39 protein-coding genes, 1 tRNA gene and 2 pseudogenes are annotated in these 46,986 nt (G+C 66.6%); 12 read left to right on the top strand and 30 right to left on the bottom strand.

All coding sequences use genetic code 11. From position 1 onward, the window contains the following. Together A5713_RS06570 and A5713_RS06575 are read right to left on the bottom strand one after the other, a co-directional pair. A partial coding sequence (locus A5713_RS06570) for an MlaD family protein (RefSeq protein ID WP_156751777.1) occupies positions 1–287 on the bottom strand: 287 nt, incomplete at its 3' end. A gap of 271 nt (positions 288–558) precedes the next feature. After that, positions 559–1,233 carry a TetR/AcrR family transcriptional regulator gene (locus A5713_RS06575; protein ID WP_068093801.1) on the bottom strand — a complete coding sequence of 225 codons (675 nt, stop codon included), beginning with the start codon at positions 1,231–1,233 and terminating at the stop codon, positions 559–561. Between the two features lie 338 nt (positions 1,234–1,571). Between A5713_RS06575 and A5713_RS06580 the strand changes: the two genes are divergently transcribed. The 4 genes from A5713_RS06580 (at position 1,572) to A5713_RS06595 (ending at position 6,475) form a co-directional block, all read left to right on the top strand. Further along, entirely contained in the window at positions 1,572–4,280 is a 2,709-nt protein-coding gene (locus A5713_RS06580) for a LuxR C-terminal-related transcriptional regulator (RefSeq protein ID WP_231980262.1), read from the top strand. A 28-nt stretch (positions 4,281–4,308) separates the two neighbouring features. After that, positions 4,309–4,797 (top strand): glutathione peroxidase, encoded by a 489-nt coding sequence (locus A5713_RS06585; RefSeq protein WP_068093803.1) that lies wholly within the window; start codon positions 4,309–4,311, stop codon positions 4,795–4,797. Between the two features lie 305 nt (positions 4,798–5,102). Further along, a complete protein-coding gene (locus A5713_RS06590; protein WP_067926538.1) occupies positions 5,103–5,534 on the top strand; it encodes a DUF2267 domain-containing protein in 432 nt (143 codons plus the stop codon). Positions 5,535–5,587: 53 nt separating this feature from the next. After that, positions 5,588–6,475, top strand: a complete 888-nt coding sequence (locus A5713_RS06595) for a universal stress protein (protein ID WP_068093806.1) — start codon at positions 5,588–5,590, stop codon at positions 6,473–6,475. A 67-nt stretch (positions 6,476–6,542) separates the two neighbouring features. Here A5713_RS06595 and A5713_RS06600 read toward each other — a convergent pair. The 3 genes from A5713_RS06600 to A5713_RS06610 all read right to left on the bottom strand — a co-directional run bounded on the left by A5713_RS06600 (position 6,543) and on the right by A5713_RS06610 (position 8,685). Beyond that, a tRNA-Met gene (locus tag A5713_RS06600) sits at positions 6,543–6,616 on the bottom strand. Positions 6,617–6,887: 271 nt separating this feature from the next. Further along, positions 6,888–7,928: a methyltransferase gene (locus A5713_RS06605; protein WP_156751778.1), complete on the bottom strand. Its 1,041-nt coding sequence runs from the start codon at positions 7,926–7,928 to the stop codon at positions 6,888–6,890. Positions 7,929–7,974: 46 nt separating this feature from the next. Further along, complete coding sequence (locus A5713_RS06610) at positions 7,975–8,685, bottom strand: nitroreductase family protein (protein WP_068093812.1); 711 nt, start codon at positions 8,683–8,685, stop codon at positions 7,975–7,977. A 251-nt stretch (positions 8,686–8,936) separates the two neighbouring features. Here A5713_RS06610 and A5713_RS06615 point away from each other — a divergent pair, with 251 nt between their 5' ends. Next, on the top strand, positions 8,937–9,623 hold the full coding sequence (locus tag A5713_RS06615; protein WP_197500997.1) for a helix-turn-helix domain-containing protein: 687 nt from the start codon (positions 8,937–8,939) through the stop codon (positions 9,621–9,623). Between the two features lie 28 nt (positions 9,624–9,651). Here the strand turns inward: A5713_RS06615 and A5713_RS06620 are convergent, their stop codons facing one another. The 9 genes and pseudogenes from A5713_RS06620 to A5713_RS27370 all read right to left on the bottom strand — a co-directional run. Continuing rightward, complete coding sequence (locus tag A5713_RS06620; protein WP_082972813.1) at positions 9,652–11,277, bottom strand: GMC family oxidoreductase; 1,626 nt, start codon at positions 11,275–11,277, stop codon at positions 9,652–9,654. A 378-nt stretch (positions 11,278–11,655) separates the two neighbouring features. After that, positions 11,656–12,429 carry an SDR family NAD(P)-dependent oxidoreductase gene (locus A5713_RS06625; RefSeq protein WP_082972814.1) on the bottom strand — a complete coding sequence of 258 codons (774 nt, stop codon included), beginning with the start codon at positions 12,427–12,429 and terminating at the stop codon, positions 11,656–11,658. Positions 12,430–12,457: 28 nt separating this feature from the next. Then, a complete protein-coding gene (locus tag A5713_RS06630; RefSeq protein WP_068093818.1) occupies positions 12,458–13,471 on the bottom strand; it encodes an LLM class flavin-dependent oxidoreductase in 1,014 nt (337 codons plus the stop codon). Beyond that, a complete protein-coding gene (locus A5713_RS06635; protein WP_068093820.1) occupies positions 13,468–14,091 on the bottom strand; it encodes a DsbA family protein in 624 nt (207 codons plus the stop codon). Before A5713_RS06635 ends, A5713_RS06630 begins: the two co-directional genes overlap by 4 nt. Then, positions 14,091–14,900: an alpha/beta hydrolase gene (locus tag A5713_RS06640; RefSeq protein WP_231980264.1), complete on the bottom strand. Its 810-nt coding sequence runs from the start codon at positions 14,898–14,900 to the stop codon at positions 14,091–14,093. Before A5713_RS06640 ends, A5713_RS06635 begins: the two co-directional genes overlap by 1 nt. 155 nt (positions 14,901–15,055) lie before the next feature. Next, positions 15,056–16,648 (bottom strand): UbiD family decarboxylase, encoded by a 1,593-nt coding sequence (locus A5713_RS06645; RefSeq protein ID WP_068093823.1) that lies wholly within the window; start codon positions 16,646–16,648, stop codon positions 15,056–15,058. A gap of 35 nt (positions 16,649–16,683) precedes the next feature. Continuing rightward, entirely contained in the window at positions 16,684–17,313 is a 630-nt protein-coding gene (locus A5713_RS06650; protein WP_082972815.1) for a UbiX family flavin prenyltransferase, read from the bottom strand. 313 nt (positions 17,314–17,626) lie between these two features. Then, a complete protein-coding gene (locus A5713_RS27365) occupies positions 17,627–18,028 on the bottom strand; it encodes a hypothetical protein (protein WP_156751779.1) in 402 nt (133 codons plus the stop codon). Positions 18,029–18,050: 22 nt separating this feature from the next. Beyond that, positions 18,051–18,492: pseudogene (locus A5713_RS27370) on the bottom strand (HD domain-containing protein); the annotation flags it as partial. 172 nt (positions 18,493–18,664) lie between these two features. On the opposite strand from A5713_RS27370, the gene A5713_RS06665 reads away from it, so the two are divergent. Beyond that, the gene (locus A5713_RS06665) at positions 18,665–19,609 is read left to right on the top strand and encodes a GlxA family transcriptional regulator (RefSeq protein ID WP_068093827.1); all 945 of its coding nucleotides are present in this window, start codon (positions 18,665–18,667) and stop codon (positions 19,607–19,609) included. Between the two features lie 37 nt (positions 19,610–19,646). Here A5713_RS06665 and A5713_RS06670 read toward each other — a convergent pair whose 3' ends face one another. The 7 genes from A5713_RS06670 to A5713_RS06700 all read right to left on the bottom strand — a co-directional run bounded on the left by A5713_RS06670 (position 19,647) and on the right by A5713_RS06700 (position 29,499). Continuing rightward, positions 19,647–20,552, bottom strand: coding sequence for an SDR family NAD(P)-dependent oxidoreductase (locus A5713_RS06670; protein ID WP_068093835.1), 906 nt, complete (start codon positions 20,550–20,552; stop codon positions 19,647–19,649). A gap of 108 nt (positions 20,553–20,660) precedes the next feature. Next, positions 20,661–23,423: a LuxR family transcriptional regulator gene (locus A5713_RS06675; protein ID WP_255398348.1), complete on the bottom strand. Its 2,763-nt coding sequence runs from the start codon at positions 23,421–23,423 to the stop codon at positions 20,661–20,663. A gap of 63 nt (positions 23,424–23,486) precedes the next feature. Then, positions 23,487–26,198, bottom strand: coding sequence for an AAA family ATPase (locus A5713_RS06680; protein WP_197516314.1), 2,712 nt, complete (start codon positions 26,196–26,198; stop codon positions 23,487–23,489). Between the two features lie 207 nt (positions 26,199–26,405). Next, complete coding sequence (locus A5713_RS06685; RefSeq protein WP_068093837.1) at positions 26,406–26,891, bottom strand: cupin domain-containing protein; 486 nt, start codon at positions 26,889–26,891, stop codon at positions 26,406–26,408. A gap of 43 nt (positions 26,892–26,934) precedes the next feature. Then, entirely contained in the window at positions 26,935–27,639 is a 705-nt protein-coding gene (locus A5713_RS06690) for a nitroreductase family protein (RefSeq protein ID WP_067945853.1), read from the bottom strand. A gap of 17 nt (positions 27,640–27,656) precedes the next feature. Continuing rightward, on the bottom strand, positions 27,657–28,307 hold the full coding sequence (locus tag A5713_RS06695) for an HD domain-containing protein (protein WP_068093865.1): 651 nt from the start codon (positions 28,305–28,307) through the stop codon (positions 27,657–27,659). Between the two features lie 541 nt (positions 28,308–28,848). Beyond that, complete coding sequence (locus A5713_RS06700) at positions 28,849–29,499, bottom strand: HD domain-containing protein (RefSeq protein ID WP_068093869.1); 651 nt, start codon at positions 29,497–29,499, stop codon at positions 28,849–28,851. Positions 29,500–29,729: 230 nt separating this feature from the next. On the opposite strand from A5713_RS06700, the gene A5713_RS06705 reads away from it, so the two are divergent. Next, positions 29,730–30,644, top strand: a complete 915-nt coding sequence (locus A5713_RS06705) for a GlxA family transcriptional regulator (RefSeq protein ID WP_067945908.1) — start codon at positions 29,730–29,732, stop codon at positions 30,642–30,644. A gap of 163 nt (positions 30,645–30,807) precedes the next feature. Here the strand turns inward: A5713_RS06705 and A5713_RS06710 are convergent, their stop codons facing one another. From A5713_RS06710 to A5713_RS06730, 5 genes are all read right to left on the bottom strand, one after another. Further along, complete coding sequence (locus A5713_RS06710) at positions 30,808–32,142, bottom strand: FAD-dependent oxidoreductase (RefSeq protein WP_068093838.1); 1,335 nt, start codon at positions 32,140–32,142, stop codon at positions 30,808–30,810. Between the two features lie 7 nt (positions 32,143–32,149). Beyond that, positions 32,150–33,847: a thiamine pyrophosphate-dependent enzyme gene (locus tag A5713_RS06715; protein ID WP_068093839.1), complete on the bottom strand. Its 1,698-nt coding sequence runs from the start codon at positions 33,845–33,847 to the stop codon at positions 32,150–32,152. A 76-nt stretch (positions 33,848–33,923) separates the two neighbouring features. Then, on the bottom strand, positions 33,924–34,601 hold the full coding sequence (locus A5713_RS06720; RefSeq protein WP_158243968.1) for a helix-turn-helix domain-containing protein: 678 nt from the start codon (positions 34,599–34,601) through the stop codon (positions 33,924–33,926). A gap of 185 nt (positions 34,602–34,786) precedes the next feature. Continuing rightward, positions 34,787–37,771: a UPF0182 family protein gene (locus A5713_RS06725; RefSeq protein WP_068093845.1), complete on the bottom strand. Its 2,985-nt coding sequence runs from the start codon at positions 37,769–37,771 to the stop codon at positions 34,787–34,789. 75 nt (positions 37,772–37,846) lie between these two features. Then, on the bottom strand, positions 37,847–38,869 hold the full coding sequence (locus A5713_RS06730; RefSeq protein WP_068093872.1) for a PDZ domain-containing protein: 1,023 nt from the start codon (positions 38,867–38,869) through the stop codon (positions 37,847–37,849). Positions 38,870–38,946: 77 nt separating this feature from the next. Between A5713_RS06730 and A5713_RS06735 the strand changes: the two genes are divergently transcribed. Further along, positions 38,947–40,308 (top strand): zinc-dependent metalloprotease, encoded by a 1,362-nt coding sequence (locus A5713_RS06735; RefSeq protein WP_197516315.1) that lies wholly within the window; start codon positions 38,947–38,949, stop codon positions 40,306–40,308. 538 nt (positions 40,309–40,846) lie between these two features. Next, complete coding sequence (locus A5713_RS06740) at positions 40,847–41,653, top strand: TOMM precursor leader peptide-binding protein (RefSeq protein ID WP_068093874.1); 807 nt, start codon at positions 40,847–40,849, stop codon at positions 41,651–41,653. Positions 41,654–41,663: 10 nt separating this feature from the next. Here A5713_RS06740 and A5713_RS28665 read toward each other — a convergent pair whose 3' ends face one another. Beyond that, positions 41,664–41,837 carry a hypothetical protein gene (locus tag A5713_RS28665; RefSeq protein ID WP_197516316.1) on the bottom strand — a complete coding sequence of 58 codons (174 nt, stop codon included), beginning with the start codon at positions 41,835–41,837 and terminating at the stop codon, positions 41,664–41,666. A gap of 140 nt (positions 41,838–41,977) precedes the next feature. On the opposite strand from A5713_RS28665, the gene A5713_RS06745 reads away from it, so the two are divergent. After that, positions 41,978–43,321 (top strand): AarF/ABC1/UbiB kinase family protein, encoded by a 1,344-nt coding sequence (locus A5713_RS06745; RefSeq protein WP_067923577.1) that lies wholly within the window; start codon positions 41,978–41,980, stop codon positions 43,319–43,321. Here A5713_RS06745 and A5713_RS06750 read toward each other — a convergent pair. The 3 genes from A5713_RS06750 to A5713_RS06755 form a co-directional block, all read right to left on the bottom strand. Then, positions 43,318–43,587 carry a WhiB family transcriptional regulator gene (locus A5713_RS06750; protein ID WP_067923580.1) on the bottom strand — a complete coding sequence of 90 codons (270 nt, stop codon included), beginning with the start codon at positions 43,585–43,587 and terminating at the stop codon, positions 43,318–43,320. The two genes, A5713_RS06745 and A5713_RS06750, sit on opposite strands and share 4 nt — an antisense overlap. 135 nt (positions 43,588–43,722) lie before the next feature. Further along, complete coding sequence (locus A5713_RS28670) at positions 43,723–43,881, bottom strand: hypothetical protein (RefSeq protein ID WP_197509226.1); 159 nt, start codon at positions 43,879–43,881, stop codon at positions 43,723–43,725. A 98-nt stretch (positions 43,882–43,979) separates the two neighbouring features. After that, a complete protein-coding gene (locus A5713_RS06755; protein ID WP_197516318.1) occupies positions 43,980–46,091 on the bottom strand; it encodes an ATP-dependent DNA helicase UvrD2 in 2,112 nt (703 codons plus the stop codon). Positions 46,092–46,226: 135 nt separating this feature from the next. On the opposite strand from A5713_RS06755, the gene mrx1 reads away from it, so the two are divergent. Continuing rightward, entirely contained in the window at positions 46,227–46,481 is a 255-nt protein-coding gene (mrx1, locus tag A5713_RS06760) for a mycoredoxin Mrx1 (protein WP_068093850.1), read from the top strand. Positions 46,482–46,559: 78 nt separating this feature from the next. Beyond that, positions 46,560–46,986, top strand: a pseudogene (locus A5713_RS06765) (hypothetical protein); the annotation flags it as partial.

Consider the following 46,986-nt stretch of genomic DNA (forward strand, 5'->3'; position numbering starts at 1 on the left):
ACCTCCAGGGTGAACTTGGCGGCCGGCTTGCCATCGCGCACCGTCTCGGCGATGTTGCCCACCCGGCCGATCTCCACGCCGTTGTAGGTGACCTTCGAACCCGGATCCATCACCAGCCCGGCCCGCGACGCCAACATCGTCAACTCGGTCTTCGGTGTGAAGCCGCCGCGGAACTGCACGTAGACCAGGGTGAAGACGAGGGCCAGGATTACCAGCACGGCGACGGCGATCCACCGGTACGGCGGGAGCCGCTGGGAATTGATCTGGACCGGGGAAGACGTGGTCACCAGCGCCCCTCACCTCTGCGCCGCGTCCCGGTGCCGCGGCGGAACCTCCCCCTGTCAGGGGCTCTGTACACACATGCAATAACGAAGACCACAGGAATGTACCTTGGCGGCCGCTCTTGATGCGAACCGCCGTTCGCAGAATCACAGTCCGGCCGAGGCCGGATCAGCGCGCCGGCGGCCGAACGGGAAAATGGCTTTGCACCAATCCAATCGGCAAGCGGCTCGCGAGCCCGTCAAAGATCAGTGGCCGCCGGGACGGGAACCCGATCGTCTAACCGGCGGCGCTCTCGCGAGGGAAAACCGGGGTCTTCTGCACCGCGAGCGCCGTCCGACGCCGCAGGAATTGCTGAAAATAGTCGCTGCGATCGGGCTGCAGGATTCCGTTCAGCAGCAGGGTCCAGCACTTCTGCAAGTCGTGCAAGAACCGCTCCGGCTCGTCCAGACTGCTCGCTTTGCGCAGCCCCATGTGGAGGGACAACATCATTCGCCCCACGTCCTCGGGGGCACAGCCTTCGGCGATGTCGCCCTCACCGATGGCCTGCTCGACGACCGCCGCCAAGTCCTCGATCCATTGGTCGAACAGATCCTGATGCGGTCCGTCCGATTGACCCACCGACTCGACCAGGTTCAGCGCCGCCCGGAACCGATCCGACTTGATGTCTTGGACCGCCACCAGAAACGAGAAGTCGATCAGGGTCTCCAAACCGGAAAGACCCCGGGTCAGCAGGTCTTGCACGGCGGCCGTCACCGCGGTGGTCTGCTCGTCGATGACCGCGAGCGCCAACGCGTGTTTCGACTTGAAATGGAAATACAGCGCGCCTTTGGTCAATTGGGCCTGGGCGAGAATGTCGTCGAGGCCGACCTCGTGATAGGACCGCCGCGCGAACTGATGCGAGGCCGCCCGAATGATCTGTCGGCGGGTCGCATCGGCGGAGGGGCTCGCCATGGCTAGGGCGTTCGCCCGGGCGATGCCGCGGACGGCGGAGATGCGCCCGCGGGTGCCGTACGGGGTGCGGGTTCGTCGACGGTGGTGGTCATGGCGTCGTGTGGTTCGTCACGACAGTCGCCTCCCCGCGCCGGTAAAAGCCAAGCGATCCAACGGTAACCGCTCGAGCGGCGGTTTGGCGTCACCTCCACCCGTACTTCTCCTCCGGCTACCCGAATGGGTGGCGGAGTCTGCGCAGACGCCGGTGCGGCCCGGGTCACTACACTGAGCGCTACGTGAGGGCCCGGGCTTGAGGCGAGGCGATGGGGATGGCTACGGGAGCGCAACCGAGGCAGGTCGTGGCTACCAGGGTGCAATCCCCCGCCTACGACGACGGGTTGGTCGCCCGCGCGCGGCTCATCGAGCTGCTGCGGTCCGGCCGCGCCAAGCGGCTGGCGTTGATCCACGCCCCGGCCGGGTTCGGCAAGACGACCCTGGCCGTGCAATGGCAGCGGGCGCTCCAGGCCGACGGGGTGCCGGTGGCGTGGCTCAGCCTGGACCGCGACGACAACGACGTGGTGTCCTTCCTGGCGCATCTCATCGAGGCGGTTCGGCGCGTCGAACCGTCGCTGGCCGCCAACCTGAGCGAGCTCCTCGAACAGCACACCGGCAACGCCCGGCGTTACGTGCTGGCCGAACTCGTCAACCGGATCGCCGAATACCGCCGACCGTTGGCGGTCGTGTTGGACGACTGGCACCTGATCGAGAACGTCGACACCGCAGGGGCATTGGAGTTCCTCTGCGACGTCGGGTCCGACAATCTGCACCTGATCATCACCAGCCGGACCCGTGCGCCGGCCGTGGCCAAGCTGAAGGTGCGCAACCAGGTCATCGAAATCGACAGCGCGCAGCTGCGCTTCGACCGCGAAGAGTCCGCGGCATTCTTCGGCCTGAATGCCCTGGGGCTCAACGACGAGGACGTGCGCCGACTGTGGTCGAGCACCGACGGCTGGGTCGCCGCCCTGCAACTGGCGACGCTGTCGCTACGGGACAGCGAAGATCCCTCGGCGCTGATCGCCGGCTTCTCCGGCCGGCACAGTTCCATCGGTGACTACCTGGCCCAGAACGTGCTCAACGCGTTACCGGCCGACCTGCTCCGGGTCCTGCTGACCACCGCGATCTGCGATCGCCTCTGCGGCGAACTCGCTTCGGCGCTCACCGGTCAGCCGCGAGGGCAGTCGATCCTCGAAGAACTCGAGCGCCGCAACATGTTCCTGCGGCCCCTCGACGACAACCGCGAGTGGTTTCGCTACCACCATCTGTTCGCCGACTACCTGCGCCGGCGACTGGAATGCGATCATCCCGAATGGGTAGTCGACCTGCACCGCACCGCGTCGGCCTGGTTCGCCGAGCGTGGCCTGCTCGGCGAGGCGGTGACGCACGCGATGGCCGCAGGTGATGCCGCCGGGGCGGTGGAACTGGTGGAACGCCAAGCCATGTCCCTGGTCGAACACAGCCGGATGGCCACCCTGCTCGGGCTGGTCAACAAGCTGCCGAAGACGTCGCTGGCCGGCAGGCCCAACCTGCAGATCGCCATCGCGTGGGCCCACTGCCTGCTGCACCGGGCCCCGGAGGTGCAGGTGGCGCTGAACCACGTTCGCTCCGCCCTGGCCCCGGCAACCGATGACGTCAGCGCGGGCATACTCGGCGAGGCCGACGTGGTGCAGGCCTGCACCGACGTGTACGGCGATCGCATCGACCGCGCCGCCGCCCTCGTCGCGCCCTACCTGGTGGAGAACCCGCCATACCGGCCATTTCTGGTGGCCGTGTCCGCCAACATCGCCACCTTCGTCGACATCCATACCTTCGCCTATCAGAGCGCCCAGGCACGCCAGCGATGGGCCAACGCCTTTCACGAGACCGCGGGCGGCCCCTTCGCCGGCGTGTACGGGCGATGCTTCGCGGGCCTGGCCGCGTTCGCCCAACTCGACCTGACGACCGCCGAGAACCGCTACACGGAAGCCCTTGTGCTGGCCCGCAACGAAGCCGGCCCACATTCGCACGCGGCCCGGCTGGCGGGTGCGCTGCTGGGCAGGCTGCATTACGAACGCGGTGAAATCGACACGGCCGAACGGCTGTTGGAACGGTGCCACGAGCTGGGCGCCGAGAGCGGTGTCGTCGACTTCATGATCGCGACCTACGGCACACTGGCCCGCATCAAGGTCCTGCGCGGGGACATCGATGACGCGATCTGCGTGCTGGACGAGGGATACATTGCGGCCCAACACCTTTGTCTGCCCAGGCTGTCGGCCGCGCTCGACTACGAGTGCGTGCGTCTGCACCTCGCCTTAGGCGACACCCCCCGCGCGCAACACACCCTCGACCGCCGGGGCGGCGGCACACCGGACGGGGTGGACGGCATCGGCATGGCCACCCGGCACTACCGGCTCGGCATGCAGGCGCAAATCTGCTGTGCCGGAGGCGACTACGGCGCAGCCCACGATCTGCTGTCCCGGATGCATCACGAAAGCGCCGCCGCCGGATGGCGTTACGCCGCGGCCGTCAGCACCATCGAACTGGCCCGGGTGCTTTGCCTGACCGGTGACACCGAAGCCGCGGCCGAAACGCTGGCGCCCGTGCTGCTCCTCGGCGCGGAGGCCGGACTGCTGCGCACCATCGTCGACGCGGGGCCGGAGATCCTGAAAATCGTCGGCGCTCTTCGCGATGCCAGTCGCACCCGCCACTGGCCAGCCACGCTTCCCCAGGTCCCGCCCGAGTATCTCTCGCGATTGTTGGCCACCGCCCACGCCGACGCGAAGAACGCGGCCATCCCCGTCATCGCCCGCGCCGATGACCGCGCCCCGACGCCCGAGGAACCGCTGAACGCTCGCGAACTCGAGGTACTGCGGCTCCTGGACCGCGGCCTGTCGAACAAGCAGATCGCCCGGAATCTGGGGGTCACCATCAACACGGTCAAGTGGTATCTCAAGGGCATCTACATCAAGCTGGGCGCCACCAGGCGCGGGGAATCGGTCTCTGAGGCCAGGCGACGAGGGCTGCTGCCCTAATCGGTCGCATTGCGTTAGCGTCGTCGGCGTGACCCTCAACGACATCGCACTGACCACCCTCGATGGCCGGCCGACCACGCTGGCCGAATTGTCCGACGGCGCAACGCTGGTCGTGAATGTAGCCTCCAAGTGCGGACTGACCCCGCAGTACACGGCGCTGGAGAAGCTGGCGAAGGACTATGGTGACCGCGGCCTGACGGTCGTCGGCGTCCCCTGCAACCAGTTCATGGGCCAGGAACCGGGCACGGCCGAGGAGATCCGGGAGTTCTGCTCGACGACATACGGGGTGACGTTCCCGCTGCTGGCGAAGACCGACGTCAACGGCGATGACCGCCACCCGCTCTACGCCGAGCTGACGAAAGCCGCCGATGCCGCCGGCCAGGCCGGAGACATCCAGTGGAACTTCGAGAAGTTTCTCATCTCGCCCGGCGGTGAGGTGGTCCGCCGGTTCCGCCCCCGCACCGAGCCCGACGCCCCCGAAGTCATCAGCGCCATCGAGGCCGTGCTGCCCCGTTAGACGGCGGCACGAACCTCCGAGGTCGGTGCGGCTAGCCGTCGGCGGGCTCGCTGATTGATTCTCGCCGTCCCGATGCACAAAACCGATCGAAACCGGCTCCGTTTCGCCCCCGCAGATCGGGCAACGATGCTCGAGTGGCCGAAAGTCCTCCGTCGTGGAGTACATCGCCCCTTCTTTGCTTCGGTCGCACCGGAGCAATCTGGGAGCATTCAACATCGACCGTGGGAGGTCATCATGTCAGGAGGCACCGTCGCTCGCGTCAACATGCTGGTCACATTCGTCCTCGACTAGAGCCGGAGGCAACCATGTCAACGAAGACCAAGGTCACCGCGCTCGATCACGCAATCGATTCCGCGCACACCTGGATCAACGATGTCGCGAAGGAGTTCGAGACCGAGGATCGCGAGTTCGCCTACCGAGTCCTGCGGGCCTGGCTACATACCCTGCGTGATCGGCTCACTGTAGAGGCGAGCGCTCATTTTGCGGCACAGCTCCCCGACTTGATCAGGGGAATTTTCTACCAGGGATGGAACCCCGATGCCGTACCCGACAAGTACGACGCCCACGCTTACACCATCCGGTTCGCGCGCGAGGCGAATATCGCCCCCGACGACGTTCGCAAAGCCGCTGCAGCCACGACCGCGGCCGCCTTGCACCATCTGCCGGTCGCCCAGATCGACAAGGCCCTGGGTCAGCTCCCCATAGAAGTTCGCAAGATACTGCAACCCCAGCACTGAACTTCGCGCGTCATGCAATTTCTCATCGCCTAACGACAGATACGGGGAAAAGAATGCCGGGGCACGAAACCCATCGTGGCATCTTGGTCGGCGTTGACGGATCAGCCTCGTCGATGGCGGCGGTCGACTGGGCGGCTCGCGATGCTGCGATACGCAATGTTCCGCTCACACTCATGCACGTCATCGCACCGGTCGTCCCGGCGGTCGCGCCGTGGCCGGCGATTCCGATTCCTCAAGACCATTTCGAGCGGCAGGACGCCAAGGCACGGCAAATCCTCGAAGACGCGCGCAAGGTGGTCGCCGATAGCACCGCCGACCACGGCCCGCCGTTCGTGTACAGCGTGGTGGTACGTGGCCCGACCGTTTCGACGCTCGTCAACGAATCCAAGATCGCGGACATGATGGTCGTGGGCTACCGGGGCGAAGGCGCGTTCAGCCGGGTCCCGTTCGGCTCGGCCAGCACCGGCCTGGTCAACTATGCGCACTGCCCGGTCGCGGTCGTCCACGATGAGGCGCCGCCACGTCCGCAGGCACCGGTGCTGGTGGGAATCGATGGCTCGGCCGCATCAAAACAGGCGGCGGAGATCGCCTTTCATGAGGCTTCTCGCCGGGGCGTGGAGTTGGTGGCACTGCACGCGTGGTCGGACGTCAGCGTGTCGGAAGTGCCGGGTCTGGATCTCGAGATGATGAAAGTGCAGGCGCAACAGGCGCTCGCCGAGTGGCTCGCCGGATTTCAGGAGCGCTACCCCGATGTGCCGGTGCGACGCGTGGTGGTCTGCGATCAGCCGGCTCGTCAACTGATCGAGCACTCGGAGTCCGCACAACTCGTGGTCGTCGGCAGTCACGGTCGCGGCGGATTCGCCGGCATGCTGCTGGGCTCGGTGAGCGCGGCCGTCGCGCATGCGGCGCAATCGGTGGTGATCGTCTCTCGCGAGTCGTAGCGGCGCAGGTTCACCCCCTGTTGACACGAAGACGGCCCCGGAGTCTCCTCCGGGGCCGTCTCGCTAGTAGCGGGGACAGGATTCGAACCTGCGACCTCTGGGTTATGAGCCCAGCGAGCTACCGAGCTGCTCCACCCCGCGTTGGTAAATGACAGGTTACCGAACTCGCGTCGCGCCAGCCAAATCGCGGCCTGACCAGCTCGTTTTTCAGCGCCGAACGCGCGTCAGTTCGCCGAGTCGCGCCGACTCAAGCGCGGGCTTTCAGTCACACGTCAGGTTAGCCGCGGACAGCTGAAATGAATCTCGCGAGTTCGCATGCGATGTCGGGACCTGAGGGTTCGATGATGATCTCGGTGGCACCTGCTTGTGACCATTTCCGGTCGCCGTGACGTAGCGAATCGCCGGGCTGGCTCTAGATTGCGCGTGCCTCGACGATGCTGAAGTCCGTTCCGGTGGCGATCACTCGAGTCATTTCGAATCCGGCTTGGTCAAGCAGTCGGCGGTACTCGGCTGCGGTTCTTTCTTGCCCGTCATTGACCAGCAACATCTCGATATCGGTGACCTTGCCGATGACGTCACCGTGGTGCTCCGGGATTATGGCCTCGACGAGCAGCAACGATGCGTCGGTGGCCGCCGCCCTTCTCACGTTGTGCAGGACGCGTAAGGCGGCCTCGTCGGGCCAGTCGTGGATTATCTGCTTGAGCACGTACACATCGCCCCCGGCGGGGACCTCGTCGAAGAACGAGCCTTCGACGAGCCGAACCCGATGCGTCACATCGAACTTCCGCAACAGGGATGGCGCGTCCGCTACCACGTCCGGGAGGTCGAACAGGACGCCCTGCGCATTCGGTGCCGATTTCAGGATGGCAGCGAGCAGACGGCCGTGGCCGCCCGCGATATCGACGATCGTGCGGTATGGCGTGAAGTCGTACGCCTCGACGAGCGGTCCGTCTATATACGCCGACAATCCCGTCATCGCTTCGTTGAAAATCGCGCTGAATTCGGGCTCGTCGCGCAGATAGGCGAAGAAGTCTTGACCGCGTAGCGTGGTGACCGGCGATGTCCCGGTCCTGATGGCCCGCGTCAGCAGGCTCCAGTGTTCACGGTGCTGCGGTGCACCCACGAATCGGGCCAGGGCCGCCACAGATACCGGGGCGTCCGAGCGCAGCGTGTCTGCTCGGGGAGTCAGCTCATAGCGACCGTCGTCGCGTTGAGCGAATATCCCCTTGCCGATCAGTGCCCGCAGAGCCCGGCGCAAGGCGTCCGGATGGGCTCCCACTCTGTTGGCGAGTTCATCGAGTTGCAATGGCCCGTCGGCGAGCGCATCCGCCACTCCCAGGTCGGCCACCGCGGTGATCGTCTGCGATACCCACGCCCCGAGCAGTAACTCCTGCATCGCCCGTGCCGGGGAAGACGTAAATTGGTCGAAGGACGGTGCCTCAGAAATTCTCATGCGATCTCCTCAGTTCGGTTGCCGCGAAAGACGAAAACGTCGGGACTCAGTGGATGCTGCCCAGCTGCAGTTTGGCCTCGAAGGGCTGCCCATCACGCTTGGGCCACAGTGGTTGCGGGACTTCGGCGCCGAAAGGTGCGTCCCAGTGGTTGCGTGAAGAAACCTCATGCACCGGATAACGGTTGGTCGCAACTCCCCATCGGCCAAGCGGATAGCCGAGGGCCACCATGGCCGACATCGTCCACCCCTGGTCGGCCGGCACGCCCAATATGTCGTTGACCTCGTCCGGGAAGTAGCGCAGCAGCGTTGTCATGGCGCCGCCGACGCCTTCGGCGCGGGCGGCGAGCAACGCGCTCCAGATGGCCGGGAAGATGTTTGCGCCGCCATGGTCGTCGATTGCGAAAACGAAGAGCAGCAAAGGGACTTCGTCGAAGTGATCGGCCAGGTAGTCCCCGGATCGGATGACCTGCCGCAGAGTGTCGGCGTAGACGGCGCGATCCCGGCCCGGCGCCTGCACAGCCATTCTCCCGGTCCTGAACTCTTCGTGCTCGATCTCGTTGGCACGCCGATACAACTCGCCCAACGCGTGTTTGAGCGCCGGCTCATCGACAACGAGGAAATGCCAGCGCTGCGTGTTGCCGCCGCTGGGCGCGCGGATCGCCGCATCAAGGATGCGTACCTGAGTATCCAGGGGAACCGGATCCGGCCGCATCCGCCGCATTGTTCTGGTGGTGTAGAGCGCTTCATAGATATCCATTGACCGCCTCCTCTCTGAAGAGCTCCCGCCGACGCGCTATTTCCCCGACGGCGAAAACGATGTTTCGAGGATGATCCTGACCCTCCGCACCGAAACGACCGAACGGTTGTTCCGATGACCGGAACGGCTCAGCGCAGCGCGATATACCGCTGTACGACAGCAACTCTGAAAGATCACGCGCAGCGTTTCGGCAGCGGGCCATGGCGTCTATCGGGTCCGCATTCGGATCGAGGATTAGCTATCATCGTCCAGTGGGATCGGAAAGTTTTGATGATTTCTCGGCCGATGGATTATTCAGATCGGTCGAACCGGGATCTGTGCCCACCAGTGCGGTGCACAGCGCCTTTGCGCTACTCCGAGCGCTCGGCCGGATTCAACAGCACCCGGTCGGGGTTACACGACTCGCCTCGGAGACGGGTATCCCCAAAACCACGGTGCACAGGCTACTTCAGCAGCTCGAACAAGAGAACGTCGTGCAGCGTGAGAACCGAAGGTGGACCTTCGCCGCGGGCCTGCATGAATTGGACCGCCGGCGCCACGACCTGGCCGCCGTGGCACAACCCCGGATGCGATTCATGTCGCTGGCCACTAAGGCGTCAATATTTCTGTACGACGCACCGGGGAACCGATTGAGAGCCATGTGCCGCGCGTATGGGTCGGGCGTTTCCGGCGTCTTGAGCCCCTCACAGCAGTCCTTGGGCGCCGAGAGCCCGGAATCCGCTGCCTCTCAAGCGCTTTACCGCGGGCACATGGCATCCGAGTACGGGACGGTACACCCAGAGTGCTCGTGCATTGCCACTCCGTTTGCGCTTCCCTCGGGAGAGCCCGGGATCGTCGCTTTGGCTCTTCCCATGCGAAAAGACCTCGAATCATTCAGGCGGCCGCTGGACCGCGTCGCCAAACTCATCCAGTCCGACATGCATCGCATGGTGTCCTGAGACAGCCGGCTCCCGCGGCGCCCCGGCGTCACAGGTGGTGCCGTTCTCGGATGCATTCCGCGGCCCGTTCACCGATAACGACGCAGGGGGCCATCGTGTTGCCAGACGTGACGCGCGGCATGACGGAAGCGTCTGCCACTCGCAGACTTTCCAAGCCGTGCACCCGAAGATCACTGTCCACCACCGAAAGTGGGTCTTCGCCTAATTTGGCTGTCCCAGAGGTGTGCCAGTAAGGAACCACCCCATCTCTGACGAACCTTCTAAGATCGTCACCTTTGAGGTTCCCTGGCAAGACTTCATTTTTGATAAATGGCCGAAGCGCGGACGAATTCCCTAGGTCCCGCAGGAACTCCACGCACGAGACCGCGAGCTCGAAATCATCGGGGTGCGACAGTGAGTTGAGGTGCACGCGGACTGGGTCTTCGGGCCCGGGGCCGCTCAAGCGGATGAATCCACGACTGCTGGGGTGGGTGAGCGAGCCGCACAGTGTCCAGCATGACGCCGGCAGTTCACCGAAGCGGGCGATATTCTCCGGGCTCGCTAACGGCACCGCCGCCTGACAGCAGAATAGATCCGGGGCGTCCAAATCGGGATCGCTCGTCCAGAACAGCTGTGCTTCGCCCTGGTTTGTCGATTCGAACGGTTGCGCAAACTCGTAATTGACCGGTAAGCATGCATGGTCCTGGAGGTTCTTGCCGACGCCGGGCAGGTGTTGGCGAACCTCGATGCCGAACTCGCGCATCTCAGCAGCGTCCCCGATACCAGACTGCATCAACACCTTCGGCGTATTGATCGCTCCCAGCGAAAGCACAACTTCTCCGCGTGCCGCGACATGCTGCAGTTTTCCATCGCGGCGTACCTCGACACCGGTGACTCGGTTCCCTTCGATGGAAAGCCGGGTGACCGAGGTTTCGGTAAGGACGGTCAGATTCGGGTTACTCAAGATGGGATAGACATAGGAGCGGAAGATCGAATGGCGCCGGCCGTCAACAATGATGACATCGCATAGGGCCGCGCCGCGGTCGTATTCCATCATCCTGCCGTTGGGATGCGCGAAGGTGGGCAGACCCATTGCCCTGGCGGCCTCGAGCGTCGTCGGGCCGAGACCATCGGGGCTCGTGGCCGGTTGCACTCCGACAGGTCCCCCACTACCCCGATATCGGGGATCGGGGGCGCCCAACCAGTCTTCGATACGCCGATAAATATCGACGACCGCGCTATAGCTCCAAGCAGGGTCCTTGGCCTCGGCGGCGAAGAAATCCCAGTCCGCCCGATGGCCGCGCGACCACGCCATCACGTTGATGCTCGATCCTCCACCGAGAACCTTGCCCATAGACATCGGCAGCGCGCGATTGTTGATGTGGGGATTGGGCTCGCTTCGATGTCCCCAGTCGCGTTCGGATCCCAAATTTGTCGGCCACAGGGCAGGCACCATCACGGAAGGAGTCGCGTCGTGAGTGCCGGCTTCGAGGAGAAGCACTGATATGTCCGGGTTTTCGGCGATCCTCCTGGCGACCACCGAGCCCGATGATCCAGACCCGCACACGATGAAGTCGTATTCGGGTGCCAGCGTCGAATGTGCCAGCCGCCGCACGTCTCCGTGCGCCACCGCTTCGGGATCATCAAATGCCCGGTGCCGCAATGATTTCGTCATTAATGACCACCTTTCGGAGAATTTGATTTCTGGGATGCCCGATCCACTGCAAACCGTTGTGGTTAGCCGACTCCAAGACGAGGTCGTTCAGGCCAACGACATAGCTATGAATACGCAAAAGGTCGCCGTGGATCCAATAGGTGTTCCGAAGGACGGAACAAGTGTCGAACGCCAACGGAAACGCATCACACCCGCGCTTCACACCGCGCAACGCGTTAGCGAACTCTCCGGCCAAGCTGGACATCTGTGCCGGGCAAGCCCTCGCGGCCCGCTATTCGGGCCGGCCGCTGTTGAGGATGACGTCGACGATGCTGCAGCGCGCGAGGTCGGATCTAAGGGGTTCGTGGCGTCGTTGAAAGCGCGGAGGATGTCAGCATCCTAGTGGTCTGTAACACTGGTAGATGGGCAAGGCATGTGTCCTTCCGACGCACGTGTCGAGGGAGTAACTTTGTCCTGCAAGCGGATTGGCCCCACAAACAACGTATTCAGTTCCATGCCACCGTCGATGGAAATGTCCTGCGCGGTGATGTACCCGGCGCGATCACTGACGAGGAAGGCGACCAGATCGGCGACCTCCTCGGGGCGCCCGAACCGGCCGCTCGGCAGTGCCGCACAGATACGTTCTTGGTCCGCCGCGGGGAGGGTCATCGCTTTGGGCGTGGCGATGACGCCCGGCAGAACTGAATTGGCGGTGATTCCAAGGGAACAGTTCTCCATCGCGATGGTGCGAATCATGCCGTGCAGTCCAGCTTTCGATGCGGCGTAGGCGACTTTGCCTAACGCCCCATTGCGTCCCGCGACGCTCGAAATCGCGACAATGCGACCAAAACCACGTTCTCGCATGCCCGAGAGACATGCTTGAATGACCCGAAAAGCGCCCGTCAGGTTTACGTCGATGTCTCGCGACCACTTTTCGGCCGACATCGAATGCGCGGGAGCGTAGGTGTCGACGACGCCCGCGACCGCCACGCAGATGTCGACGTCGCTGCCGAGCCAATCGGGTATCGGGTCAGCGGTCAGATCCAGCACGGCATCTGCTGGGCCGACGATGTCCGTCGTTCGTACCTCGATGCCGTCGGTTCGCAGCCGCTGGCAGATCGCCGACCCAATTCCCCCGTTTGCGCCTGTAACAACCGCGCGTCGATCGGTCATACCGCCTCCTACTGGCCAGTGCGATCAGCTACCCGACAGAGCTACCGTGGACGGCCACGATGAATCTGTCGAGTTCGCGTGGAATGTCGGGACCCGAGGGCTCGATGACGATCTCGGTGGCGCCGGCTTGGGCCATTGCGGCCACGGCCTTTCCGACAGTCTCGGCGGTTCCGCTCAGGGTGACCGAGGGGACCGAGGCGCAACCTCCGGCACGCCAACCGGCCAGGTCGGCGTCGTTCATCTCGACCATGGTGCCCTGGTGAATGTGCAGGTGGCGCAGGCGCTGAGGGACCTTCTCGATTACATCTAGCCAGGCGGAGCCTCCGGGCATCCCGCGCACTGCGTCGGCGCCCTTGGTGACATAGATGAAGTGATATGCCGCGGCCCACGGGGCGCCGACCACTGATCGGACGCGTTCGCCGGCCAAGTCCTCCCCTTCGTCGAGGACGGTACCCATGGTGGCTACCACCGCGCGAGTAAAGTCGCTCTGACCGGGCACGACGTCGAACATGGAGATCAGCCCGTCGGCGCCGAGCCGCTTGGCGACGCCGGCACCCTTGGGTCCGGTTGCCGCCACCAGCAACGGGATTCGCAGGGGCAGTGCGTCGGCTTGCGCCGAGGTCAGCATCAACTTGATGGCCGCGCCTTCCCAGTCGGTCGCCTCTCCTGCCAACAGCGCCTGGTAGGCACGGATATAGCACTCCATGTAGGACCATCGGATCGGCGGCTGGCCGATGGCCGCGCGGCTGGAGAACCCGGTGCCGAAAGAGGTCACAATCCGCCCCGCCGCCCGTCGATGCAGTGAGACGGTCGCGGCGGCGTTGACCAACGGGTGACGCTGCGTCGGAATCAATACCGCGGGACCCAGCTCGATCGTCGTGGTCCGCTCCGCCGCACGGTGCAGGCCGAGCCAGACGTCATCGCCTCCGAACGGGGTGTCGTAGAGATAGGCCCGGCGATAGCCCAGTTTCTCCGCCGCGACAATGTGCTCAGCCGACTCGAATGACGGTGGCAGCGCGACACTTACATCGATCGCGGTCATTGGTTGCTCCTCTCCAATCGCGCTCGCTGAGCCAACGCATCGTGGGCAATGCGCTCAAATTCCGACACGGGCACTAGCCCGGCTACCAACCTGCCGCCGAGCAGCCACGCCGGTGTGCCGCAGACGCCGCACTGCTGCCCGGTCCGTTCCAACAAATCGACAGCGGCGTAGGCAGTGCCGTCGGCGAGCGCGGTGTGCAGTGCGCCCGGGTCCACGCCGGCCTTTACCGCGTGTCGGTCGATGACCTGTTGATCCTCGATGTCTTCACCGAGAGCGAAGTGCGCCTGGTACAACCCCCGCTGGAGCTCGTCGAAGGCGGCCGGCTGATTGCGGCGAACCCATTCGGCGGCGGCTAAAGCACTCCTGCTGTTGGGGATTCGATCCGGCCAGTTCAGCACCAGTCCCTCCGCTGCCGCCTCCCGCTCGAGCATCTCGGACCTCGGCCCACGACGGGGACCGATAACGAGACCGCCGGCCGGGATGTCGGGATGCGCCTGGAATGGCAGTGAGATGACCTCGAGGCCGGCCTCCACCAGGAGGGCGGACCTCGACTGCCCGATGTAGCAGAACGGGCATATGAAGTCGTACCAGTGCAGTACCGGCCTCGGCGCGTCACTCATCAGTTCCTCACTGGCGGAGACGCTTTCAAAGATCCCCGCAGCACGTCGATCGCTTGTGTGATCGCTGCGGTCGCCGCAGCGGTTTCGCGCAGGGAGTTCAGCATCATGAAGTCATGAATCGTGGCGTTGTAGCGGACGCTGGTGCAATGCACCCCGGCGGCGGTCAGCTTGCGGGCATAGGCCTCTCCTTCGTCGCGCAGGACGTCGCATTCGTCCACGACGACGAACGCCTCAGGCAGTCCGGCGAGTTCGCCGACGCCGGCCCTGAGCGGTGAGGCGAGGACGTCGTCGCGCCGATCCAGATCGGGCAGATACGCATCCCAGAACCAGGCCATGGCCTTGGCAGTCAGGTGCGGACCTTCGGCGAAATCACGGTAACTCGGGGTGCTTTGCGAGGCGTCGGTCACCGGGTAGTACAACGACTGGTGAACGAAGGTGACGTCGCCGCGCCGGCGGGCCAGCAAGGCCAACGCGGCGGCCAAATTGCCGCCGGCCGAGTCACCGGCGACCGCCACGCGGGTGCCGTCGACACCGGCACCCGAGCCGTTTCGCTGGATCCAGCGCGCGGCCGCGTAGGCCTGCTCGAGCGCGACCGGATAGCGGGCCTCCGGTGCGCGATCATATTCGACGAACACGACGGCGGCGTGCACGCCCACACAAAGCTCACGCACCAGGCGGTCATGGGTCGCGGCGCTGCCGAGCACCCATCCGCCACCGTGCAGGTATAGCACGGCAGGTAGAAGGCCTTTCGCCCCAACCGGTTTGACGAGGCGGACGTGCACCTGGGCGCCACCGGCCCCGACGGTCATCCATGCACTGTCGACGTCGGGCTTGGCGGCCGGAGACGACTGGATATCCTCCAGCCCGTCGCGCGCTTCGGTTGGCGTCAGTTCGTAGACCGGTGGCGCGTGGGCCGCCGTTGCTGCGAATTCGGCGGCCGCCGGCTCGAGGGCGGAATCTGATATCACACTTCCGGCATCCGTTTGCTCAGTTTCTGCAGCGTCAGCATTTCGCGCCCACGATCGTCGAGGTAGGGGATGCCGATCCCGTATTCCTTCCAGCGGCTTGCGATTTTGGACTCGAGCTCGGGTGTGAGCCTGTCGGTCGGCGGGAAGCGACGCCCACCCCACTCCGGGCGCGGGTCGACCTCCCAGCTTCGGGTGGCGTCGATAAGTACCCGGGTCCATTGGCCGGCGCCGTATTTGTTGGTGTCATTCAACGCCGGTGGTGTCGACGGATCGAGCGATGAGCCCAGACCCGGGCCGAAGAATGCGATATCACCGAGGCCGGCGTTGACCCGGTATGACATGGCCCAGTCCAGCGCGACCGGGTCGTGGAGGTCGATGTCCTCCTCAACGACCATGACGTTCTTGTGAAACCACACCGATCCGCCTGTCCCCCACAGCGCCGAGGCGATCTGCTGCGCGTGGCCCCGGTAGCGCTTCTGGATCTGCACCAGAGTGTTTTGGCCGTTTGTCACCTCAGTCATCCACAGGTCGGTGATGCCGCCGATCCCGAGGTCGTCGAGCACGTTCCAGGTGATCGCCGACCGCGCGAAGTTGACGATGCTGTCTTCGTTGAAGCATCCCGGCCGTATCCCTTCCAGGGTGCCGCGCAGCACCGGATCGTTGCGGTGGGTGATCCGGGTGACCCGCAGCACCGGCGCCGGTGCCGCGCCACCAATGAAGCCGGGGTACTCGGCGAAGGGACCCTCGACGACGAAGGTCGAGGGGTCGGGATCGATGAAGCCCTCGACGACGATTTCCGCGGTCGCCGGGACGTGCAACGGCACCGTTTCGCAGGCCACCAGGTCAACCGGGCGCCCGAGCAGGGCACCCATCATGTCCCATTCGCAGATGTTCTTCGGAAACGGGCTCCCGGCGCAGAACCCCAGCACGTCGTGCCACCCGTACACGACGGCGACCGGCATCGGCTCCGGCTTGTACTCCTCCATGTGGCCGCCCCAACCCTGACTGGGCACCAGGAGCTTGGCGATCTTGTCACGGTCGACGATCTGGCCCCGGTAGCAACCGACGTTGTCGCGCCCCGTCACCTTGTCCTCGGTGACCACACCGCAGAACGTGTCGATGTAGCGACCACCGTCCTCGCCGTGCCACTTGGGGACCGGAAGCTCCAACAAATTGATGTCGTCGCCCTCGAGGATGTTCTCCTTGACCGGGCCGGTATCGACCACGCGCGGCGGAATCGGTTTCTTGAACGCCTCCCGGAGGTGACGCACGATCGCCGAGTCACTGGTGCCTTCGGGCAGCCCCAGCATCAGCTGCACCTGACGCCGGCTGCCCAGTGCCGACGTCAAAAGCTTTGTGCACCGAGTGTTCTCATGGCCAATGATGTTCTCGAACAGCAGTGCCGGGCCGCCGAGGGCAAGGTTGGCGCGGGTGATCGCCCCGATCTCCTCATCCCAGTCGACGGGGGCCGTGATGCGGCGTAGCTGGCCCGCGGCTTCGAGGGTGGCCAACCAGCTGCGCTGATCTGGCCCCGATTCTTGGGCGCTGGAAACGTTGATGGTTTCAGGAAGGCTTGTCGTCGTGGTCATTTCGTTCTCCTCACAGGGTTTTGGAGGCTGTTCTTCTATCGGCCGTTTGTGACGAGCCAGTCATCGGATTCCGCGAGGTTTCCGTGCCCATTCACCCCAACCGGCGGTGGACCTTCCTTCCAGCGTTTGATCAGGCAGTGCTCGATCCTCAGTTGATCGATGACCCGCCCGACCACCTGGTTCGTCACCTCGTCGACCGAGGTGGGCTTGGTGTAATAGGCCACCATCGGCGGGAAGATCACGGCACCGGCGCGCGCCAGGTAATGCATGTTCTCCAGGTGGATCTCGCTCAAGGGAGCCTCCCGCGCGACCAGGACCAGCCTGCGCCGCTCCTTGAGCGTCACGTCGGCGGCACGAGTGATCAGGTTGTCGCTGAAGCCAATCCGGATGGCGCTCAACGTCTTCATGCTGCACGGGCACACCACCATGCCATCGGTGCGGAACGACCCGCTGGAAATGCCCGCGGCAAGATCACGGGCGCTGTACACGTGTGAGGCCAGTGCCCGCACCTCGTCGACGCCGGTGTTCGTCTCCATCTTGATCGTCGCCCGTGCCCAGTCGCTGAGAATCAGGTGTGTCTCGACCCCCAGCTGCCCAAGTACTTCCAGCAGACGGATGCCCAGGGCGGCACCCGTCGCTCCGGTCATAGCGACCACTAAGCGCATCGCCGTCCTCCTCTCAGCCGGTCGCCCGGATCTGCTCGAATGCGCACCGAAGCGACGATTCGGCTGCTCATCGCGTGTCCTTCCACCAGTCATTGACCAGCTTGCGGCGCATCGAGCCGACATCGCATCCGCCGGTGGCTAGCCATGGCAGGTAATTTGGGTGCAGCGGTGAGCTGTCGACGAACCATGCCGAGAACCCGAACTATCGATGCGACTATCCGGAGTCGCGGCAGCTCGAACGTGATCGTCATGCCGATAACAGCGCACACGACCAGCAGTGGTGCCTGCTCTCCGCCGCGGTCGGCATCCGCGGTCATAGCTCCTGCTGCCTTCGATTTGTCGGATGCGGGGCCGGACTCATGTGGCCGTTGTTGGCCGCCTCCACCATCAGGTCGGTCAGAGCCTGGAGCATCGACAGCAAAGGCGTGTGGTCGGCGGGCAAGCGACGCGTCTGGGTCGCCCTCGCCGCGATGACATCCTGGTCGGCGACCGCCCTGTCCTTCTCGCAGACGATGTACGTGGATGGCACGGCATGCCAGGCCGCGGCGGTCAGTACCTCGGTGACCGCGAAGCTGCTGAACGGCCTCATCCGGGCGATTGCGCGATCCGCATCTTCCGCCGGCAGATTAGTGAACAAAATCTCGTGGGTGTTGTGAGTCGTCGTGGTGTCGCCCTCAACGTTCCACCAGCGGACGGCGCCGCTCAGTTGTATCAAGGGCTCGCCGATGTCGAGCTGAAAGCACGTCCGCATTGACGGTGCCGAAGGTGGTGTGCGGGCGATGCGTCATGCCGTCGTTGAAGGCTGCCAAGATCCGTGCGTGGATCGGCGGCGGTGACGGCAAGGGCTTCGGGAGGGAGGTCTTCGCGGCAGATGCCCAGGACGTCGGGCTCGACACCTGCTGTGAACACGGCGATTTCGGGTTCGAGGAACTCGGGGATCCCCGGAGTGGTGTGCAGGGCGATGCTCAGCCACACCTTTTCGGTGTCGGCTTTGTCAACGCCGCGTCGCACCAGGAAGTCTCGCGCCGCGTCGGCGCCGTTCACTTCGAAGCGAAGGGTCGAGGTGCGGCCGGGCTGGGTAAGGCCCACATCGTGAAACATCGCGCCGGCGTACAGAAGCTCCAGCTCTGGCCGCGGTCCGCGGCGGTGGCCCTGCAGTGCAACGAACAGGAAGGCCATGATCTTTTCTCGTCTCCTTGAGCGATCCTTCTGGCAAGTTTCCGGGTTCCTCGGCCACCCCGGCGCTGGAATTCGCGCCGTCCTTCCCACAGAATGCGACACGGTTGGCTTGAACTTGACGCCGCCGACGCGACACGATGAGCGGGTGGTCGGCATCAGCGCAATACCCCGCGTGGTGGTGATCGTCGTCTTCGACGGCGTAAAGCTGTTGGACACGGCAGGGCCCGCGGAGGTCTTCGTCGAAGCCAACCGGTTCGGCGCGAACTATTCGCTGGAGATCGCGTCGGTGGATGGGAACGACGTCACCACTTCGATAGGGACGCGGTTCGCCGTCACCCGGAGCATTTCGTCCATCGAGTCCGCCGATACGGTCCTGGTCGCCGGCGGAGACAATCTGGTCGGGCGGCCGATCGATCTCGCGCTCGTCGAGGCGCTCAAAACGGTGCCGGCCCGGACGCGGCGGCTGGCATCCGTATGCACGGGCTCGTTCATCCTGGCGCAGGCGGGGCTGCTCAGCGGCCGTCGCGCCACGACGCATTGGCGGCATACCGGACGCTTGGCCCGAGCCTTTCCCGATGTCGGGGTCGAACCGGATGCGATCTTTGTCCGCGACGGCGACGTGTTTACCTCCGCGGGCGTGTCGTCGGGAATCGACCTCGCGTTAGCGTTGGTCGAACTCGATTACGGCCCGGAGTTGGTCCGTGAAGTCGCGCGCGCGTTGGTGGTATACCTCAAACGCGCTGGCGGACAGTCGCAGTTCTCGGTCATGATCGAGGCCGATCCGCCGCCGGATTCCCCCCTGCGAGCGGTCACCGACGCAATCAACGCCGACCCCGGGGCCGACCACAGCGTGAAAAGGCTTGCGGCCCGGGCATCTCTGAGCACACGTCAACTGACCCGACTGTTTCAGTCGGACCTCGGATTGACGCCGGCGCGCTACGTCGAGTTGGTGCGAATCGACTTCGCGCGCACGGCACTCGAAGCCGGTCGCACCATCGCCGAGGCCGCAGACCTGGCAGGGTTTGGCAGTACGGAGACATTGAGACGGGTGTTTCTCAATCATCTGGGCATCACCCCCAAGGCCTACCGAGACAGATTCCGCACGGCCTGCACCTGAAAACTCCTCTGCTGCAAGGTGATCAAGGACGCACTCGTTACCTACCCCAACCGGCCGGTTTCAGCAGGTCCGACAATCCGACGCGATGCAACATCTCGGCCCTGAGCCGGTCGAGCAAGGCGAAGCCGACATCGGCACCATCGTTGGCCGGGTCGATGTGGACTCGAAACGGACGCTTCCCAAATGCGGTGTCGACCACGTTGACCACTGCGTCGGCAACCGTGGACACGTCGGCTCCGTGCGCCCCGATCACGGCGAGGGCCTCCTGGACCCGGGTTCCTAAACCCGCGTAGGGTCCGGCCTCGTACTGGCCCACAATCACGCGGTCTGCGGGTGAGCCGGCATCGGTGAAGTGGTTGGTCCCGCTCGTGAATGCGCCGGGAACGATGATGGAGGTCTCTATGCCCCATCGGGTTAACTCACATGCATAGGCCACCGCGAGCGAGTCCATCGCGGCCTTCGCCGCGAAATATGGCGCCAGATACGGTGGCATGCCCCCCGCGGAACTGCTGCTGGACACCCATACCAGAAGACCCTGGCGCTGTCGTCGCATGTGCGGCAGCACCGCGCGGTTGACTCGCTGTGTCCCCACAACGTTGACGTCATAGAGTTCGGCCAGCTGTTCCGGCGTAAAGGCCTCGGCCGGCCCGAATGCCATGTGTCCCGCGTTGTGTATCACCACGTCGATACGGCCGTTGGCGACGAAAATCCTTTCGATCGCTGCGTCCACCGAAGGCTGCGACTGCACGTCCATTTCCACGGTCCACAGCTCAACCCCGTTGTCCTTCGCGAAGCAGCCGATCGCTTCGATCTGGGATGCATTGCGGCCGTTGATGTCTTGCATCGACGCATAGACCGTGTGGCCCGCCAGCGCCAATGCCTCGGAGCCCAGCCGACCGAAGCCACTCGCTGCGCCGGTCACCACGATCACGTCCTGACCCATCGAAGCAGCTCCCGTCCCGCTGGTCTTGTGCGTCTTGTGCGTCAATGAGATCCTGGCGCCAACGGGCCGGCAATCGCATCCGCCGGTGGCTAGTCGACCACTTCTCCGCTAGGTCAAGGCATTGTCGAGCTGGCTTCGGGAGGTGATACCGAGCTTGGCGAAGACCTTGCGCAGGTGGTACTGGACCGTTTTGGCGCTGATAAACAGCCGGGCTCCGATCTCGGGGTTAGACAGCCCTTCGCGGGCCAGACGGGCTATCTGGGTCTCTTGGGCGGTCAGTTCAACGGTGCTCGTGATGGCTGTGCGCTTGCGGGCGGTTGCACCGATGGCATCCAGTTCGCGCCGCGCCCGCTCCGCGAACCCCGCCATACCCATGGTCTCCAGCATGTGGTGAGCGGTGTGCAGCTGCTCGCGCGCGTCGACGCGTCGGCGTTCCCGGGCGAGCCATTCGCCGTAGATCAGGTGCGCTCGGGCGAGCTCGGTGCGGACACGGCTTTTCCCGAAGTGCGTGATCGCCGCCCGGTAGAGGCGCTCGGCGTTCTCCCCCTCCGCCATCAGTGCGCGCGAGCGCTTTTCCACCCCGAGCGCCCAGTCGGTGCCACTGGCGGCGGTCATCTCGGCCAGCCAACGAATAGCGACGGTCGCGGTCTCGGTCATCCCGCCACGTACGGCCGCCTCCACGAGCTCCGCCGCGGCCCAGTTCGCAATGCCCGGGTATCGCACATCGGGGTACTCCTGATGGTAGAGAGCCAGCTGGGCAGCGGCCATCGCCTCCGGGTAATCGCCAAAGCCGTTGTGCAACACTGCCCTTGTCCACTCGGCGCAGGCCACCCCGATGCCTTCGCCTCGCTTGGACACCTCCATGTTGGTGGCCTCGATCAGGGCGGACGCCTGCGCTTTCCTGCCGCGCATCGCCGCGAGGCGCATCGCGGTGTAGGGCGCGAGATTGCTCCCCGTCGCCTCCGTGACCGTGGATTGCTCGTCGATCAACGTGCTCGCGGCGGTCAGGTCACCGACCCACAACAGCATCATGGCCCTCGTGCTCAGGGCGAGCGGCAGCTCGTTCAGGGCGCCGACCTTGCGCGCGAGCTGGAGGTAGCGGACCGATAGTGCGTCCCAGCGCGCGTCATCCCACAGGTGCAGGGCCGCTAGGTTGATGAGCCACATCCAGCGCAGTTCCTCGTCCGCCGACATGCCGGCGCCGAACGCCGTCAGCGCGTCCCGCAGGCCGGGCACCGCTGCGGCGTACCCCTCGACGAAGTTGACCGCCAGGCCGTCGAGAAGGACGTCGGGCGCGCGGTGGCCGCGCGGTGGTTGCGGGGCCGCGGCTGCGGCTCGAGCCACTTCGAGAACCCCGCCGCCGCGGCTGGCCAGGCGGCCGGCGAACGCCGCGGCGTTGATGGCGTCGAGGTAGGTCTCCCGGGCGAGGCCGGCCTCGATCGGCTCGAATCGCCTGGCGGCCATCAGCAGCAGGCGTGGAGCGTCGCCGCCCCGGCTCGTGGCGAACGCGACTTGAGCCCGCAGCAGGTCGACGCGCGCCCGTTGCAGATCGTCGAGCGGCCCAGCTTTCGCCATCGCCAGCAGGGCCGCCGCCGCATCGAAGGCGCCCGCCTGCACCTTGGTGTGTGCCGCGGCGAGCGCCCGCCCGGCCCGCAGCCCCGGATCGAGCGTCAACCGCGCGGCGCGTTCGAGGAACGCCGCCGCCGCGGCAAGCCCACCCCGCGCCCGTACCTGGTCGGCGCAGTGCTCCAGCTCCTCGGCGATCTCCTCGTCCGGGCCGGGAGCGGCCTCGGCGAGGTGCCAAACCCGGCGGTCGCGATCGAGTGTCGGATGGGTAACTGCCGCGAGTGCGCCGTGGACCACTCGGCGCTCGGCCGGCGACGCCGACCAGTAGGTCGCTGAGCGAGCCAAGGGGTGCCGGAAACGCACCTGGGTGCCGATCTCGGCCAGACCCGCGTCGGCGGCCTCGGCCGCAGCCGAGGCCGCGACGCCAAGCCGCTCCGCGGCACTCCAGACCAGTGCCGGGTCGCCGGTGGGATCGGCCGCTGCGAGCAGAAGCAGGAGTTGGGCGTCGGCGGGCAATGCGGCGTGGCGACGGCGGAAGCTCTCCTCGACGGCACCGGCAAGGGGCGCCGCTGCCGGCAGCCCGAAACCCCCGGCCAGTTCTGCCGAGGTCATGCGGCGAGGCAGCTCCATCAAGGCCAGCGGGTTGCCGCGCGTCTCAGCGACGATTTGATCGCGCACCCGCCCGTCCAACGACCCCGGCAATGCCGAGTCCAGGAGCGCACGCGCGTCTCCTTTCGGCAGACCGCTGACGACCAGCTCCGGCAGGCCGGCCAATTCCACCCCGGGCACTCGGGTCGCGAAGACAACGCCAACCGCTTCCGCGCCGAGGCGGCGGGCGACGAACGCAAAGATCTGCGACGAGGCGCGGTCCAGCCACTGCTGATCGTCGATCAGGCACAGCAGCGGCTGTTCCTCGGCCACGTCCGACAGCAAGCTCAGGACGGACAGGCCGAGAAGGAACTGGTCCGGCGCCGACCCGGTGCTCATGCCGAATGCGGTCTCCAGGGCTTCTCGCTGCGGCGCTGGTAGGCGCGCCAGTCGATCGAGCATGGGCGCGCAGAGCTGGTGCAACCCGGCGAACGCCAGCTCCATCTCCGACTGAATCCCGGCGGCGTGCACAACCTTGCAGCCCGACGCCTGCCCGGCCAGGTACTCCAAGAGCGCCGTTTTGCCGACACCCGCCTCACCATGCACCACCAGGGCCCGGCTCTCACCGTCGCACACCGCGGCCACCAGTCGACCGAGAGCACCACACTCGGCGTGGCGACCTATCAGCCTCAACTCCGTGCCCTCGCACCGCGACACAGAACCAACGCTATCCGAGCCTCCAGCCCACTGCACACAGCGCGGTTACCCGTCGACGGCGAATCAAAGGACGCGATCGAGCTGGCTGCGTGAACTGATGTCCAGCTTCGTAAACACTTGCCGCAGGTGGTGTTGAACGGTCCGAGCGCTGATGAATAGCCGCGCGCCGATCTCGGGGTTCGACAGCCCGTCGCGGGCCAACCGCGCGATCTGGGCTTCCTGCGCTGTCAGCTGTTCTCCATCGGCGGAAGCTGTCGTGCGTTTGCGCGCGGTCTCCCCCGTGGCCTGCAGCTCGCGGCCGGCCCGCTCGGCGAAAGCCTCCATTCCCATGGCGTCGAGCATGCCGTGCGCGATTCGCAGCTGCGCCCGAGCATCGGTGCGACGGCGCTCGCGACGCAACCATTCGCCGTACAGCAGATGAGCGCGGGCAAGTTCCGCACGAATGCGGGTGCGCCCGAGCCGCGCGATCGCGTCTAGGTACTGGCGCTCGGCCTCGGCACCATCGGAAAGCAGCGCGCGCGAACGTGCTTGGACACCCAGCGCCCAATCGGTTCCGCAGGCATCCGTCATCTCCGTAAGGCGAGCAAGGGCGTCGGTCGCGATGTCGGCCCTGCCGCAGCGCATCGCTGCCTCGACGAGCTCGACCAGGCACCACGGCGATGCGCCCAGGTCCGCTGGATGTTTGACCGCGCAGTGCGCTGCGGCCATCGCCACCTTGTAGTTTCCAATTCCATTGTTGAGCACCGCTTCCGCGCGCTCGCCTACGGCTAACCCGATACCTTCACCGCGGCGCGTAACGTCTTTCGTCGTCGATTCGACGAGCGCAGACACCTCGGCCCGGTCGCCGCGAAATGCGGCCTGCAGCAGGGCGCCGTAAGGCGCGAGCCCGGCGCCGGTCGCCTCGGTCACCACCCGCACTTCCTGCACAAGCGCCTCCGCGGCCGTCAGTTCCCCGGCGAATTGAAGCAATATCGCTCGCATGCTCAAAGCGAGCGGCAGTTCCGTCAACACGCCGGTGGTGCGGGCGACCTCGACGTGCCTCTCCGAGAGCAGCTCCCAGCTCTTGTCATCCCAGAGGTCCAGCGCGGCGATGCTAGCCAGCCAAAAAATGCGCAGCGCCTCGCCCGACGACGCGAGGGCGGCACTGACCGCGCGGCGCAAGATCGGCACCGCCACCGCGTACCGGTCGGTGAAGCGTGCGACGTAGCCGTCGAGCAGCAAGTCGGACGGTCGCGGCATCGGCGGCCGCGGCGATGCCGCGGCGGCGCGGGCCACGTCCACGACCCCGCAATCGGCCGCCAACCGACCGGAGAACATCGCCGCCGACGTTGCTTCCAGATACGTTGCGCGCGAAAGCGCTAAGTTGATTCGTTCGAGCTGTTTGGCGGCCTTCAGCAGCAGCGGCGGCGCATCACTGCCGCGGTTGGTGACGAAGGCCAACTGAGCGCGGACCAGGTCGACGCGTGCACGCTGGAAGTCGTTCAAGGGCCCGGCCTCGGCCCGAGCAATCAAGTCCAGCGCAGCGTCGAATGCCCCGGCTTCGACCTTGGCCGCCGCGGCGTCGAGCGCCCGCTGTGCTCGCTGGGCCGGGTCGACGGTTAAAACCGTGGCGCGCTCAAGAAAGGCCGCCGCGGCGGCCACGCCGCCACGCGCGCGCGCCCGATCGGCGGAACGAAGCAGCTCGGCCGCTACGTGCTCGTCCGGCTTGGCCGTGGCGTGAGCCAGATGCCAGGCGCATCGGTCTGGATCCGACCCCGGATCCGTGACACCGGCGAGGGCCCGGTGGACCCGTTGTCGTCGCAACAGCGACGCCGAGTGGTAAGCCGCCGAACGGGCTAGCGGGTGCCGGAACCACAGCCGCGCGCCGAGCTCCACCAGGCCGGCATCGACCGCGGGCGTTGCGGCGTCGGTGCCGATCCCCAGCTGTGCCGCGGCCGGCCAAATCAACGCCGGATCACCGGTCGGCTCCGCGGCCACAACAAGCAACAGCTCGCGGGTCGGATCTGGCATGGCACTGATGCGCCGACGAAAGCTTTCCTCGACGGTTCCGGAAAGCCTTGCGGCCCTGGGCAGTCCGAATCCGCCCGCCAGTTCCTGGTTACTCAGTCCGCGCGGCAGCTCCACCAATGCCAGTGGATTGCCGTGTGTCTCGGCGACGATCTGATCGCGCACCTTCGCATCCAACGGCCCGGTCAGCACCGTGTCCAAAAGCGCACGGGCCTCAGGATCCGCCAGACCACCCACCGCGAGGTGTGGCAACCCGGCGAGATCACGGCTCGGAACTCGCGCGGCAAAGACCAATCCGACGGATTCCGCGAGCAGACGCCGAGCCACGAACGAAAGCACCTGAGCGGACGCACGGTCAAGCCACTGCTCGTCATCGACCAGGCAGACCAACGGCCGCTCGTCCGCCGCCTCGGAGAGCATGCTCAAAAATGCCAATCCGACCAGAAACCGGTCCGGTGGCGGTCCGGCGATAATGCCGAACGCCGTCTGCAGCGCCTCACGCTGCGGCCCGGGAAGGCGCTCGAGGTGGTCGAGCAGCGGCCCGCACAGTTGATGCAGCGCAGCGAAGGCCAGTTCCATCTCGGACTGGACACCGGCCGCACGTATCACACTGCAGCGTGAAGCCTTCGCCTCCAGGTAGTCCAGTAGCGCGGACTTTCCAACACCCGCTTCGCCGTAGATCAGCAGCGCGCGGCTCTCCCCGGCGGATATCGCCTGGACAAGCTGGTCGAGAACCGCCGTTTCGGCTTGCCGGCCGATAAGCTCCACGACTCCGCTTACCCCGCGACCTCAATCGGGATAGGCACGACCCGACGCTATACCACTGCATCGCTGGCCGGTAAACCGTATCTGGTGCGAAGACTCCGCCTTCCTACGGTAGTGGAAGCGGTTTCCCGAACCGGCCTGGTGACCCACCTCCCGGACCTGTTATACCGATTTCCACTTGCGCAGCCACGCCCCTTGTTTCGCGCCCCGTCACCCCGAGAACGTGGGCACGGTGATGCCGACCGCAGCGTTTTCGTCCGGCGTCGCCAACCGGTAGCCGTAACGCGCCGCAACCTCGACGAAGCGCGCCACCTCCCGGGTGGTCGGTGGCGCGGAGCCCACGGGCCGCCCGACCTCACGAAAAAACCGGCCCATGCGCGCTGTCGTGATGATCAAGTCGACGGCGGGTTCGCGCGAGACGTTGCGGTGCGCGTGCGGGACGTCGCCCGGCACCCGAACGTACTCTCCGGCCTGAGCATCGCGCCATTGAAGGCCGCCGCCGACCTCGACAAGTACCTGGTGGCTGCCCGCCAGGATGTAGAAATCCTCGAAGTCGTTGTGACTGTGGAGCGGGACCAACACCCCGGGCGGGATGACCGCGCGCATGACGCACAACTGATCTTCGTCCGGTGGGGTCATGAATTCCACGACGGGTCCGAAGACTTCCAACGCGTCCGCACTGTTAGCTGATGTCACGCTGTCCTCTCGCTCCCGGCGGCGGAATGGTTCCGCCGCACCACTATCCGACCGCGGCCAATCCGGTCCGCGGGACCTCTTGAGGCGACCACAGCGGTTGCGGCACCTCGACACCGAATGGCGCGTCCCATCGGTTCCGGGACGAAACCTCGTGCACGGGGCGGCGATTGGCTGCCACGCCCCACTTTCCCCGCGGGTAGCCGAGCGTCAGCATGGCCGACATCTTCCAGCCTTCCTCGACGGGCACGCCCAGCAACTCGTTGACCTTGTCCCGGAAGTTGTTGAGCACCATCGTCATGACGCCGCCGACGCCCTCGGCACGGGCGGCCAGCAACACACTCCAGATCGCCGGGTAGATGTTGGCGCCGCCCAGGTCGTCGATGGCGAAGACGAAAAGCAACAGGGGAACCTCTTCGAAATGGTCGGCCAGGTAATCCCCCGAGCCCTTGATTCGGCGCATCGTCTCGGCGTGCGCGGCCGGGTCAGCGCCGGGCCCCGGCACTACCATCGGTCCCTGCCCCGTGCGGAACTTCTCGTATTCGAGGGCGCGGGCCTGGCGGAACAGCTGGGCGAACTCGCGAATCAGGTCCGGATCGTCAACGGCCACAAAGTGCCAGCGTTGCGTGTTGCCGCCGTTGGGCGCGCGAACGGCCGCGTCGAGGATGCGCGCCTGCACGTCCAGCGGAACCGGGTCCGGCCGCAACCGCCGCATCATCCTGGTGGTGTACAGCGCCTCGTGGATCTCCATTTGTCTGCTCCTTTCGGCTATTCGGGCCAGCTGCTGCCGAGAATGAAGTCGACCATGTTCCCCCGCTTGAACGTGGGATCGAAGTGCGCCAGCACGTCGTCGTTCATCGTGCCGAAGGTGGTGTCCGGACGATGCTTCATCCCGTCGTTGAAAGCCGCAAGGATGCGGTTCTTGAAGTCGGGACGTGGGTGGGCGGCGATCACCGCGTCGACGGCGTCCGGGGCCAGGTCGTCGCAGCCCACGCCGACCACGTCGGTCTTGACACCGGCTGCAAGCAAGGCGGTTTCGGGGCAAAGACGTGCGGGAACTTCGGGCGTCGAGTGCAGGGCGATGCCGAGCCACACCTTGTCGGCCTCGGACTTTTCCACGCCGCGCTCGAGCAGGAAATCGCGCGCAGCGTCGGCGCCGTCCATCTCGAAGCGCTGGCTCGAGGAGCCGTAGCGCGCCGTGAGGCCGAGGTCGTGGAACATCGCGCCCACGTACAGCAGTTCCGGGTCCGGAACCAGGCCGAGGCGGCGCCCATGCAGCGCGCCGAACAGGAACACGCGCCGGGAATGGTGGAAGAGCACGTCGTCTTCGGCGCCGCGAATGAAGTCGGTTGCGTCCCGGACGACTGCCGTGTCGGGGATGACGATGCCGGCAATGGTTTCGATGGACTGGATTGCCATGATCGCTCCTCCTTCGCTGGCTGCCTCCATCTTGCGGCGCGGCACAAACATTCACCGGTGCCGTTCCGGCCGTCTTTCCCACAGAATCTGACGTCGGCGGCGTATTCAGGCGGCCGGTCAAGCGGCGAGGATTGCCTTAGCCACCTCGTCGGGGTGGGTGAGCAATCCGTTGTGCGTCCCGGCAACCACGATGGGCCGGACCCCGCCTGATAACCCCAGGGGTTATCACCGTCATTCATTCCGGGCAGCATCAACGTGATCACCCGGTGACCGCCGCGCGAAGCCGCTCGACGACCGGCCGCCACGACCAGGCTCCGTGCCAGGCACCGGGAATCAGCACGTAAGTCGACATGTGTTCTCAACGCGTCCTTAGGCACCGTGATCGTGTCGGGTGGCGCTCACGCTCGTGGCCAGATCGCAGGCGTCGTTCTCGCTTCGTTGCATGGTGTCCTTATCTCGTTGATTACAACCGCTTTCGCGGATCCGCAGCATCGTCGACGGGCGGAACAGTTCGCGACATCACCCACCGAGCCGGCGGCGCCTATTCGGGCCATGAGTTGTCGAGGATGATCTCCACGAAGTTGTCACGCCGGAACGCCGGGTCGAAGTGTTGCAGCACATCCGCATTCACCGTGCCGAACGTGGTGTGCGGGCGGTGCTTCATGCCGTCGTTGAAGGCCGCCAGGATGCGCCGCTTGAAGTCCGGCCGCGGATGGGCGGCCGTCACGGCGGCGATTGCGTCGGGAGACAGGTCCTCGCGGCCGATGCCCAGCACGTCGGTTTCGACACCCGTTGTGACCAAGGCGATTTCGGGTTCGAGGAATTCGGGGATGTCGGGCGTGGTGTGCAGCGCGATGCCCAGCCACACCTTGTCGGCGTCGGCCTGGTCGACCCCGCGTTCCAACAGGAAATCACGCGCCGCGTTGGCGCTGTCCACCTCGAAGCGCAGAGTGGAGGTGCGGTAGCGATCGGTGAGTCCCAGGTCGTGAAACATCGCCCCGGCGTATAGCAATTCGAGGTCCGGCTGCAGTCCCCGGCGCCGGCCCTGCAGCACACCGAACAGGAATACCCGGCGGGAATGGTCGAAGAGCAGATCGTCTTCGGCGTCGCGTATGTAGTCGGTGACCTCGCGCACCAGCTTGGTGTCCGGGACGACGATGTCGGCGATGGCTTCGATCGGCTGGGTGACCACGATCAACCTCCTGAGTTGGGCGATACTGGCTGTTAGTCTCCGGGCGTCCGGCTGTGAGCACCTGGGGCTTTTGAGCCGTCTTCACCACAGAACGCGACGCGATCGTCAATCGCTAGCCGGTCACCGCGGGCCGGTGCGACATCTTTCCCACAGATTGCGACAATGGGACCGTGGCTGAAGCCGGTGTGCGGTCGCGGGTTGTGGTCATCGTCGTCTTCGACGACGTGACGATGCTGGACGTCGCGGGAGCGGGCGAGGTATTCGCCGAAGCCAACCGATTCGGTGCCGACTATCACATAAAGATCGCATCGGTGGACGGCCGCGACGTCACGACCTCGATCGGCGCCCGGTTGGGCGTCACGGACGCGCTTTCGTCGATCGAGTCGGCCGACATCATCATGGTCGCCGGCAGCGACAACCTGCCGCGGCGGGCGATCGATCCCGCGCTTGTCGACGCGGTCAAGTCGGCCGCGGAGCGGACCCGACGACTGGCCTCGATTTGCACGGGCTCGTTCATCCTGGCGCAGGCCGGCCTGCTCAACGGCCGGCGCGCCACCACGCATTGGCATGAAGCCCGGTTGTTCGCCCGCGCTTTTCCCGACGTCGCCGTCGAGCCGGACGCGCTTTTCGTCCGCGACGGCGACGTGTTCACCTCGGCCGGGGTGTCGTCGGGCATCGACCTGGCGCTGGCGCTCGTCGAGATGGATCACGGCACCGAGCTGGTCCGCGAAGTGGCCCGATGGTTGGTTGTCTATCTCAAGCGGGCGGGCGGCCAGTCGCAATTCTCGGTGCTGGTCGAGGCCGAACCCCCGCCCCAGTCCCCGCTGCGCAAGGTCACCGAAGCGATCTCGGCCGACCCGGCGGCCAATCACAGCGTGAAAACGCTTGCCGCCCAGGCGTCCTTGAGTACGCGGCAGCTTACCCGGCTTTTCCAGTCCGAATTCGGCACCACGCCGGCCCGCTACGTCGAGATGGTGCGCATCGACGCCGCGCGTGCCGCGCTCGACGCCGGGCGCAGCGTCGCCGACACGGCGCGCCTTGCCGGGTTCGGTAGCACCGAAAGCCTCCGCCGGGTATTCGTCGACCAGCTCGGCGTCTCGCCGAAGGCGTACCGGGACAGATTCCGGACCGCGTCCCGCTGCTGAATGACGGGGAAATACTGATCCGTCATGCACATTGATGTGATGGCGGTCCCGCAGCCGCTGGACAGGGCGGTGACTTGGCCCGCGCAGCACCTCCATCGCGGCGGCCACCGCATGGGAGCTTCAAGAAGCGACCGGCGGGAACTTCCGGCTCGGTCTCGGCGGACTATCGGCGATGTACGGCATTTGATCTCTTGCCCTCGCTTACGCCGGGAAGTGGAATGGCGGTGAAAACGCCATCGGGGTCGTAGTGTTTCTTGGCGGCGACGAGTCGAATGGCGTTCTCGCCGTAAGCATTTGCGATCTGCTCATGGTCGCCGGGCACGAGCAGGTTGGCGTAGCCGCCGGGAAGCGCGTGTGGGGCAAGTGCGGCCGAGGCCGCGTCGGCCCAGGCGCGATGACGGACGCTGTCCCCGCCCTCCCAGCCGGCGATGATCTCGACGACGAAATGTGGGCGGCGGTTCGCGAACGCGGTCTGGTCCGGGGCGACGAGGGTCGACGCGCCATGACAGTGATGGATGGAGATGCCGCTGCGCGGCGGGGTCAGTGTCCGGCCGATCTCGAGGAGCGCGTCGATGACCTCTGGTGTGTAGCCCGCGATCGTGCGAGTGTTGATCGCCCAGCACTGTCCACGGACATCCCATGCGTCGAATAGGCTCAGCCATTCGCGGTACGTCATGGGCGCGACCTGACCGCTCAGCGGCGTTCCGAGTTTAGTGAGCGCATCGACGGCGGCTTGGCCTGAAAGAAGATCGCCGCTCCAGGCCGGGGCTAGAAAAACGGCCGGATTTCCGTCCGGGCCCGACATCAGTCCACTCAGCACGGTCCACTCATCCGGTGCCGTCGACAACACCTCATCCAGCCCACGCCACACCGTCGCGCCCTGCGACCACGGAAACAGGATCATTCCGCCGATCAACCGGTCGAGCGGATGCAATTGCACCCGCATGGAAGTGACCACGCCGAAGTTGCCGCCACCACCGCGCAGCGCCCAGAAAAGCTCCGGCTCATGAGTCGCGTCGGCCTTCACGATCCGACCATCCGCCAGGACAACCTCGGCGCCGAGCAGGTTGTCTGATGCAAGGCCGAACCGCCCGTTGAGCGGTCCGTAGCCCCCGCCGAGTGTCAGGCCGGTGATGCCAACGCCGCCGCAGTTGCCGGTAGCGGCGACCAGCCCGTACGGCGCGACCGCGTCGATCAGGTCGCCGGCGATGACACCCCCGCCCACTGTTGCGACCCGGGCCCCGCTATCGACAGTGACACTTCGCATCCCGGACATGTCGATCACCAGACCGCCGTCGCATACAGCGCGACCCGCCCAGTCGTGGCCGCCGCCGAGCACCGACAGCCGCATCCCTCGGTCACGCGCCACACGGATGGTTTGCTGTACGTCGCCCGGTGACTCGGCCCGCACGATCAAAGCCGGACGATGTTGCACCGCCCCGTTCCAGATCAACGGCACACCGTCGGCGGCCGCGCCTATCGCATCGGTCGTACTCATTTGGCTCCTACGGTTGGACGATGACGTCGAGCAAGAACGTCTGTCCGGACGCGACGGCTTCGAGGGCGCGCTTCACCGCCCCGGCCAGCTCGTCGGGTTTCTGCACGCGTTCACCCGTGCCGCCGTAGGCTTCGGCCTGCTTCACGTAGTCGGGCATTGGCTCAATGACGTTGCCGACGAAATTCGCTTCGCGGACCGCGGCGCTATCGGGGTAGTACTTGAGGAGATTCCGGGTCTGGGATGCGTACTGCCGGTTGTTGCACAGCACGATGAACAGCGGGGCGCCGTGTTCCTCTGCGAATCCGAGGGCAGCCGGAACGGGATTGTAGTGCCACGCCCCGTCGCCGACGATGCAGACGACCGGCTGCCCGGGGCGCGCCAGTTTGACGCCGAGCGCGGTGCCCAGCCCGGTGCCCAGCGCCCCGGCCCATCCGCGATACTGCTGGAAAGGCTTGCGGGCGTATAGGAACTGAATCATCTGCGGCACTTGAGACGTGATCTCATCGACACAGATCGCGTCCTCGGGCAGCGCATCGTGCAACGCGCCGAACAAGCTGGCTGCTGGCACGAAATCGGTTGCCTGCGAGGCCAATTGGCGGGCCTCTTCGATGCCGTGGGCGCGGATGCTCTGCGTAAAGCCGGCCCACCGCTCGCCGGCCTCGGCCCGTGCAGCCGACCGCGTTCGCAGATTGGACGCGAGGCCAGCCAGGTTGAGCGAGAGGTCGCCCGCGACCGCCTCGGTGGTGGGGTATCCCCAGTAGGCGGCTCGCGGGCGCAGCGGGTCTTGCTCGAGGTGGATGACGGCGCATCCTGGGCGTAACGCCGCATTTGGCGGGTGCCATAGTCCGTTGCAGCCGGCCAGGAGTACGGCGTCGGCTTCGCCCAACACCGCTTCCACCGGCCCCGCCCCGTACAGCGGATGCGACCGCGGGAAGTTGTGATAGGCGGGATTCCAGAATTCGAATACGGGCGCCGACAGTGCCTCGGCAATTTCTTTTAGGGCGTTGCGGTCAGCGTCGGTGCGCCCGCCGTGTTCGGTGATGATGACGGGATTGGTGGCGCCCACGAGAATTTCGGCCACTCGGTCGATATGTTCTGGTGTCGCGACAATCGGTGCCGGGGAAACCCAGGCGGGGACTTCAGGGTGACCGTCGGCCATCAACAACTGAAATGGAACCTCGAGCAACGTTGGTCCCGTTGGGACGGACTCGGCGATGAAGCAGGCGCGCCGGAGTTCATGAACCAGATCCGAAGGCGTGCGTGCGCGCTTCGCCCACTTGACGACGACTTCGCCATGGCGGGCCGGGCCAGCATGGTCAGTGAGCAGTGAGGGCCATTCGGCACCAGGATCGCCGTCGGGGTCATCGCCATAGCTCAGCGTGTCGGGCGACAGCACCGTCATCGGTGTGCGCTCCTGCAGCGCGGTGCTCAGCGCCATCGACGCGTTTTGAACTCCCAGTGATGTCGGCAAGAAGACGATCTGGCTTCGGCCGGTGGCCTTGTAGTAGCCCGATGCCAGGCTTACCGCAAGCAACTCATGACGACATCGGAAGTAGCGCAGCGTCATGTCATCGGCCCGCCGGGCAAGCGCTTCCCACACCGGCGCCATCACGGCGATGGGAGAGGCGAAAATGCAGTCCACGCCCTGAGATTGCAGCTGCGCCAGTAATACTTCCGCGCCGTTCTTGGCCGCATCTCCCGTCACACTTGTGACGTTAAGAAGCGACGGGGGCCACGGCCAGCCCGTGCCCACTCAGTGGGTTTTCCCGCCGGTCACCCTTTCACGGCGTGCGAAGGAGGCTGACGATGCGGGTCCCGGTCGCCCTGGTGGCAGCCAGCAGTCCGAGCGGAGGGCGCCGTTGGGCGATGACAGTCGACACGGCTGCCGCCGCATTGCCGCCGAGAGGAATCGCTACGGCAACACAGCTGAGATTCGCGTGTACGCCGCCGGCATCCACTATTGGTGCGGCACGGCCTAATTCGGCATAGGCGCGCGCCGCCGCGGTGCCCGACGGTACCTTGGCTCCGGGTTCGGCTGTGAATCCCACCGGTACGCGGGCGTCCACCGCGTCCAGGAACACCGGTTCCCCGCCGATCACCGCAGACAACTGAACCGCAGCCCCCGTGGCGGTCGCGAGTTCGGCGATCGGTCGCCGGGCGACCACGCGCAATTGCCGCTCCGGGCTCACCCGCGAACCCAACCCCAACAAGCTCGCGCCGAGTCGGTAGCGGGTACCGTCACGCCTGACCGCCCCGACGGCGATCAACTGCTGCAGCAGTCGACGGACCGTCTCCCGCGGGATCCCGCTCGCATTCGCCAACTCAAGCAGCCGCACCGGTTCCAACGCACCCACGTGTTCCAGCAGTTCAAATGCGCTCTCGATGACGCCGCGACCGTCGTGGCGAAACGAGCCGCCCGTCGCGCCCGCATGCCTACCCCCGGCCATAGACTCGGTCATCCGATCCGTTTCGGACTGGCCCACCATCGACTCCTTTAGCCTGCCGTTGCCGGCAACGAGATCACGCCCCGCAATAGCAACGCACGAACACGTCCGATCTATGCCGAGTGCCGAGAAACCAATATCTGTTTGTCTGGCCAGGTAGTCAGTTAACGCAGGGCGGCTCAGCAGACCGCGAAGGCAAGCTATTTGGTGTTGTTGTACTTGGTGATCGCGTCGTCCAACCGCTGCAGGGCGGCGCCGTAACCGGCGAAATCGCCCTTCTTCTGAGCGTCCTTGGCCGCGCCCAGCGCCGTCTGAATCTCTTGCAGCGCCGCGGCTTTGGCCGGAGACAGCGTCACCGACCCGTCCGCGACCGGCGGAACCGCCGCGGGCGGCGGCGACCCCGGTGGACCGGCCGGAGGGGGCGGCGTGACGGGCGGGGCCGCCTGCGGGTTGTTCCCGGCATCGGTCGGCTGAATGCCCGTCGCGGCCGCACCCGCGCCGGGACCGAACAACCCGGTCAGGGCGTCGCGCACCGTGGGCCCGTAGCCGATCTTGTCGTTGTACATCATCGCCACCCGGATCAGCCGCGGGTACGACGAGGCGGCGTCGCTGGCCCCCGGGGAGGCGTAGACGGGTTCGACATAGAGCAGGCCGCCCTGGCCCACCGGCAGGGTGAGCAGGTTGCCCCAGCGGATCCGGTTCTGGTTGTCGCGCCCGATCACACCGAGGTCCTGGGACACCGCCGGGTCGGTGGTGATGGCGTTGTTCGCCAGCTTGGGCCCGTTGACCTGGCCCGGGATGGTCAGCACGGTGATCCTGCCGTAGGTCGCCGGGTCGGAGCTGGCGCTGATGTAGGCCGCCAGATAGTCACGCTTGAACCTGTTCATCGCGCTGGTCAGCTGATACGAAGACGAATTGTCGTTCTTGGCAATGTTTTTCGCCACGATGTAATACGGCGGCTGATAGCTGCTGGCGGTCGGGTTCGGGTCCAGCGGCACATCCCAGAAGTCCGAGGTGGAGAAGAACGTCACCGGATCGTTGACGTGGTATTTGGCCAGCAGCATCCGCTGCACCTTGAACAGGTCTTCGGGATAGCGCAGATGCTCGGCCAGCTCGGGGGTGATGTCGCTCTTGGGCTTGACCGTGCCGGGGAAGACCTGCATCCACGCCTTGAGCACCGGATCCTGCTCGTCCTGCTGATACAGCGTGACGGTGCCGTCATAGGCGTCCACCGTGGCCTTCACCGAGTTGCGGATGTAGGAGACGTCCTTATTGGGGGCCAGCTTGTTGAAGGCCACCTCGTTGGAGTCGGCGGTGGCCGATTCCAGCGAGGTCAGTTCGGAATACGGGTAGTTGTCCAGGGTCGTGTAGCCGTCGATGATCCACACCAGTCGCTTGTTGACGATCGCCGGGTACACCGAGCTGTCGGTGGTCAGCCAGGGCGCCACCGCCTCCACCCGGCGGGCCGGGTCGCGGTTGAACAGGATCCGGCTGTTGGAGCCGATCACGTTGGAGAACAGGAAGTTTCGCTCCGCGAACTTGGCGGCGAACACGCTGCGCGACAGCCAGTCGCCGACGGGCACTCCCCCGAGCCCGGTGTAGGTGTAGTTCTTGGTGTCGGCGCTGGTCTCGTAGTCGTACTCGCGGTCGGCACCGTTGCGTCCGACGATCGCGTAGTCGGCCGACGTGTTGGAGATGACCGGGCCGTAGTAGATGCGCGGCTGGTCGAGCTGCGCCGGGCCGTCGGACACCACGTTGCCGTTGGCGCCCACGACGTTGACCAGGAATTCGGGATAGCCGCCGTTCTGGTTGGGGTCGTTGGCGATTCCGCGCACCGTGTTGGCCGGCGAGGCGATGAACCCGTTGCCGTGGGTGTATACGGTGTGCCGGTTGATCCAGTCCCGCTGGTTGTCGATCAGCCGGTCGGGGTTGAGTTCGCGGGCCGCGACGACGTAGTCGCGCAGCGAGCCGTTGCGGTCGACGTACCGGTCGATGGACAGCTGGTCGGGGAAATAGTAGAAGTTCTTGCCCTGCTGGAACTGCGTGAACGCCGGGCTGACGATCGTCGGGTCGAGCAGCCGGATGTTGGAGGTGGTCGCCCGGTCGTCGGCCACCTGCTGGGCAGTGGCCTGGGTGTCGCCGGCGTAGGTGCGATAGGTCACCACGTCCGAGGTCAAGCCATACGCCTGCCGCGTCGCGGTGATGCTGCGGCCGATGTACTCGCTTTCCTTCTGCGCGGCATTGGGTTTGACGCTGATCTGCTCGACGATCAGCGGCCACCCGGCGCCAACGATCAGCGACGACAGCAGCAACAACACCAGGCCGATCGCGGGAATCCGCAAGTCGCGCAGGACGATCGCGGAGAAGACCGCGCCCGCGCAGATCAACGCGATCGCCATCAGGATCAGCTTCGCCGGCAGCACCGCGTTGATGTCGGTGTACCCGGCGCCGGTGAAGGGCTTCCCGCCGCGGGTGTGGGACAACAGCTCGTAGCGGTCCAGCCAGTACGCGACCGCCTTGAGCACCACCAACAGCCCCACCAGGGTGACCAGCTGGATGCGGGCCGAGCGGCTCAGCGCGCCGGTGCGGCCCGACAGCCGGATGCCGCCAAAGATGTAGTGCGTCAACAGGTTGGCCACGAAGGCCAGGAATACGGCGACGAACAGGTAGCTGAGCAGCAGCCGGTAGAACGGCAGGTCGAACGCGTAGAAGCCGAGATCCTTGCCGAACTGTGGGTCCCGGATGCCGAAGTCCCCGCCGTGCATGAACAGTTGGATTCGCACCCAATAGCTTTGCGCGACGATGCCGGCCAGCAGGCCGATCGCGATCGGCACCCCGATGCCGACCAGCCGCAACCGGGACAGGACGACGGCGCGGTAGCGGGCCACCGGGTCGTTGTCGTTGCTCGGCACGAACACCGGGCGGGTGCGGTAGCCCACCGCCAGACCGGCGAACACGATCCCGCCCACCAGCAGACCGGCCACCAGGAAGACCACGAAACGGGTGACCAGCACGGTCGTGAACACCGAGCGGTAGCCCAGCTCGCCGAACCACAGCCAGTCCACATACGCGTCGATCAGCCGCGGACCGGCGAGCAGCAAAGCGATCACACCGAGTGCGATCAGGATCAGAATCCGGCTACGCCGGGTCAGCTTCGGCATCCGTGCGGTGGGCCGCATCCCCACTGGCTACGCTCCCTGCTCGATTGATCGACGGTGACAACTCTACGCATCGGGCGACCTGCGATCCCGGCCGTGCTTTCAGCAGCTCGGCGGCTGCCCCCCCGACGTGACCGCGTGCAGCGCCTCGACCGCCTGGCCGAGGGTCTCCACCTTCACCAGGCGCAGGCCGGACGGGTTGTCCGAGTTCGCCTCGTAACAGTTCTTGGCCGGCACCAGGAACACGGTCGCACCGGCCGCGTGGGCCGCGACCATCTTGTGCGTGATGCCGCCGATCTGGCCGACCTTCCCGTCGGCCGAGATGGTGCCGGTCCCCGCGATGAACTTCGACCCGGCCAGGTCACCGGTGGTCAGCTTGTCGACCACCGCCAGGCTGAACATCAAGCCGGCCGACGGGCCGCCCACGTTGGCGAGGTTGAAGTTGACCACGAAAGGCGCCCAGGGCGCGGTCAGGACGGCCACACCGAGGAAGCCGTAGTCGCGGTCCTTGTTCGCGCCGAGCGTAATTTGCGTGACGCCGGCCGGTTCGTTCTTGCGCCGGTAATCGATCGTCACCGTCTGACCGGGTTTGGTGCCCTTGAGCAGCCCGGTGAACTGCTCGACGTCGGCCACCGGGGTGCCGTTGACGGCGTCGATGGCGTCGCCGTCCTTCAGCTTGCCCGCCGACGGGCCCGGATCGGTGACCTTCGCGACGGTGACCGCGGCCGGGTACTTGAGGTAGCCCAGGGCGGCGTACTCGGCGCTGTCCTCGGAGTCCTTGAAGTCCGCGTTGTTGGCCTTGTCGACCTCGTCCCGCGACTTGCCCGGCGGGTAGATCAGGTCCCGCGGGACCAGCTGCTCCTGGCCGGAGAGCCACAGCGTCAGCGCCTCCCCCAGGGTCAGCTCGTCGCGCTGAGAGACCGTGGTCATGTTCAGGTGCCCGGTGGTCGGATGCGTCGCGGTGCCCTCGATCGCCACCACCTGCTTGCCGTCGACCTCGCCGAGCGTGTCGAAGGTGGGGCCGGGGCCCAGCGAGACGAACGGCACCGTCACCACCGCGAGCAACACGCCGAAGACCAGGATCGGCACCAGCGCGACCATCAAGGTCAGAATCCGCCTGTTCACGCCGATCACACTAGACGGCGCCCGACGCGCCCGGTTCAGCCACAAGCTGACCCGAGACCGCCCCTCGGGTTCCCGCGGTGAGTACCGTTGACGGTATGGCTGACCTGCCTTTCGGCTTCTCCCCCGGAGAAGACCCCGACAAACCCGGGAAGAAGGACCCCCACTCGGGGTCCGGCGGCTCCGATCCGTTCGGGGCGTTCGGGATGGGCGACCTGGGACAGATCTTCACCCAGCTCGGTCAAATGTTTTCCAGCGCCGGCACCGTGATGGCCGGCGGCGAGACGTCGGGACCGGTCAACTACGAGTTGGCGCGCCGGGTGGCGACCAACTCGATCGGGTTCGTGGCGCCGATCCCGGCCACCACGCAGTCGGCGATCGCCGACGCGGTGCACCTCGCCGAAACCTGGCTGGACGGCGCCACCGCGCTGCCCGCGGGCACGAGCAAGGCGGTGGGCTGGACTCCGGCCGACTGGGTCGACAACAGCCTCCAGACGTGGAAGCGGTTGTGCGACCCGATGGCGCAGCAGATTTCGACGGTCTGGGCGTCGTCGCTGCCCGAGGAGGCCAAGAGCATGGCCGGCCCGCTGATGGCGGTGATGTCGCAGATGGGCGGCATGGCGTTCGGCTCCCAGCTGGGGCAGGCGCTCGGCCGGCTGTCGCGCGAGGTGCTGACGTCGACCGACATCGGCCTTCCGTTGGGGCCCAAGGGCGTCGCCGCCATCCTTCCCGACGCCGTCGAGTCGTTCGCGGCCGGGCTCGAGCAGCCCCGCAGCGAGATCCTGACGTTCCTGGCCGCACGGGAGGCCGCCCACCACCGGCTGTTCAGCCACGTGCCCTGGCTCTCGAGCCAGCTGCTGGGCGCCGTCGAGGCCTACGCGCGCGGCATGCAGATCGACATGAGCGGGATCGAGGAGCTGGCCCGCGACTTCAACCCGGCGACGTTGTCCGATCCGGCTGCCATCGAAAACCTCTTGGGACAAGGCGTTTTCGAGCCCAAGGCGACCCCGGCGCAGACGCAGGCGCTGGAACGCCTCGAGACGCTGCTGGCGTTGATCGAGGGCTGGGTGCAGGTGGTGGTGACCGCGGCCCTGGGCGACCGCATCCCGGGGGCGGCCGCGCTCAGCGAGACGCTGCGCCGCCGCCGCGCCACCGGCGGTCCGGCCGAGCAGACGTTCGCGACCCTGGTGGGCCTGGAGCTGCGGCCCCGCAAGATGCGCGAAGCCGCCGCCCTGTGGGAGCGCCTCACCGAGGCCGCCGGCGTGGACGCCCGCGACGCCATCTGGCAACACCCCGACCTGTTGCCCAACGCCGAGGACCTCGACGACCCGGCCGGCTTCATCGACCGGGTCATCGGCGGTGACACCAGCGGCATCGACGAGGCGATCGCCAAGCTGGAGGAGAACCCCGAGGACCCGGGCCCCGGTCCCGTGCAGAACTGACCGCGCCATACCACGAAACACCCTGCCTCACAAGGTGATTCGCGCATAGTTCACGCACTGTTCCCCACGTCTACGGGTAGCGTGCGCGATGCTTGGCAAAGGTCGATCGGGTCGGCCCGGTGCACTACGCTAGCAACGCGATGCTGGCTACGGACGGATCGATTGAGGTGGGGAAATGCGAACACAACCAATCTTCGCTGCGGGGCTGGCGGTAGTCGCCCTGGCCTTCAGCGCAGGGCTCGCGCAAGCGGATCCTGCCCCGGACCCGAATGACCCAGGCAACATAGCGAACTGGCCCTGCGGCGTGACGGTCGGACCGGTAACCACGACGAACGGAACGGTCATCGGCATACGCGGCGGCAAGCCGTGCCCACCGCCGCCGCCGCCCGCACCGGCCGGACAACCCTGACGCTTACGGCCAAGGTTGACGGCGACGCGATCCCGCGTTGGTCCTGTGGATAACTGACCGGGCCCATCGCCTCCGGCGTGGCACAGTGCACCCGTGTCACCGGTTCCCACCTATGCGCTGGACCCGGCCATGCCGGTGCTGCTGCGCCCCGACGGCGCGGTGCAGGTCGGCTGGGATCCCCGCCGGGCCGTGCTGGTGCGCCCCCCGGGTGACCTGACCCCGGCGGAGCTGGCCGGCTTGCTGCGGTCCATGCGATCACCGATGCCGCTCTCGGAGTTGCGCCGCCGGGCCGCCGACCGCGGCCTGCAGGACGCCGCGGGGCTGAGCGACCTGGTCGCCCGGCTGGTCGGTGCGGGCGTCGCCACCGAATGCGCGACGTCCCGCGGCCGGGCGCCGTCCATCCGGATCCACGGCCGCGGACCGCTCTCGGAGCTGCTGGTCGAGGCGTTGCGCTGCTCGGGCGCACGGATCGCCCACAGCAGCCAACCGCACGCCGCCGTGTCGGTCGGCGCCGTCGACCTGGTGGTGCTGTCCGATTACCTGGTCGCCGATCCCCGCATGGTCCGCGAGTTGCACGCCGAGCGCGTCCCCCACCTGCCGGTACGGGTCCGTGACGGCGTCGGGCTGGTCGGTCCGCTGGTCATCCCCGGCACCACCAGTTGCCTGGGCTGCGCCGACCTGCATCGGCGCGACCGCGACGCGGCGTGGCCGACGATCTCGGCGCAGCTGCGGGAAACCGTCGGCGTGGCCGACCGGGCCACGCTGCTGGCGACCGCGGCGCTGGCGCTGAGCCAGGTGAACCGGGTGATCGCGGCGGTCCGCAACCAAGAGGCCGTACCCGAGCCCCAGACGTTGAACGCCACACTGGAATTCGACCTCAACGCGGGCGTCATCGTCGCGCGCGAATGGACCCGGCATCCGCTCTGCGCGTGCTGACGGCGCGGAACTAACCCAGGCGCCCCTGCTCCGGAACGTTCGCCGACACCGATTCGTAGGCCGTCGCGAGCTGGTGCAGGATCTCCGCGGTCAGGGTGCGGTCGGTGCGGTGTTTGTCCAGCGTTTCGATGATCGCCCTGAACAGGGAGTCCGCGGCGTCGTGCTGCGATTGTTTTGCTGACATGGCCTGGCCGATACCGCCTTTCGGAAGCGTCCTTCGCGGGGCCGGCTGGTGCGACCCGCAAGGACAACTTAGGGCCACCGGCCGCCGGCCGCGCGGCTAGGAGATGTTGTGAAGATCAAGCGCGAGCCGAGCCGGCCGTCATGGATGATGGATACGTGGCAGACATCAAACGTGGCCGTGCGGCGCGGAACGCGAAGCTGGCCAGCATCCCGGTCGGCTTCGCCGGCCGCGCGGCGCTCGGCTTCGGCAAACGGCTGACCGGCAAGTCGAGGGACGAAGTCCAGGCCGAATTGATGGAGAAAGCCGCCAACCAGCTGTTCACCGTCTTGGGCGAGCTCAAAGGCGGGGCGATGAAGGTGGGCCAGGCCCTGTCGGTCATGGAGGCCGCCATCCCGGACGAGTACGGCGAGCCGTACCGCGAGGCGTTGACCAAGCTGCAGAAGGATGCCCCGCCGCTGCCGGCCAACAAGGTGCATCGGGTGCTCGACGGCCAGCTGGGCACCAAGTGGCGCGAACGGTTCAGTTCGTTCGACGACAAGCCCGTCGCGTCGGCCAGCATCGGCCAGGTGCACAAGGCGGTCTGGTCCGACGGCCGCCCGGTGGCCGTCAAGATCCAGTACCCGGGCGCCGACGAGGCGCTGCGCGCCGACCTCAAGACCATGCAGCGGATGGTCGGCGTGGTCAAACAGCTCGCCCCGGGCGCCGACGTCCAGGGCATCGTCGACGAACTCGTCGAACGCACCGAGATGGAACTCGACTACCGGCTGGAGGCCGACAACCAGCGCGCGTTCGCCAAGGCCTACGAGGGACACCCGCACTTCGCGATCCCCCACGTCGTTGCCAGCGCACCCAAGGTCGTGGTCCAGGAGTGGATCGACGGCTTGCCGCTGGCCGAGATCATCCGCACCGGCACCCGCGAGCAGCGCGACCTCATCGGCACGCGGCTGCTCGAGCTCACCTTCGACGCGCCGCGACGGCTGGGGATGCTGCACGGCGACGCCCACCCGGGCAACTTCATGCTGCTGCCCGACGACCGGATGGGCGTCATCGACTTCGGCGCCGTCGCCCCCCTTCCGGGCGGCTACCCGATCGAGCTGGGCATGACGATCCGCCTGGCCCGCGACAAGAACTACGACCTGCTGTTGCCGACGATGGAGAAGGTCGGGTTCATCCAGAAAGGCCAGCAGGTGTCGGTGCGCGACATCGACGAGATGCTGCGCCAGTACGTCGAGCCCATCGAGGTCGACGAATTCCACTACACGCGCAAGTGGCTGCAGCGCATGACCGTGGGCCAGATCGACCGGTCGGTGTCGCAGATCAAGACCGCCCGGCAGATGGACCTGCCGCCCAAGCTGGCCATCCCGATGCGCGTCATCGCCTCGGTGGCCGCGATCCTGTGCCAGCTGGACGCCCGGGTGCCGATCAAGGCGCTGTCCGAGGAGCTGATCCCCGGCTTCGCCGAGCCCGACAGCGCCATCGTCTAGGCCGCGGCCTCGTCTTTGCGGGGCCGCCCGCGCGGTCGTTTGAAGGTCAGGATCGAGCCCCGGTCGAGGATCTCGCCGCCCCACACCCCCCACGGCTCGGCCCGCTCCAGCGCCGACGCCAGGCACTGCCGCCGGATCGGGCAGCCCCCGCAGAGGGCCTTGGCGCGCTCGAGGTCGGCCGGGGCGTCAGCGAACCAGAGGTCGGGGTCGCCGGCGTGACACGGCAACACCGCCGACGGCTGTCCGGGGACGGTCAGTACCGGCATGTCCTGCTCACCTGCTTCCTGGTCGGGGCTTCCTTCTTGTTCGGATCCGGACCAGGTAGCGGGCTTGCGCCCGAAAAGACTGTGGCCACGGATCCTTGACTTCGGGTCCGTGGCCATTCGGTGAAAACCGGGGAGTTACGTAGCCATTCGGTGGACCCCGAGTCGCACGGACGCGTTCGTCGCGGCGGCGGCGGCGCGATGCTTGAGCGCGGCCGCCGGCACGGCGGTGTGGGCGGCATGCTTAAGCGCGGCCGCCAGGGCGGCCACGCCCACACCGAACACGTCGTTGATCATCGCGGCCACCCTCCTTCCATTAGCGCAGGACGCGGTTTCGAGGGTAGATCGTCGCCGCCGTTCACCACAACCGATTTTCTGACCTGCGCCTTTACCGGTCAGCGTGCGCGTACCAGCTCCAGGACGTCGGGCCCGTACTGTTCCAGCTTGCGCGCGCCGATGCCGGGGATGGCGATCAGCGCGTCCTCGTCGTCGGGCCGCAGCTCGGCGATCGCGATCAGCGTGTTGTCGGTGAACACGACATACGCGGGCACCTTCTGCTCCTTGGCGATGTCCAGCCGCCACGCCTTGAGCCGCAGTAGCAACTCCTCGTCGACGTCGGCCGCACACGTCTCACAGCGCCGCAGCATGACCGCCGCCGCGGTGGACAGGTCCTTGTTGCAGATCCGGCAGCGCGTCGCGGTGCCCTTGTTGCGACGGGACTTGGCCGGCGCGGCGTCGGCGCGCGCCTGCGGCGCGATGCCGTTCAGGAACCGTGACGGCTTGCGGCCCTGCCGCCCGCCGGGGCTGCGGGCCAGCGCCCAGCTGAGCGCCAGATGCGTTCGCGCCCTGGTGATTCCGACGTAGAGCAGCCGACGCTCCTCTTCGACGGCCTCGCTGTCGGGGCCGTGCGCCAGCGCGTGCGAGATGGGCATGGTGCCGTCGGCCAGGCCGACCAGGAACACCGCATCCCACTCCAGACCCTTGGCTGCGTGCAGCGAGGCCAGCGTGACGCCCTGCACCACCGGTGGGTGCCGCGCGTCCGCGCGCAACCGGAGTTCGGCGAGCAGGCCGGTGAGCTCCAGCTGCGGCCGCTGAGCCACCTCGTCGTCGACCAACTCGGCCAGCGCGGTCAGCGCCTCCCAGCGCTCCCGGGCGCGGGTGCCGACCGGCGGCTCCGCCGTCAGCCCGAGGGGTTCCAGGACCCCCCGCACGACCGCGGGCAGCGGCCCCGCCGAACCGTTTTCGGCACCGCGCTCGGCCGCCCGCTGCAGTGCCACCAGCGCCTGCTTGATCTCTTGACGGGTGAAGAACCCCTCGCCGCCCCGGACCTGATAGGGGATGCCGGCCTCGGTCAACGCCTCCTCATAGGCCTCCGACTGGGCATTGACGCGGTACAGCACGGCGATCTCCGACGACGGAGTGCCCGATTCGATCAGCCGGGCTATCGAAGCCGCGACCGCGGCGGCCTCGGCCGGTTCGTCGGGATGCTCGCGGAACGACGGCGCCGGCCCCGGCGGGCGCTGGCCCACCAGGTGCAGCTTGCTGCCGGCGACCCGGCCGCGGGCCGCGGCGATCACCTGGTTGGCCAGCGACACCACCTGGGGGGTGGAGCGGTAGTCACGTTCCAGACGGACCACAGTGGCGTCGGGATAGCGCCGCGAGAAGTCGAGCAGGAAGCGCGGTGAGGCCCCGGTGAACGAATAGATGGTCTGGTTGGCGTCGCCGACGACGGTCAGGTCGTCCCGGTCGCCGAGCCACGCCGTGAGCACCCGCTGCTGCAAGGGGGTGACGTCCTGGTATTCGTCGACGACGAAGCAGCGGTAGCGGCCCCGGAACTCGTCGGCCACCGCGGCGTCGTTCTCGATCGCGGCGGCGGTGTGCAGCAGCAGGTCGTCGAAGTCGAGCAGCGTCACGGACTCGTCGCGAACCTTCAGCGCCTCGTAGGCGGCGTACACGGTCGCGACCCGGGCGGCGTCCAACGGGATGTCCCGGCCGGCCGCCGCCACGGCGGCCGGGTAGTCCTCCGGACCGATCAGCGACGCCTTGGCCCACTCGATCTCGCCCGCCAGGTCGCGGACGTCCTCGGTGCTGGCGTTGATCCGGGAGCGGCTGGCCGCCCGCGCCACCACCGCGAACTTGGTGTCCAGCAGCTGCCAGCCGGTGTCGCCGACCACCCGGGGCCAGAAGTACCGCAGCTGCCGGTGCGCGGCGGCGTGAAATGTCAGGGCCTGCACCCCGCCGACGCCGGTGTCCGTGCCCGCGGCGGCGTCCAGCGCGCGCAGCCGGGAACGCATCTCCCCCGCGGCCCGCTGGGTGAAGGTGACCGCCAGCACCTGCCCGGCGGCCACGTGACCGCTCGCCACCAGCTGGGCGATGCGGTGCGTGATGGTGCGGGTCTTGCCGGTCCCGGCGCCCGCGAGCACACAGACCGGGCCGCGCGGAGCCAGCACCGCCTCGCGCTGCTCGTCGTCCAGCCCGGCGGTCAAGGCGTCGGCGACCGTCGGCATGGCGTCCATCTTGACAGCGAAGGCCGACAAACCGGGGCGCCGCCCGGTGCGCGTCGGCGAGTTGCCGTGACACGCCGGCACGCGCGCGACGCCCCCGGCGCGGAACACGGTGCCGCCCGGCTACGTTAAAGGGCTATGACCTCTGCCCCGATCACCGTCTACACCACCTCGTGGTGTGGCTACTGCCACCGCCTGATGACCGTGCTGAAGTCCAACGGAATCCCTTACCAGGCGGTCGACATCGAGCAGGACCCCTCGGCGGCCGAGTTCGTCGGTTCGGTCAACGGCGGCAACAGGACGGTGCCGACGGTGAAGTTCGCCGACGGGTCGACGCTGACCAACCCGAGTGCGGCCCAGGTCAAGGCCAAACTCGCCGAGACCGGAGCCTGAGGCCCCGGCGCGTCGACACGCCGCCGGCGTTGACCAAGTACTCATCGGACTCGCCGCGCGGCCCTAACATAGGTGACCATGGCGTCGAGTTCGCGGTCGAGCCGTTTTCGCCGGCGCCTGTCGGTGCTGGGCAGGGCTTCGGCCGTCATCGCCTGCGGCGCCGCGGTGGTCGTGTCGGCGTGCTCGCACTCGCCGAGCAAAACCGCGGCGACGGCTCCCGAACACGCGTACGCCGAATCATTGGTCATCAGCCTGGCCGACGCGCGTCGCATCGCCAATTTCGAAGGGCTGCAACCGTATTCGTATGCCGACCGGCACGAACCACCGCGCGATAACGTCGGCAGCCCGCCCGGCCCCTGCCGCGCGGTCGGATCCACCGACCTCACGTTCGCCGGGGGCTGGAAGGAATACCGCTCGGTGGGCTACAGCGGCTCGACCGACGACCTGAGGCCCGGCGGCATCGCCCCGATCAACGAGATCACCAACACCGTCGCCGTCTATCCCG

It is taken from the genome of Mycobacterium sp. E2497 (genome assembly GCF_001668695.1).
In the GTDB taxonomy this organism is placed as follows: domain Bacteria; phylum Actinomycetota; class Actinomycetes; order Mycobacteriales; family Mycobacteriaceae; genus Mycobacterium.

Excerpts from the sequence above, each read along its gene's own strand:
- A5713_RS06575 (WP_068093801.1), bottom strand. The coding sequence starts at position 1,233 with ATGGCGAGCCCCTCCGCCGATGCGACCCGCCGACAGATCATTCGGGCG.
- A5713_RS06590 (WP_067926538.1), top strand. The coding sequence starts at position 5,103 with ATGTCAACGAAGACCAAGGTCACCGCGCTCGATCACGCAATCGATTCC.
- A5713_RS06595 (WP_068093806.1), top strand. The coding sequence starts at position 5,588 with ATGCCGGGGCACGAAACCCATCGTGGCATCTTGGTCGGCGTTGACGGA.
- A5713_RS06605 (WP_156751778.1), bottom strand. The coding sequence starts at position 7,928 with ATGAGAATTTCTGAGGCACCGTCCTTCGACCAATTTACGTCTTCCCCG.
- A5713_RS06610 (WP_068093812.1), bottom strand. The coding sequence starts at position 8,685 with ATGGATATCTATGAAGCGCTCTACACCACCAGAACAATGCGGCGGATG.
- A5713_RS06620 (WP_082972813.1), bottom strand. The coding sequence starts at position 11,277 with ATGACGAAATCATTGCGGCACCGGGCATTTGATGATCCCGAAGCGGTG.
- A5713_RS06625 (WP_082972814.1), bottom strand. The coding sequence starts at position 12,429 with ATGACCGATCGACGCGCGGTTGTTACAGGCGCAAACGGGGGAATTGGG.
- A5713_RS06630 (WP_068093818.1), bottom strand. The coding sequence starts at position 13,471 with ATGACCGCGATCGATGTAAGTGTCGCGCTGCCACCGTCATTCGAGTCG.
- A5713_RS06635 (WP_068093820.1), bottom strand. The coding sequence starts at position 14,091 with ATGAGTGACGCGCCGAGGCCGGTACTGCACTGGTACGACTTCATATGC.
- A5713_RS06640 (WP_231980264.1), bottom strand. The coding sequence starts at position 14,900 with ATGACCGTCGGGGCCGGTGGCGCCCAGGTGCACGTCCGCCTCGTCAAA.
- A5713_RS06645 (WP_068093823.1), bottom strand. The coding sequence starts at position 16,648 with ATGACCACGACGACAAGCCTTCCTGAAACCATCAACGTTTCCAGCGCC.
- A5713_RS06650 (WP_082972815.1), bottom strand. The coding sequence starts at position 17,313 with ATGCGCTTAGTGGTCGCTATGACCGGAGCGACGGGTGCCGCCCTGGGC.
- A5713_RS06670 (WP_068093835.1), bottom strand. The coding sequence starts at position 20,552 with ATGGGTCAGGACGTGATCGTGGTGACCGGCGCAGCGAGTGGCTTCGGT.
- A5713_RS06690 (WP_067945853.1), bottom strand. The coding sequence starts at position 27,639 with ATGGAGATCCACGAGGCGCTGTACACCACCAGGATGATGCGGCGGTTG.
- A5713_RS06695 (WP_068093865.1), bottom strand. The coding sequence starts at position 28,307 with ATGGCAATCCAGTCCATCGAAACCATTGCCGGCATCGTCATCCCCGAC.
- A5713_RS06705 (WP_067945908.1), top strand. The coding sequence starts at position 29,730 with ATGCTGGACGTCGCGGGAGCGGGCGAGGTATTCGCCGAAGCCAACCGA.
- A5713_RS06710 (WP_068093838.1), bottom strand. The coding sequence starts at position 32,142 with ATGAGTACGACCGATGCGATAGGCGCGGCCGCCGACGGTGTGCCGTTG.
- A5713_RS06720 (WP_158243968.1), bottom strand. The coding sequence starts at position 34,601 with ATGACCGAGTCTATGGCCGGGGGTAGGCATGCGGGCGCGACGGGCGGC.
- A5713_RS06740 (WP_068093874.1), top strand. The coding sequence starts at position 40,847 with ATGCCGGTGCTGCTGCGCCCCGACGGCGCGGTGCAGGTCGGCTGGGAT.
- A5713_RS28665 (WP_197516316.1), bottom strand. The coding sequence starts at position 41,837 with ATGTCAGCAAAACAATCGCAGCACGACGCCGCGGACTCCCTGTTCAGG.
- A5713_RS06745 (WP_067923577.1), top strand. The coding sequence starts at position 41,978 with ATGGATGATGGATACGTGGCAGACATCAAACGTGGCCGTGCGGCGCGG.
- A5713_RS06750 (WP_067923580.1), bottom strand. The coding sequence starts at position 43,587 with ATGCCGGTACTGACCGTCCCCGGACAGCCGTCGGCGGTGTTGCCGTGT.
- A5713_RS28670 (WP_197509226.1), bottom strand. The coding sequence starts at position 43,881 with ATGATCAACGACGTGTTCGGTGTGGGCGTGGCCGCCCTGGCGGCCGCG.
- A5713_RS06755 (WP_197516318.1), bottom strand. The coding sequence starts at position 46,091 with ATGCCGACGGTCGCCGACGCCTTGACCGCCGGGCTGGACGACGAGCAG.
- mrx1 (WP_068093850.1), top strand. The coding sequence starts at position 46,227 with ATGACCTCTGCCCCGATCACCGTCTACACCACCTCGTGGTGTGGCTAC.